The following is a 57,671-nucleotide window of genomic DNA, read 5'->3' as shown; positions in this document are numbered from 1 at the left end:
ATGCGAGTGGTGTCGGAATTGATGTCTTGACCCTCTATGCTTTTTCTACTGAAAACTGGAAGCGACCGAATGATGAAGTCGATTTTTTAATGAAGCTACCCGGTGAATTTTTCGATACGTTTATTCCTGAATTGATGGAAGAGAATGTGCGGGTAAATGTGATGGGGTATAAGGAAGAACTGCCGAGTCACACGCTAGATGCAGTGGAACGCGCTATCGAAGCGACAAAAGGGAATACTGGATTGGTTCTCAATTTTGCGCTTAATTATGGATCGCGTGCAGAAATTGTAACGGCGACGCAAGCGGCAATGCGCGAGTTACTCGAAGAAGGTTTAACGGCAGACGATTTTACGGAAGAAAGGTTAGCGAAGCATCTAATGAGCGCTGGTTTATCTGATCCTGATCTGCTGATTCGTACGAGTGGCGAACTAAGATTGAGTAATTTTATGTTATGGCAACTTGCGTACAGCGAGTTTTATTTTACGGAGACGCATTGGCCTGATTTTTCGGAAAGTGATTTCAAACAGGCGATTGTGGAGTATCAGAATCGCTCGAGACGTTTCGGGGGTCTATAGGGAGGATATATTGTGAAAACAAGAATTATTACGGCAATCGTAGCATTAGCGGTGTTCCTACCGTTTGTGATTTACGGAAAATTGCCATTCGAACTGTTCAGCATGTTGTTAGCAGCGATCGCATTATATGAAATATTGGTGATGACGAAGCAGAGTTTATTTTCAGTGAACGGCGTCATTACACTTGTTTTGACACTTACGATTGCGGCACCGAGCCGTTTTTTAGAGTGGCTAGGGGAATACGATATTACGCAAATGGAAATTATTTTTGTGTGTATGGCACTATTGCTTTCCTATACGGTATTTTCGAAAAATAGATACCATTTCGATCAAGTGGGAATCGGTATTTTAGCGGCTTTTTATACGGGACTTGGGTTCCATTACTTGGCTGAAACGCGAAATGCGGGATTGGAATACGTTATTTTCGCGCTTTTGATTGTGTGGATAACGGATACGATGGCCTATTTTGTAGGACGCTCACTTGGGAAACATAAACTAGCGCCAAATGTGAGTCCGAATAAGACGGTGGAAGGTTTTGTTGGGGGTATCGTGTTTGCTGTTTTAATCGCTGGAGGCTACTATCTGTACATGGGTCTTGATGGAAATCCAATTGTGATTGGCATTCTTATTGTGGTGCTTTCTATTTTTGGACAGTTGGGAGATTTAGTGGAATCAGCGTTGAAACGTTATTATGGCGTGAAAGATTCAGGGAAATTACTGCCTGGACATGGCGGGGTATTAGATCGGTTTGATAATTTATTATTTGTATTGCCGCTCCTGTTACCTTTGCTACATATACTTCAAATTTTATAAAATAGAGGTGTACTAATGAGGAAAATTAATTTACTAGGCGCGACGGGATCAGTCGGGAGCCAAACACTTGAAATTGTAAAAGAACATCCAGAGCTTTTCCAGGTCGTAGCGCTTTCGTTTGGAAGAAATATGAAGCTTGGAATGGGAATTATCCGGGCGTTTAAACCAGAAATCGTATCGGTGGAACATCGCCGAGATTACGAAAAACTGAAGTTAGAATTTCCTGACATCAAGATTTATTATGGCGCGATGGGCTTACAGGAAGTTGCAACGTACAGTCATGGCGATATTTTAATTAATGCGGTGATGGGAAGTGTGGGCTTGCAACCAACGCTTGACGCGATCGCAGCGGGTAAAGAAATCGCGATTGCGAATAAAGAAACGCTCGTAACCGCGGGACATTTAGTCATGCGTGCGGCAAAAGAAAAAGGCGTCAAGATCGTACCCGTAGATAGCGAACATTCGGCTATTTATCAGTGTTTACAAGGTGAGAACCCGGCGAATATTGATAAATTGATCGTGACGGCATCGGGTGGTAGTTTCCGCGACAAGACGCGTGAACAATTGAAAAATGTGACCGTCGCAGAAGCTTTGGCGCATCCAAACTGGTCGATGGGAAACAAAATTACGATTGATTCAGCGACGATGTTTAACAAAGGTTTGGAAGTCATTGAAGCACATTGGCTTTTTGATTTAGATTATGATGCGATTGATGTGGTTATTCATCGTGAAAGTGTGATTCATTCGATGGTCGCTTTTAAAGATGGAAGTCATATTGCGCAACTTGGCTTGCCGGATATGCGTGTCCCGATTCAATACGCGCTAACGCACCCGGAAAGAGCGAGTATTTCGTTCAACAAACCGTTTGATATTACGGAATTCGGCACGCTTCATTTTGATAAAATGGATTTTCATCGTTTCCCAGCATTGAAATTAGCGTACACTGCTGGTAAAATAGGTGGAACGATGCCTTCTGTTTTAAACGCAGCAAATGAGATTGCTGTTGCCGGCTTCTTAAATGGGCAGGTAGCATTTCAAGACATCGAGGCGCTCGTTGAAAATGCGATGAACCGCCATGAGGCAATACCCAACCCTGATTTGGAGACTATTTTCCAAGTAGATCAGGAAACACGTGCTTACGTGAAGACACTTTTATAGAGGTGAAACAATGACAACCATTATTGCGTTTATATTTGTTTTTGGCCTAATCGTTTTCTTTCATGAACTCGGACATTTCTTGTTTGCAAAAAGATCTGGGATTCTAGTTCGCGATTTTTCGATTGGTTTTGGTCCAAAAATATTTGCTTACCGCAAGAAAGAAACACAGTATACTTTAAGGCTTCTCCCCATCGGCGGTTATGTGCGCATGGCGGGTGAGGATGGTGAAGTCGTTGAGCTGAAACCAGGTTACCGCGTCGGCTTGATTTTAAATGACGATGAAGTGGTCACCAAAATTATTATTAATGGAAAAGATCAATATCAAGATGTGCAACCACTTGAAGTTTCTGGAAGCGATCTTGAAAGAGAACTTTTCATCGAAGGTTATGAAGAATACGACGAGGACAAAATCGTTCGCTATCAAGTAGCGAGTGACGCAGTAGTTGTCGATGGTAAACTAGAAACAATTATCGCACCATATGATCGTGTTTTCCAATCTAAATCACTTGGTAAACGTGCGATGACCATTTTTGCAGGACCGTTATTCAACTTTATTTTAGCTATTATTATCTTTACAATTCTTGCTTTTGTATCGGGAAGTGTCCCGTCAAATGATCCAGAAATTGGGCAAGTAATGGATAATGGTGCAGCGCAAGAAGCTGGTTTGAAACAAGGTGATGAAGTTATTTCCATCAATGGCAAGGCGATGGATTCATGGCAGGACATTTTTTCTACAGTAGAGAAAAATCCGAATAAAGAGTTGGATTTTAAAGTAGATCGTGATGGGAAAACACAAGATATCGAAGTGACGCCAAAAGCGGAAAAAGCGCAAGATGGCACGAGCGTTGGTAAAATTGGAGTTGCTCAACCAGGGTCGGATTCCTTCGTAACGAAAATCACATACGGCTTTACGCAGACTTGGTTCTGGGTAACGCAAATCGGTCATGTCCTCGGACAAATGGTAACAGGTGACTTCTCGCTGAACATGTTAAATGGCCCAGTTGGTATTTACACGTCGACACAAGAAGTTGTGAGTTATGGATTTTTAACATTGCTTAACTGGACTGCGGTTCTGAGCATCAACTTGGGGATCGTCAATTTATTACCACTACCAGCACTTGACGGTGGACGTTTGCTATTCTTCTTGTATGAACTAATTAGAGGAAAACCACTCGACCCGAAAAAAGAAGGTATGGTGCATTTCGTCGGTTTCGCTTTACTGATGATCTTAATGTTGCTCGTGACATGGAACGATATTCAGCGAGCGTTTTTCTAGAAAGATATAAGGGAGAATCTTTAGGGCCTAGCGCCTGTTAGATTTTAAAGATAAAAATAGGGGTGTTAATTATGCGTCAAACATTGAGTTTTATTCCAACATTGAAAGAAGTACCTGCTGATGCAGAGGTGAAAAGTCATCAGTTATTATTGCGCGCAGGCTATATTAGACAAACTGCAAGTGGAATTTATAGTTATTTACCACTAGCAAAATTAACATTACAAAAAATCGAAACCATTATTCGTGAAGAGTTAAATCGTATTGATGCGGTGGAATTATTATTACCTGCTCTACAACCAGCGGAACTATGGCAAGAATCGGGACGTTGGGAAGATTACGGTTCGGAATTAATGCGTATGAAAGACCGCAATTCGCGCGATTTCGCACTAGGCCCTACGCACGAAGAGGTGATTACATCATTATTGCGCGACGAAGTTAAGTCTTACAAGCGTTTACCGTTAACGATGTATCAAATTCAAACGAAGTTCCGCGATGAATTACGTCCTCGCTTTGGTTTATTGCGTGGTCGTGAGTTTATCATGAAAGACGCTTATTCATTCCATGCAACAGAGGAAAGTCTAGACGCAACCTATGAAAAAATGTACCAAGCTTATTCTAATATTTTCAAGCGGTGTGGCCTTGATTTCCGTGCGGTTATTGCGGATTCTGGTTCCATCGGTGGAAATGAGACGAAAGAATTTATCGTTTTATCGGACATTGGCGAAGATACAATCGCTTATAGTGATGCTTCTGATTACGCGGCTAACGTCGAAATGGCGCCAGTAATGTACATGGAGAAGAAATCACATGAAGAAGAAGGCGAACTTGAAAAAGTAGCGACGCCTGATCAAAAAACGATTGCAGATATTGTTTCCTTTTTCGATATTCCGATTGAAAAAACGGTGAAGTCAATGCTTTACGTTTTGGACGAGGACGAAGTAATTATGGTTCTTGTTCGCGGAGATCATGAAGTCAACGATATTAAAATCAAAAACGCTTTATCGGCTACAACGGTAGAACTTGCGTCAAATGAGCAGGCGATTGAATTGTTAGGTTCTGGTTTCGGTTCGCTTGGTCCAATTGGCGTGCCAGAACATGTTCGTATTTTTGCGGATAATGATGTTCAAGATATTGTGAATGCTGTTGTTGGTGCGAATGAAGAAGGTTATCATATTACGAATACGCAACCAAAACGCGATTTCAACGTACACACATACTTCGATTTGCGTTTAATAAAAGAAGGCGATCTGTCACCAGATGGTCATGGCGTTATTAAATTTGCGGAAGGTATCGAAGTTGGTCATATTTTCAAATTAGGAACAAAATACAGTGAAGCGATGAACGCGACATTTTTAGATGAAAATGGACGTAGTAATCCGTTTATCATGGGCTGTTATGGTATCGGTGTTTCAAGACTTCTTTCTGCGATCGCTGAACAACAAGCGGATGAATCAGGTTTGGTTTGGGATCGTAATATCAGTCCACTAGACCTTCATTTGATTCCTGTTAACATGAAGAGCGAAGAACAAGTTCAGTTTGCAGAAGAACTTTATGCTTCCCTACAAGAAATGGGCTATTCGGTCCTGCTTGATGATCGTTCTGAACGTGCCGGCGTGAAATTTGCTGACGCTGATTTGATCGGATTACCTATGCGTGTTACAGTTGGTAAGAAGGCGTCAGAAGGAATTGTTGAAGTGAAAATTCGTAAAACTGGTGAAATGATAGAGGTTCGTAAAGATGAACTTATGAATACTCTACCCATCCTTTTGGGCGAAAACGCGTAGAGTGTAGTGGGGAAATCAGGTGAATCGGCGGCAAGCGTTTGAATTGTTGGAGTTATTCGAAATGAAATGCGTTATGACCCCAACAATTCGAACGTTTTCGCTTGATTTGCGTTGGTTCTTGTCTTTGAATTAGGTTTACAGTTAGTGAAAATAGGCCGTCTTACGAGTGGGATACAGGAAAGTGTTGTATTTTCAAAGTAAGAGGGTATTTTTTTGTTAGAAGTTTGAAATATGAGGAGTTGTTGGATTTGTCTATTACAGATGCAGAAAAACAAGAACGATTCCAAATTTTGTTGCAGCAAATTGGATTAGGAAATGATGCCGTATTTCAAGATTTTACGAAAGATGGAAAAATCGAGAAATTGGTTGTAGATAAAGCGAATAAAGTGTGGGAATTTCACTTGGAAGTAGCGCAAATTTTGCCGTTTGAATTGTATCAAATGATGCGTGTTGGGATGAATCATGCGTTTCAACAGATTGCGAAGACGACGATGCGGATTCATGCGCGTGATGAGACGGTGACGGAGCGTCTAGTGGAAGATTACTGGAACGACACGATTACGCCGTTCGCGAAGCAGTCACCGATGATCGGTCAACTTTTAATTGAGCAGAAGCCGACATTTACAGCCCCTAACTTTATGGAAGTTCGTATACATAATGAGATGGAGCAGACGACGATTGCCCAGCGTTTCCAACCCGCGATTGCGGAAAGTTTGCGTGAAAAAGGATTTCCGAATATGATGCTGCGGACAAATATGCTTGATCAATCAGAAACGGAACATTACAAAGCTTTTGTGGAAGCCAAAGAAAAAGAGGATCAGGCAAAAGCGCTCGAAGCCGTGCAAGTGATGCAAAAACGCGCGGAACAGGCGGATAACGGTGGCGGCGGACAAGCTCCATCTGGTCCATTCCAAATCGGCTATAAAATTAAAGATGATGAAGAGCGGAAACCACTGGGCGATATTTACGATGAAGAGCGCCGAATTACAGTGGAGGGCTATGTTTTTGCGACGGAAATTCGTGAGTTGCGTAGTGGTCGTAGTTTGCTTCAATTCAAAATTACCGACTACACGAGCTCGATTATTATAAAAATGTTCTCGCGTGATAATGATGACGCGGCGATGTTCCAAAACATGAAAAAAGGCATGTGGGTTCGTGTTCGTGGTAGTGTTCAGATGGATACGTTTGTGCGCGATCTCATCATGATGGCGCAAGACGTGAATGAAATTGCTGGCGTGAAGCGTTTAGACACAGCGGAAGAAAAACGAGTAGAATTGCATCTGCACACACCAATGAGTCAAATGGACGCGACTTCATCCGTGGCAGATTTAGTAAAACAAGCAGCTGATTGGGGACATCCGGCGATCGCGATTACAGATCATGCTGTGGCTCAATCGTTCCCAGAAGCCTATGGCGCAGGAATGAAAAACGGCATCAAAGTATTATACGGAATTGAAGCGAATCTAATTGACGATGGTGTTCCTATTGGTTACAATGAGCGACACACAGGCTTAAAAGACGCAACATATGTCGTGTTTGACGTTGAGACAACAGGTCTATCAGCTGTTTACGATACAATCATCGAGCTTGCTGGCGTGAAAATGAAGGACGGCGAAATCATCGATAAGTTCGAGGCTTTCATCGATCCAGGCCATCCCTTATCCGCAACAACGATCAATTTGACTGGGATTACAGACGATATGGTAAAAGGCTCCGATCCAATTGAAGTCGTGTTAAAGAATTTCAAAGAATTCTGCGGAGATACTATCCTAATCGCGCACAACGCCTCATTTGACATGGGCTTTATCAATACTGCATACGGGAAAATAGGCATGGACAAGGCAGAGAATTCGGTTATCGATACACTAGAATTAGCTCGTTTTCTCTATCCGCATTTCAAAAATCATCGTCTAAATACATTAACAAAGAAGTTCAATATAATTTTAGAACAGCACCATAGAGCCATTTTTGACGCCGAGGCAACGGCCTATCTTGGTTGGAAGTTGATCAAAGATGCCAAAGAAATGCGCGATATTGACTTTCATGACCAACTGAACAATTTCCGAGGAGAAGGCGATGCATACAAACGCGCCCGTCCTTTCCATGCGACGATTTACGCAAAAACAGACGTCGGCTTGAAAAATCTATTTAAGCTCGTTTCGATGTCGCAAATCAATTATTTCTTCCGTGTTCCGAGGATTCCGCGTTCTGAACTCAACAAACTCCGGGAGGGTCTCATCATTGGCTCAGCCTGTAATCAAGGCGAAATTTTTGAAGCGATGATGCAAAAAGGGATGGAAGAAGCCGAGCGAATCGCCGCGTTTTACGATTTCATCGAAGTGCAGCCAAAACCAGTGTATGCGCCACTTATCGAGCGAGAATTGATACGTGACGAAAAAGCGCTTGAAGAAATCATCGGGAATTTGGTCAAAGTCGGCGAAAAAATTGGCAAACCAGTCGTTGCGACGGGAAATGTTCACTATTTAAATCCGAACGATAAAATCTACCGCAAAATATTAATTCACTCGCAAGGTGGAGCAAATCCGCTTAACCGTGCGTCACTTCCAGATGTTCATTTCCGCTCCACAGATGAAATGCTTGCGGAATTTGCCTTTTTAGGAGAAGAAAAAGCGAAAGAAATCGTTGTCACGAATTCAAACCTCGTTGCTGATTGGATGGGAAATCTGAAACCAATCAAAGATGACCTATACACGCCGAAAATTGAAGGCGCAGAAGACGAAGTTCGCGATATGAGTTATACGATGGCACGCAGTATTTACGGCGATGAGCTGCCAGAAATCGTCGAAGCTCGTCTTGAAAAAGAACTAAAAAGCATCATCGGTCACGGTTTTGCGGTTATTTACTTGATCTCACACAAACTTGTAAAAAAATCGCTCAATGAAGGCTATCTCGTAGGTTCGCGTGGTTCGGTTGGGTCCTCCTTAGTCGCTACAATGACAGAAATCACCGAAGTAAATCCGTTACCACCACATTATATTTGCTCTAACTGTAAGCATTCTGAGTTTTTCGATGACGGTTCTGTTGGTTCTGGATTTGATTTGCCAGATAAAGAATGTCCAGAATGCGGAACGGCGTTTACGAAAGAAGGTCAAGATATTCCTTTTGAAACGTTCCTTGGCTTTAAAGGGGATAAAGTTCCCGATATCGATTTGAACTTTTCTGGGGAATATCAACCGATTGCGCATGCCTATACGAAGGAGCTTTTCGGTGAAGAATATGTATATCGTGCTGGAACGATTGGTACGGTTGCTGAGAAGACGGCGTTCGGTTATGTACGTAATTACGAGCGCGACATGAATATGACGATTCGTGGGGCTGAGGTGGATCGTCTCGTGCAGGGCTGTACTGGCGTGAAGCGGACGACCGGCCAACATCCAGGGGGAATCATCGTTATTCCAGATTACATGGATGTCTATGATTTCTCTCCGATTCAATTCCCGGCGGATGCGACTGATTCTGAATGGAAAACGACCCATTTTGATTTCCATTCGATTCACGATAACGTGCTGAAACTCGATATTCTGGGGCACGATGATCCGACCGCCATACGGATGCTGCAAGATTTGAGTGGTATTGATCCAAAAACCATTCCAACAGATGACAAAGAAGTGATGAAACTGTTCGGCTCCACGGAATCACTTGGCGTGAAGCCTGCCGATATTGATTCCAAAACTGGAACGCTCGGTATACCAGAGTTCGGTACACGCTTTGTACGTCAAATGCTTGAGCAAACGAAACCAACAACATTCTCCGAGCTCGTTCAAATTTCTGGACTTTCTCATGGAACCGACGTATGGCTTGGAAACGCCGAAGAATTGATCAAAAACGACATCTGTTCCTTAGCAGAAGTTATCGGTTGTCGTGATGACATCATGGTTTTTCTGATCTATCAAGGCCTCGACAGTTCACTTGCATTCCAAATCATGGAGTCCGTTCGTAAAGGGAAAGGGCTATCCGAAGAAATGGAAGCTGCCATGATCGAAAATAAAGTACCGAACTGGTATATTGATTCATGCAAAAAAATCAAATATATGTTCCCGAAAGCCCATGCCGCAGCCTACGTTCTTATGGCTGTCCGGATTGCCTATTTCAAAGTGCATCACCCATTGTTCTTCTATGCGACATATTTCACTGTCCGTGCCGATGATTTTGATTTAACAGCAATGGTCAATGGAAAAGAAGCAACGAAAGCAGTCATGCAGGAAATCAACGCAAAAGGACTAGAGGCTTCCACAAAGGAGAAGAACTTACTAACGGTACTTGAAATCTCCAATGAAATGTTAGCACGCGGTTTCTCATTCCAAAAAGTAGATCTTTACAAATCAAGTGCAGACGAGTTTATTATCGAAGGAGATCAGCTAATCCCGCCATTTAATGCGATTCCAAGCCTTGGTACTAACGTGGCAAAAGCGATTGTCGCAGCACGCGCGGACGGTGAGTTTCTTTCCAAAGAAGATTTACAACAGCGCGGAAAAGTATCAAAAACAATCATCCAATATATGGACGATCAAGGTTGTTTAGAAGGCTTGCCAGATCAAAATCAGCTGTCTCTTTTTTAATAATAATGGCTCTATACAAGGCGACACAAGGCCTAAAGCTTGCGAATGTGAAAAGTTTGTGTTATAGTTAAAAAGAAATTACGATAACTAACCAAGAGTGGGCCGACGCCCACTCTTTCCTTTTGCAACTTTGCAGGGTTAAAATATCGTATATTACGAGTCTGTACCACATTTTCCCCGTCATAATCACTTAGGGAATAGCGGTTTTGATGCGAGTGGGACACGATTCGAGACATAACAAGGAGGCTAAAATGAGTAAAGTTCTTGAAGAAGTCGAAGCCATCGTACTACCAATTACGAACGAGCTTCAACTAGAACTGGTCGATTTAGCGTTTGAAAAAGAAGGAAAGCACTGGTATTTGCGGGTATTTTTAGATAAAGAAGGCGGCATTGATATTGACGAATGTGCCTTGGTCAGCGAAAAGCTAAGTGAAATCTTGGATAAAAATGACCCAATTACACAAAACTACTTTCTGGAAGTATCATCACCAGGCGCCGAACGACCATTAAAAAAAGAAAAAGATTTTGAAGCAGCTGTTGGTAAATGGGTCCATATCACAAGCTACGAGCCAATTGCGGATCGTAAAATGTGGGAAGGCACGCTAATCAGTTACGATGGTACAACATTAACCGTTGAAATTTTGGATAAAACGCGCAAGATTGTTTGTGAAATTCCAAAAGATAAAGCAGCCAAAGCACGACTAGCAATTAAATTTTAAAAGCAGTAAATTAAAGGAGCTGAAAAAAAGATGAGCTCAGAATTATTAGATGCTCTTCATGTTTTAGAACATGATAAAGGAATTTCGCGCGATGTGATTATTGAAGCAATTGAGGCAGCACTTGTGTCTGCATACAAACGTAACTTTAACCAAGCGCAAAATGTACGAGTGGATTTAAATGTAGACAAGGGCACTATGCACGTTTTAGCGCGTAAAGATGTCGTAGATCAAGTATTCGATTCGCGTTTAGAAATTTCTGTAGAAGAAGCGCACAAAATCAATGCTGGATTCAAAGTCGGCGATGTTGTGGAGCTTGAAGTAACGCCAAAAGATTTCGGCCGAATCGCAGCTCAAACTGCAAAACAAGTTGTAACTCAACGTGTACGTGAAGCAGAACGTGGCATCATTTATGACGAATTTATCGATCGTGAAGATGACATTATGACTGGTATCGTGGAACGTCAAGATTCACGTTTTATCTACGTTAACTTAGGTAAAATCGAAGCGATCCTGTCTCAAAATGAACAGATGCCAAACGAAACATACCGTGCCCATGATCGCATCAAAGTATACTTGACGAAAGTTGAAAAAACGACAAAAGGCCCGCAAATCTATGTTTCTCGTACACATCCAGGTCTTTTGAAACGACTTTTTGAAATGGAAGTTCCAGAAATATATGAAGGCATCGTAGAAATTAAATCTGTTGCTCGTGAAGCTGGTGATCGCTCTAAGATCTCCGTTTACACAGAAAATCCAGAAGTGGATCCAGTTGGTTCATGTGTTGGTCCAAAAGGGGCTCGTGTACAAGCCATCGTTAACGAACTAAAAGGCGAAAAAATCGATATCGTAGAATGGTCTGCTGATCCGTTTCAATTTGTTGCAAACGCCCTTAGCCCGTCCAAAGTTCTCGACGTTATCGTAAATGAAGCCGAACAAGCAACAACCGTTATCGTTCCAGATTATCAACTGTCATTAGCTATCGGTAAACGTGGTCAAAATGCCCGTCTTGCTGCTAAACTAACTGGCTGGAAAATTGATATTAAGAGTGAAACTGTTGCAACAGAAGCAGGCATTTATCCGCGTCCAGATGGTCCAATAATCGAGCGTGTCGACATTGACATGGCCGATGAAATGACCGAAGACGAAGAATAAGGAGGGACAAACGCCGATGCGCAACAAAAAAATTCCCTTGAGAAAATGTATTGTAACCGGTGAGCGCAAACCAAAAGGCGAACTTTTACGTATTGCGTACTCCAAAGATGGTGTACTTACGATAGATCCGAGCGGCAAAGCGCCTGGTCGTGGCTTTTATATCATAATAGACAGCAAAGTTGCCGAAAAAGCCAAGAAGAAAAACAGTATCTTTCAACAAATGAAGATGCCAGAACAAGACGGTTTTTACGATCAATTGATTGATTATGTAAAAACAATTGAAGGAGCAAATCATGGATCATAATAAAGCATTTTCCTTGCTCGGAATCGCTTATAGTGCTCGCAAACTCGTTACTGGGGAAGAGCTAGTTTTGAAAGAAGTGAGACGTCAAAAAGCGAGACTCGTCATCATTTCAGAAGATATATCAGAGAAAACCGAGAAAACAATCCGTAACAAATGCCAGTATTACGACGTCGCGCTTGTGAAAGCCGGTACCCGTGAACAACTTGGCGGAGCAATCGGCAAAGATGCAAGAGCTATTATTGCAGTAATGGATAAAGGATTTGCGGCAAAACTTACGGAACTCCTCGGGTGAAATCTTAACGGAGGTGTGTCACATGAGTAAAGTTCGTGTTTACGAATACGCAAAAGAACATCAATTACCTAGTAAGAAAGTCATCGAGACATTACAGGAGTTAGGCGTTGAAGTCGCTAACCACATGTCTACCATTAACGAAAATGCACTACGACAACTTGACAAAACATTGCTTGGACCGAAAAAAGAATCTGCCGCGCCAAGCAGCCAACCTAAAGCACCAAACGAAGCAGGTCAAAGTAAGGGGTCTAATAAACCAAATATGAATGATAAATCAAATCAATCCAAACCAAATAATACTAGTAAACCAGCCACGCCAAAACCAGCAGCAGGCGCGAATAAGCCTGCTGGCAATTCACAAGGTAGCGGCACAAACCGTCCAAACAATAGTGGAGGCCAAAGCCGTCCAGGCGGCGCCGCACAAGGTGGGGGTAACCGCAATCAAGGCGGAAACCGTAACAACCAAAATCGCGGACGCAAAAATAACACGAAATACAAAGGAAAACGTAATCACAGTACCGTACCACCAACACCGCCGAAGCCAAAAGAGCTTCCAGAAAAAATCATCTTCTCTGAGTCACTAACAGTAGGTGAATTAGCGCGTAAACTATACCGCGAACCATCCGAACTCATCAAGAAATTATTTATGCTTGGCGTTGTAGCTACAATTAACCAAGAATTAGATAAAGATGCGATCGAACTTCTTTGCGGAGAATACGGCGTTATTGCTGAAGAAGAAATCAAAGTAGATATCACAGATTTAGACGTTTATTTTGAAGAGGCATCGGAAGAAGATAAGGGCAAAGAAGTAGAACGCCCTGCTGTTGTTACAATCATGGGGCACGTCGATCATGGTAAAACAACATTACTCGATTCTTTGCGTAACACAAAGGTAACACTTGGTGAAGCCGGCGGAATCACACAACATATCGGAGCTTATCAATTAGAAGTCCACGATAAAAAAATCACATTCTTAGATACACCAGGTCACGCCGCTTTTACAACCATGCGTGCTCGTGGTGCCAAAATTACCGATATTACGATTCTTGTTGTAGCAGCTGATGATGGCGTTATGCCACAAACAATCGAGGCGATCAACCATGCGAAAGCAGCGGAAGTTCCAATCATTGTTGCTGTAAACAAGGTCGATAAGCCACAAGCGAATCCAGACCGCGTTATGCAAGAACTAACAGAATATGAACTTGTTCCCGAAGCATGGGGTGGCGACACAATTTTCGTGCCAATCTCCGCTAAATTCGGCGAAGGTTTAGATACATTGCTTGAAATGATTCTACTCGTTTCTGAGGTAGAAGAACTAAAAGCAAACCCAGATCGTTTAGCAATCGGTAGCGTTATTGAAGCCGAACTAGATAAAGGCCGTGGCTCTGTTGCGACATTACTAGTGCAAGACGGTACGCTAAATGTTGGAGATCCAATCGTTGTTGGTCATACATTTGGCCGCGTTCGTGCGATGGTAAATGACCTTGGCCGCCGCGTGAAGAAAGTGGGACCAAGTACACCAGTTGAAATCACTGGATTAAGCGATGTACCACAAGCTGGCGACCGTTTCGTTGTCTTTGAAGACGAAAAAACAGCGCGTAGTGTCGGTGAAGCCCGCGCAAGTCGTGCCGTTGTAGCTCAACGCTCTGCGACAAATCGCGTTAGTCTTGAGAACCTTTTCGAACACATGAAAGCTGGCGAAATGAAAGAAGTTAACGTTATTATCAAAGCTGACGTACAAGGATCAGTTGAAGCACTTGCTGCATCCCTACGTAAGATTGAAGTAGAAGGCGTTAACGTTAAAATCATTCATACATCTGTTGGTGCTATCAATGAATCCGATATTACACTTGCCGCAGCATCCAATGCCATTGTTATTGGTTTCAACGTTCGCCCAACAACACAAGCCCGTGAAGGTGCCGAAAATGAAGGCGTAGATATCCGTTTACATCGCGTTATTTATAAAGCTATCGATGAAATTGAAGCAGCGATGAAAGGAATGCTTGATCCAGAATTCCAAGAAAAAATTATCGGTCAAGCACAAGTTCGTCAAACCATCACCGTATCAAAAGTTGGTACAATCGCTGGTTGTTACGTAACAGATGGCAAAATCACACGTAACAGTGGCGTTCGTGTTATCCGCGACGGCATCGTAGTCTTTGAAGGCGAAATCAGTACACTGAAGCGCTTTAAAGATGATGCAAAAGAAGTTGCTAAAGGATTCGAATGTGGTATCACAATCGAGAAATTTAACGACATTAAAGAAGATGACGTAATTGAAGCCTATGTTATGGAGGAAATCGAACGTAAATGATCCGTTACGTCGAGTCCGAATGGCTTTTGCCAACTCCACAAAATCTAAAAGAAAAACGAGCCATCATAAAGCGAGTTTTGACTCGCGCTGGCCAGAAATTTAATATCTCCATTGCTGAAATTGGTTTCCAAGACAAGTGGCAGCGAAGCCTAGTTGGTTTTGCTGTCGTGTCTGAATCCCATGAACAAGCAGAAAAAGTAGCTGATACAGTACTTGCATTTCTCGATTCTTTTCCAGAGTGGGAAAGAGGCAAAACAACAATGGAAAGTTTGTAAAATGAGGTGAAAACATGAATGTTCGAGCTAATCGTGTATCAGAGCAAATGAAAAAAGAACTTGGTGATATCTTGAACCGTAAACTAAGAGATCCACGTATTGGTTTCATTACCGTTACTGGCGTGGATGTTACTGGAGATCTTCAACAAGCAACCGTGTTCGTTTCCGTTCTAGGTGAAGAAAAAGAGCAAAAAGAAGCGCTCCTTGCCTTGGAAAAAGCACATGGCTTTATTCGCTCTGAAATTGGAAGTCGTATTCGTTTGCGCAAAGTTCCAGAACTATTTTTTGAAATAGATCATTCTGTTGCTTATGGCAATCATATCGATGACTTATTACGCGGTCTAAACGATAACGAATAATAAGCAAAAGAAGGATAGGTGCCGTTTTTTAGCGGACGTCTATCCTTCTTTGTGTAGGAACGGGAGTCGATTTACAAAATGGATGGAATTATCCCTTTATGGAAAGAAAAAGGAATGACAAGTCACGACTGCGTGTTTAAATTACGAAAAATCCTTCAAACAAAAAAAGTGGGTCACACTGGTACGCTTGATCCAGACGTGGAAGGCGTGTTGCCAATCTGCATCGGTCGAGCGACAAAACTGGCAGAATACATTACAGACGAAGGTAAAACATACGAAGCTACCATCACACTTGGAACGGCAACAACGACGGAAGATGCAAGCGGTGAAGTTGTTTCGCAAAAAGAAATTTCAGAAACGATATTACCTATCGACGCTGAAAAAGCAGCGAAATCTTTCATAGGTGAAATCGAGCAAATTCCGCCCATGTACTCCGCGGTCAAAGTGAACGGACGCAAGTTGTATGAATATGCAAGAGAAGGTATAGAGGTGGAGCGTCCAAAACGAACGGTGAATATTTATGCAATCGATCTTCTGAAGCCTTACGTACCAATAAGTCCAGATAATAATAGCTTCCGTATTCGTATTCATTGCGGAAAGGGAACCTATATTCGAACACTTGCTGTCATGATAGGCGAAAAGCTTGGGTATCCCGCTCACATGTCTGAATTAAAGCGTACACAAAGCGGTATTTTTAAAGAAGAACAGTGCTTTACACTTGCAGAAATTGAGAAATTGCGAGCAGAAGAAGATGAAGCGAGCTACCTGTATCCGCTTGAAGACGGTTTATCTGACATGAAAAAACAAGAAATTTCAGACTTAGTTTATGAAAAAGTTCTAAATGGCGTTGTGCTGCCAGAACAATTTATTAAAGAGCGCGGTGATGGACGTGTAGCACTTCTGCACAAAAATAAATTAACAGCGATTTATGTACAACATCCCGAGCGACGCGATTTTTGGAAACCGGAAAAGGTTATCGAATTGCGCCCTGGGAAATTAAATTAAAATAGCGGAACGAAAAGAAGCTACTCTTGTACAAGAATAGCTTCCTACAACTCCGTATTGATTGCGTATTATGTTTTACCCGTGATGGCGGTCGTAAAACGTGAAGAAAAGGGGATTTTTATGGAAACATATTTCTTGCACCATCCACCAGAACAAATCGAACGTGATCCGAAAGTAATCGCGCTTGGTTTTTTTGATGGATTGCACCGAGGGCATCAAGAAGTTATCAACACAGCGAAAAAAGAAGCTGAAAAGTTAGGCATTAAGACAGCGGTTTTGACATTTGATCCGCACCCATCCGTTGTCCTTAGCCAGCAACGTAAACAGGTGAAATATTTGACGCCATTGGAAGAAAAGAAGAAACATATGGCGGCACTTGGCGTTGATATTTTATATATCGTCCGATTTACGACTATTTTTTCTAATCTTAGCCCAGAAGACTTTGTACAAAACTACCTTATTGATTTGAACGCAAAGCATGTTGTTGCTGGTTTTGATTATTCCTATGGCTGTAAAGGCGCTGGTAAAATGACCAACTTAGCCAACTATGCGCAAGGTCAATTCGGCGTAACGGTTGTTTCAAAGTTGGAAGACTTACATGACAAAGTAAGCTCCACCAGTATCCGCCAGTATATTGCAGAAGGTCAGTTAGACGAGGCCAATCAATTGTTGGGTTACCCATATACGATCACTGGGACCGTTATCCATGGCGATAAACGAGGTCGGACGATTGGATTTCCAACAGCAAATATAGCGGTGGATGAAGGTTTCCTAATTCCAAAACTTGGCGTATATGCTGTTAAATTTATAGTCAACGGCGAAAAACATCTTGGAATGGCGAGCATTGGCTACAATATTACGTTTAAAGATGACCAAGCGATGTCGATCGAAGTTTACATTTTAGATTTTCATCGAGAAATTTATGGCGAAGAAATCGAGATCGAATGGTTCCATTATTTCCGGCCAGAACTGAAGTTTAACGGTGTAGAAGGTCTCATCGAACAATTGAAAAATGATGAAGCGGATACTCGCACTTATTTTTCGCAAAAAGACTAGGTATTACTTGCTTTTTACGTCAAAATAGTGTATCTTTAACTCTGTACGAAAAAGAACCCTTACTTGGCTTTCGCGAGTCACCAACGCTTGGCTCAGTATGTGGGGATTAGAAAAGAAGGAGGTGTGTAAGAAATGGCATTGACACAAGAGCGTAAAAATGAAATTATCGCTGAATATCGTGTACATGATACGGACACTGGTTCACCAGAAGTTCAAATCGCTGTTCTTACTGCAGAAATCAACAGTTTGAATGAACACGTTCGCGAGCACAAGAAAGATCACCATTCTTATCGTGGTTTGATGAAAATGGTCGGTCATCGTCGTAACCTTTTAACTTACCTACGTAAGAAAGATGTTGCACGTTACCGCGAACTTATCGGACGTTTAGGTTTACGTCGATAAACACAAGGAAAACGGGATATTTTTGTCCCGTTTTTTTTTGAAAAAAATAAACAAGTAGCGTCCCACTAACAAAAGTAGAAAGAAGCTTTATCGCATGAATCCAAAAACGTGCCATTATACATAAGAAATCAAGTTTAACTAAAACCGATGAACTCGCAGATGCGAAACCCCGCAAGTCGAGAAGTGCTTAGATACTAGGCGAAGTTGAGCACAGACGTGGAGCATACTAAGGTATGTTGACTGAAAACAGGGAGAGGGTAGTATCCTCGACCATGTGAGAAGTTATGCGAAACTCTTTTGTGTAGAAGGGCATCGGCGCGCAGGCTTCAACGACGTAGCTGAGTGCTTCTCGACTTGCTGGTAGGTTTTTGGATTTATGCGTGTCTGAATGCACTTGAAAGTTCAGGCGTGCGTGAAGAATTATTATGCATGGTAAAGTTTCTATATTGGTAGTGGACGCTCCTAAATCAAAAGGAGATCAAAATATGACTGAGAAACAAGTTTTTAAAACTACATGGGCAGGCAAGGATTTAACAATTGAAGTTGGCCAAATGGCAAAACAAGCAAACGGTGCAGCGCTGATTCGTTTTGGCGATACAGTCGTTTTAACAGCAGCTGTTGGTTCAAGAAAACCAAGACCGGGCGACTTTTTCCCATTGACAGTAAACTATGAAGAAAAAATGTATGCGGTAGGTAAAGTACCAGGTGGATTCCTAAAACGTGAAGGTCGTCCAAGTGATCGCGCTACGTTAACAGCACGTCTTATTGACCGTCCGATTCGTCCACTTTTTGCTGAAGGATATCGTAATGATGTTCAGATTACATCGACTGTTCTTAGTGTAGAGCAAGATTGTTCTCCAGAAATGGCGGCAATGCTTGGTTCATCTATCGCACTATCGATTTCTGATATTCCTTTCGAGGGACCAATTGCAGGTGTGGATGTTGGTCGTGTGAATGGCGAATTTATCATTAATCCAACGACAGAACAAGCTGAATTAAGCGATATTAGTTTAACTGTTGCTGGAACAAAAGAAGCGATCAACATGGTAGAAGCTGGGGCAAAAGAAGTTCCAGAAGAAGCAATGCTTGAAGCGATCATGTTCGGTCACAAAGAAATCCAACGCTTAATCGCTTTCCAAGAAGAAATCGTTGCAGCCGTTGGTAAACCAAAAATGGAAATCAAATTATTCGTTCCTGACGCGGCACTTGTTGAAGAAGTAACATTACGCGCGGAAGCAGATATGAAAGTAGCCATTAAAACAGAAGAAAAATTGGCGCGTGAAGAAAATATCACCGTGTTAAAAGAAACTGTTATTGCGGAGTACGAAGCAAAAGAGCTAGAAAATGCTTCAGAAGTAATCTCAGAAGTACATCACATTTTAGAAATACTTGAAAAAGATGAAATGCGTCGTTTAATTTCACAAGATAAAATCCGTCCAGATGGTCGTAAAGTAGACGAAATCCGTCCATTATCATCAGAAGTTGGCGTCTTACCTCGTGTCCATGGTTCAGGTTTATTCACGCGTGGCCAAACACAAGCGCTTAGCGTCTGTACATTGGCTCCACTTCGCGAGCACCAAATCATTGATGGTTTAGGCTTAGAAGACTCAAAACGCTTCATGCACCATTATAACTTCCCGCAATTTAGTGTTGGGGAGACAGGTCCACGTCGCGCACCAGGTCGTCGTGAAATCGGTCACGGAGCACTCGGCGAACGCGCTTTAGAACAAGTTATTCCAAGCGAAGAGGATTTCCCGTACACTATCCGTCTTGTATCTGAAGTTTTAGAATCAAACGGTTCAAGTTCGCAAGCAAGTATTTGTGGTTCGACGCTTGCAATGATGGATGCAGGTGTTCCAATTAAAGCGCCAGTTGCAGGTATCGCAATGGGACTTGTAAAACTTGGCGATGACTACACGATTCTTTCCGATATTCAAGGTATGGAAGATCACTTTGGTGACATGGATTTTAAAGTTGCTGGAACACGTGAAGGAATTACCGCGCTACAAATGGATATCAAAATCGACGGTCTTAGTCGCCAAATTTTAGAAGAAGCTTTGACACAAGCGAAAGCAGGACGCCTGCACATTCTTGAACACTTGGAAGCGACGATTAATACACCGCGTGAAACATTATCAGAATACGCTCCTAAAATCGTAACAATCAATATCAAACCAGACAAAATCAAAGACGTTATCGGACCCGGCGGTAAACAAATCAATCAAATCATCGAAGAAACAACCGTTAAAATTGATATCGAACAAGATGGTACTGTATTCATCGCGTCTCAAGATGATGCGATGATCGAAAAAGCAAAAGCAATGATCGAAGAAATCGTACGCGAAGTACAAATTGGCGAAATCTTTGATGGTAAAGTACGTCGTATCGAGAAATTCGGAGCTTTTGTAGAATTATTCAAAGGGAAAGATGGTCTCGTGCATATTTCTGAACTAGCACACGAACGCGTTGGTAAAGTGGAAGATATTCTGAAACTTGGCGATATCGTGAAAGTGAAAGTAACGGAAATCGATGACCATGGTCGCGTAAACTTGTCTCGTAAAGCACTCATCGAGAAAAAAGAGGGCGAAACAGAAGAAGCGAACCGTGCGCCACGTAAAGAAGGTTATAAAAAACCCTATAATAATGATAAAAAATAATTAATTTAAAAGGCAGCGATAAAAAGGCAACTTCTTATCGCTGCCTTTTTTGCGTTCAGAAAAAGCCTACCGAAAAATCAGCAGACTTTTAATAATACTATTTCTTACGTGCTTTCAAATTAGACTTATATTGCGCTTCAATAGCCTTATGAACGGTCTTCCATTTTTGTTTCGCCGCTCGTTGCAAAGCAGGATCGTTTTTACGCTCGAAATAAGCCAGTTCTCGCTTTAATTTGATCCAGTTTTGATAATGAGCCTCGGATAGGTTTCCGCTTGTCAGAGCGTCCTGTACAGCGCATTCAGGCTCACTACCGTGTTGGCAGTTTCTAAACTTACAAGATTCCGCTAATTGCTCAATATCTTGAAATGTTTCGCCAAGACCATCACTTGCCTGGCCAATACCGAGTTCTCGCATTCCGGGCGTGTCGATAACGAGTAATCCAGACTCCAATAAATGCATTTCTCGGTGGGTCGTCGTGTGCTTTCCTTTTGAGTCATCTTCACGAATCTCACTCGTTTTCATAAGTGTTTTCCGCGATAATGCATTGATGAAAGAGGATTTCCCAACACCAGAAGAACCAAGTAAAACAATCGTTTCGTTATGCTTTAAAAATGCTTCAATTTCCTCAAAACCACGCTTGGATAAATTATCGACAGGGAAGACAGGCACACCATAGGCAACCAATTCAATCTCATCCCTGATCGGATCTACATTATCACTCAAATCGGCCTTCGTCAAAATAACAACAGGTTTGGCGCCACTATCCCAAGCAATCGTCAAATAGCGCTCTAAACGATTCATATTGAAATCATGATTTAACGAAGTAACGATAAATACATAATCAAAATTAGCCGCAACCAACTGTTCACCACCAGCAGGATCACTGCGTTTAAAAACAGTTTTCCTCCTTAATACTTCATGTATAATCGAGGTGTCGTTGGGGTAGCTTTCAAGTGCTACAAAATCGCCAACTGCGGGTAAATCCGTGTTCATCGCATCCATAAAAGCAACATATTTCAATTTCGCTAAATGTTCGCCATCATCAGATACAACTTTGAAGAAATCCTTAAAAACAGCCGTAACTCGCGCAGGAATCAAACCTTGCGCCAAAGTTTGTGTTTCAAAAAAATCGGTAAATCCATAATTATTAATAGTCAATGTTTTCGCTCCTTTAAAATAGGGGAGCTTTAAAAAATACGATCCGCTCCCAGAATATGATACTTAGTCGTAGTTACAAATTTTACAATCGCCATAGGTCATCATCCTTTCATAGTGGGAATTCCGCTCCATTATAGCATATCAGGCCGTTCTATGTATACAAAAAAACAGAAAAGCAGTCATCTACTTTCCTGTTATGGTTATTAATTTTTATGTGTGATAATTTTTGCGATTTGGTCAGCAGTCATTGTGCTATTTACAGCATAGCTACCATCGCGTACGTATTTTTCATAGTTATTTGAACGTAAAAATTTATCGAATTCAGTGCCAGATTTAATGATGCCAGCAGCTTGTAATTCAGTACCTGCTTTAGAAGAAGGGTCACCTTTTTTGATGACAAGTGTAAATTTCTTCACTTGTTTTGCCTTTTCTTCCTCGGCTTTTTTCTTAGCGGCTGCAGCTTTTTCTGCTTCAGCATTTTGTGATTTCTCTAATTCTTGTGCTGCTAGTAAATCTTCGTATTTCTTCTTGTACGTGGAGCTATCGTCCGCTTTTGCGGTTGTTTTTGGCTCGGTTGCTGATTTCTCAGCTTGTGCACTTGACGAGAAGAATGCATCGAAGACAAGCAATAGGACTGCTGAGATTAGGAAACCTAGCGCCAACATGCGAAGTGATTGTTTCATCGTATTTCCTCCCTTATCTTATGGAATCTCTAATTTAATGTGCTACGTATTCAGCGATAATTTCATTTACTTGTTCTTCCGACAGATCAGATTGCGTAATAATTTCCTCTATAGTGACACCAGAAGTATACAAATTGATGATTTGTTTTTTTCTTAAGTCACGAAGTTTTTTGCTGGATGTACGCACAGGTGTGACAGTATCAGCATCAATCTTCAATGTATTTTCCAGAGTAGACACGCGTTTTTTCAATTCGAAGTTCTCTTGCATTAATTGAGAAGCAATTTCTTCCATCTCGTTTTCTAGCTGCTTGCTGTTTCCTTTTTGCATGAAAGAAAGAAGGAACAAGACAACAGCACAAGCAAGGAGAATTATGATTAGAACAGTCATTGTGTAGATAACACCTCTTTTCCCTAAACTCTACTTCTATTTATAGCATAAATTGAGGTAAAAACATAGTCAAAATGCAATATTGTAAAGAAAATAAAAAGAAAACCCCAGGAATCCTTGCGCAATGGCGTTAAAAATGATATTATAATACAGGTCTGATAAATAAATACTCAGTTGATAAATAGTTTGGAGGGAAATAGCATGCGTGTTAATATTACTTTAGAATGTACTGAATCTGGCGAACGTAATTACATCACTACTAAAAACAAACGTGAAAACCCAGAACGTATTGAATTAAAAAAATATTGTCCAAGATTGCGCCGTGTGACTTTGCACCGCGAAACTAAGTAAGCAACAGGATTTTTCGCCTGTTGTTTTTTTTGCCATTTTTAGAACTGGGGGAATTGTAGCTATGAGTGAAAAATCTGTTCTACGTATAAAGATGTTAGCGAAATTAAGATTAATGGATCAGTCTACATACGAGCATCGCTCACAAAATATCGCAACCTTGCTATTTCAAGAACAAGCATGGCAAAAGGCTGAAACGATCGGCATCACGATTGCTCGATTTCCAGAGATAGCGACCCAAAAAATAATAGAAAAAGCCTGGGTAGAAGGGAAAACAATAGCCATTCCTGAAACCGAAAATAAAAGCAAGGCGATGCAATTCCGTGCGTTCGTGGAGGGTGATGAACTAGAGATGAAACCACTCGGATTATCAGAACCAACATCACAGGCACCAATAATACCTAAAAATGAACTTGATTTACTGATCGTTCCTGGCGTTATTTTTCACCCAGAAGGATACCGAATTGGTTTTGGGGGTGGCTTTTATGATCGCTTTTTAGTTGATTATACTGGTGACACTATTTCGCTTTGTTTTCCTGAGCAAATATCAACAGAATTCATACCAGAAAGCCATGATATAGCAGTTCAAAAACTCGTGATCGCAAGTAAATAAAAATAATAGCAAAAAATTGACGGAGATTGATTTACAATACTCCTCTTTTTGCGTATAGTAGTACTATAAATAGCATTTTAATAGAAAGCAGGGAATTTTTTGAGCCTCCAAGAACAGTATATTTTTTGGCGGTTAACTAACTATTTTCTTATAGAGGAAGGATATCGCCTCATCCATCTCCACGAGAAGAAACAAGAATTATGGTTAGATAATCCAGCCCAAAAGAAGCGACCAGTTATTCGAATTCAGATGAAGGAGCTCAGTTGGTCAAATGTGTTAGAGCGAGATATTGAGCAAGTGATGCGTGTATGCGAAGATTTACGTAAGCAAATGGGGCGTTTGAAGTTACCGTTGATCAATATTTATATCACACCTTTTGAGCCTGTTGGGGACACTTCAAAATGGTTCGATCAACCGCTAAAATCAGAAAATGAAAAAATAAGTTTGGATAATATATTAATCGACAAAGAAAACGCGAGTGTGCAGTTAAGAGCACTAGAAGCTGAACTCGACGTACCCCAAGAAACATTCCAAATTCCAGATCACCTAGATGAAGCCGCTATCACGACAGAGCGCAGTCTGGTCATTAATCATATCACAGCGAAAGTAAGCGAGGAACAAGTGCAAGCACGCAAGGAAAAACCGTATGTCACATATATCCTACTAGCTATTCAAATAGCCGTATTTTTGATTATGACTTTCACAGGTGGAACAAGCAACAGCACGTATAACCTTGTTCGATGGGGTGCAAAGTTTAACCCGCTTATTTATGCAGGTGAGTGGTGGCGCTTTATCACGCCAATGTTTATCCATATTGGACTACTCCATCTATTGATGAATTCCGTTGTTCTTTACATCATTGGACCGATGGCAGAAAAATTATATGGAAAATGGCGTTATGCCCTTATTTATGTGTTATCTGGCATTACAGGCGTTGTGGCAAGTTTTGTTTTCAATGTCAATATTGCAGCAGGAGCAAGTACCGCGATTTTCGGTATTTTTGGTGCGTTGCTATATCTAGTGGTACTAAAACCTCATATTTATGCAAGATCGCTCGGCATTAGTATTGCTGGTTTAGTTGTTGTGAATCTAGTAGTCGACATATTTTCTCAAGGAATAGATTTAGCAGGTCATGTTGGCGGGCTTGTTGGTGGATTTTTGATTGCAGGCGCGCTATCTATGCCCAAACAATATTTTCACTGGCGCCGTGTACTTTACGGAGCTTCCGCAGTACTGCTCACCGCGTTCTTTTTATGGTTTGGCTTTAATAAAGGACAGCAACCATACGATCCAGAAAATGCGAATGCAGTGGCAGGCGCATTTATCCAGAAAGAAGATTTTCAAACAGCGCAAAAAATACTGGATCAACTTCGAATTTCTGGCAGTGCAGATGATGTGACCTATACAAACCTTGCTATTATTGCTTTGACCGATGCTAAAGTACAGGAAGGGCAAGATTACGCAAGAGAAGCAATCGAACAAGAGTCATTTAATCCGCATGCCCATTTCTTATTAGCGCGAAGCTATGAAATACAAGGTAATTTAGAGTTAGCGTTAAAAGAGGCATCTATCGCGGTCTCCCAACAAGATACAGAACCGTATGTGCAATATAAAAAATACCTAGAAGATAAAATTAAAACAAGACAAGAGGTATAATTATGACAACCGTTTATGATGTAGCTCAATTATTAAAAAAATATGGCATCATTTTATATCTTGGTAAGAGACAGTGGGATATGGAAATGATGGAATACGAGTTGACAGAACTGTTCAAGCACAAAATCTTGGATCGAGAAGTATATGCCCGCGCAAGATCCATTTTAAAAGTTGAGATTGACAAAGAAAAAGCTAAAAATAACGTTGTAGATTAGGAGATATGTGGAAATGGAAAAGAAATTAATTGGTGTTGACCTTGGCGGCACAACTGCAAAAATCGCGATTTTATCAGCTAACGGAAAAATCGAGGAGAAGTGGTCTGTTGAAACGGATATTTCAGATGAAGGATCTCACATCGTCCGTAATATTGGTGATAGCATTAATCAAAAATTGACAGATTTGCAATTAGACAATGACATTTTTCACGGCATTGGAATGGGGACACCTGGAACGATTAACTATGAAACTGGTACTGTGAAAGGCGCCTATAATCTTAACTGGGCGAAGGAGCAAAATGTTGCAACGGACCTTAAAAACATTACTGGATTAGGTGTTTATCTGGATAATGATGCGAACATTGCGGCCGTTGGTGAGAGATGGAAAGGCGCTGGTGAAGGTTCAGCTAACGTATTCTTCGTGACGCTTGGAACAGGTGTTGGCGGCGGAATTTTCGCTGAGGGGAAAATTCTTCATGGAGCGAAAGGTGCAGCGGGTGAAATTGGACACATTACAGTTGATACGAGCAAAGATGCTTATGTGTGTACTTGCGGTAAGAAGGGTTGTTTGGAGACAATCGCATCGGCAACAGGGATTGTTCGCGTAGCTAAAGATTTAGCGAAATCGTTCGAACAAGATTCCAAACTTAAAAATATCATTCAAGATGGTACAGAGGAAACAACATCTAAGTTGATTTTTGAATTAGCTAATGAGGGTGATGTGTTAGCGACGAAAGTTGTCGACCATATTTGTTTCTACCTCGGCCTTGCATGTAGTCATATTGGAAATATGCTAAACCCAGAGAAAATAATCATTGGTGGTGGCGTTTCGGCTGCTGGGGATGCACTTTTAAAACCGATTCAAAGTTATTTTGAAGGAATGGTGTTTCCAGCTGTTAAGGAATCAACATCGATTTCCATCGCAACATTGGGAAATGATGCTGGGGTTTTAGGAGCAGCTTGGTTAGCGCTTCCCTCAGAGTAAAGTTTCATTTAGCTAGATATATCTTTGGCAACACCTTGTTGCTAAGATGTATCTAGCTTTTATTCGTTTTTCATGGAAGTTTGTTTCAGTTTCTTGATGGTAGGGTAAAATGGAAGTAAGGCAGAGGCAATTGGAGGGAGATTATGAATAAGATGCGCATAGGTTTCATCATTACTATCCTTGGACTTTTATTTTTTTCCTATGGTTGTAAAAACGAGGAGACAGCACCTGGTAAAAAGAAAGAGGATGCTCCCGTGGCCGTTCAAACATCTACAGTTAATTCTAAGGAGTTTCAACGTGTGATAGGCTGGGTTGACGATGAAAATGTTTTACTTCAATTAAAGAAACCTGGAAAAATAACTTTTGAGACGCTTAATATTTTGACGAATAAAAGAAAGAAGATTTATGAAACAAAAAATGTTATTTCTGAGGTACAAATAAGTCCGGATCGCGATCGCTTCTTGGTGTATTCTACGTCGAGTAAGGACAAGGCAGTTTTGGACGTCATATCTATGGCGGGTACTCCTTTATTCACAAAAAGTATCAAGCCTCAGAATATCGAATTTGCTTGGAATCACGATAATCCGGACAAGATGTTTATGACAACATTTGATACAGACTGGAATTATCAGGTTTTCCAGTGGGACATTCCATCTGGTAGCATAACGAAATTGGATGCCACATCACCCTTTGTGTCGTGGTATAGCGATAACTTGTTTGTCGTAAATCAAAAAGCCTCCGCTCAAAATGATCGAGGGGATATTTTCTTAGAAGATATTCGGGACAAAAGCGTGAAAAATCTTATTGTAGCAAATGTTTATCAGTTTGCAGTGTCCTCGAATATATTCTTAACAATGGAGCCAGGTGAGACGGAGAAATCGATGGTTTATAATTTTAGGTCTATTGGATTTCAGTCGTATTATAAATACAAAGCCCCTAGAGTGTATGACGAACTGGGGACCTTTTTCCCTTTCTATGATTTGAATGTAGAACAAGAATCTTTTCTTACTTTTGAACCGTATGAAAGCAAAAAGTTAAATGACCATGGTGGAGAGTTTAAACTAGTGAAAATTGATCCTAAGACAAAGCATAATGATACGATTTTAGAATTAGTCAATAATGAGCCTATTTTAACCTCACCTAGTGGGAAATATTGTTTATATGGCTATTTGTTTGACCGGGTGGTTGATTTGGAAAGCGGGGACATGACTTATCTTATTCCGCACCGTGACAAGATTTATTAAAAGCCAAATGAGGCTCTATCCTCATTTGGCTTTTTGAGTGGTAAATTTTAAACGGAGACATCTCTTTTTTGAAAGAAAATAAAAGATAGTGCCATAAATACTACATAATATACCGCCAAGACACCAAGTGCTAATCCTGGAGAAAGTCCTTTTACATCCATACCAAGACCATTGGCATTCATACTAATATAATATAATGGTGCCATGAAAATGTATTTAAACCATTGGAACTGCTCAACTAGCATGAGCGTTATGCCTCCAGCGATACTGTTTACAAAAAGGAGGAATAGTCCAATACCAACTGCTAATGCTTGGCTTCTTAGAAGTGATGAGATCATGAAAGCAATAGACGAAGAAAAAATTAATTGAACAAGAAAATATCCTAATTGTGAACTGAGCGCATGAAGGGCTGTTTGACTAGCATTTAAAACGTCACCATTCTCTGAGTACGTGGGATTAATTGCGCTTATGTCTTGTGATAGGCTACCAAATGAGGTAATGATCCCTCCGATAACATAGGACATGATAAGGACGAAAAGTGTTAAAAGAACGGCGTATAAAAGAACGACGATATATTTAGAAAGAAGAATCTGCCATCTTTGATAAGGACGGATAAGTAATAATTTTATTGTCCCATAGCTGAATTCAGAAGATACTACGGCGCTTGCGACAACAATAGAGAATAGAGCAACTAGAAACATGCTGATACTGTTGATAGATAACATTAGCTGGACATTATCTAAATCTGGAATAAAGGATTTGTAGCTTGCAGAAAGCGCAAGGACAATAGCTAAAATAATAAGTGGATATAACCATGTGCTGAATCGAAGTGTTAATTTTTTAGTCTCGTTTGCAATTAATGACATCATTCCATACTACCCCCATTGTGCTTTGTTATTTCTAGGAAACGCTCTTCTAGAGATTTTGTGTGCGCTTCTACTGTAAATATCGAAATGTCAGCAAGTGCTAGTTTCTTTATTAGCGCGGGAATATTAGATGGGAGTGTTGTTATAAAGAAGTGAGGCGTCCCATCTTCAGCAACTATGTAGTCTATATCCCAGTTAGTTAATAATTCTTTAGCTTGTGGAAGCGGTTCTAAGTGCATATGGAAAGCCTTCTCTTGCTCAGAGGTACTAGTTTGTTCCATGTCCGCTATATGCGTCAGTTCGCCTCGCTCTATAATTGCAAAACGATCGCATAATAGTTCCATTTCTGTTAGTAAGTGGGAGGAAACAAGAACACTGACCCCTTGTGTAGCTAATGATTTCATTTGTAAGCGGAATTCTTTCATACCTTCTGGATCCAAGCCGTTTGTCGGTTCATCGAAAATGAGAAGTTTAGGCTCATGAATGAGTGCTTGCGCGACTCCAAGACGTTGTCGCATCCCGAGGGAATATGTTTTTACTTTATTATTGATCGCTTTTTCTAAATGGACAAGTTTTATAATTTCATCAATCCGCTCAGCTGATACTTTCTTTCGAGACATTGATGCGAAAGCTTTTAAATTCTGTAATCCAGTCATATAGGGATAGAACTCAGGATTTTCAACGATAGCGCCCACGTGCTGAATGGCTTCTGTGTAAGAAGTATCGATATCATGACCTAGTATTTTGATTTCTCCACTGGTTTTGCTTATCAACTTGACAATACTACGAATAATAGTCGTTTTCCCAGCACCATTTGGACCTAAGAGACCAAATATTTCACCTTCATTTACAGAAAAAGAGATGTCTTTTACAATAGCTTTATTACCAATTTTTTTTACTAAATGATTTATCTCTAAAACGGTTTGTGTCATATGTTCTCCTTTCTTTCTTGGAAATATTGTTGGATTTGATTTGCGATTTCTTGTGGTGTTAACTCATCTGTTTCAATCGTTAAATGCGCAGAATTTTCGTATAGCTGGGCACGTGATTCAAATAAGTCTTTGATTTCTTTGGCACTTTTTTCCTGAATCAACGGGCGAGTGGTATCTCCTTTTAATCGAGATAAAAAGCTATCAGGTTGAGTTTTCAGATAAACGACAAAGTTAGCAGCCGTTAGTTCTGCTCTATTTTCTGGAGATAGAATAATACCACCGCCAGTGGATATGACAGCATCTTTTTGTAATACGCGTAGTAACATTTGATGTTCAAGTTCTCGAAACTTTACTTCTCCTAAGTTTGCAAAAATTTCTGTGATTGACGCTTGTTGTTCTAGTTGAATTTCTGTATCGATGTCGATTATTGGTAACTGCATTGTTTGGGAAAGTAGCTTGCCAACTGTTGTTTTCCCAGCTCCCATAAATCCAGTTAGCACAATTTGCCTCATTGATAAATCCTCCTTAGCGCTAGCATTAATTTAGTAGAAGATAAATTTTCTGTGATTTAATGTCCCAATAAATGATTTGATTTAAGATATAACCATTTTTTAGTTTTGTGACAGTGTTATATTTTATGCTATCTTCGGTACTATCCGCCCAATTATACCATAAAATTGCCTCATTGTGACTCTCTGTAAATGTCTTTTGGCTAGATTTGATTTTGGAAAGATTATTATGGATGGATATATTTAAAAGCGTGTTGGCTAAATAATGGTTTTGTAATTGTTTTTCCATCTGAAGCTTGGAACTATAGATACTTGTCGCTCCAAGCATGACAGTGATTCCGAGCAATGTGATATAGAGGCACAACACGTAAGTGAAGCCATTTCGAAACATGTGATTTATATTCCTCCTTCCTGTACATAAAAGCATGCAATCAATTTGATATTATCTTCAAAAGTTACTTCATAAATAAGTCGACCATCATTGGTTTTGGTCCATTTATCTTGTTTGATTGTTGTTAATAATGGTTCATGGCCTTTATTGTCAACGGAACGCCGGACCATATTTTGATAACCTTCGTACTTAATTTGTTTGGATTGAGAAGAGAAAATAATGGCATGATCAGTAACTATAAATCCTGTACCTTGGTATATTTCTTTGCGTGTCTGATTCATAAAGAGTTGCCATTCATAATTTTTGTCGACATCCATCACTTTGAGAACGGATTGATAGCTTTGGAATATAAGTGGTATAAAAGAGGTAACTATGATGAGGATTAGCAATGAAAATAATGATTCGAGTAGGGTGAATGCTTCTTTATTTGATAGCATAACATAAATTTTCTTGGGCATAATTAGCGCAAATTTGCTTCGCCTCCTGATTCATTGTTATATGATATGTTTGGTTTTTGATAGAGATTTCCTTACTTGATGAAAAGGAGGTATTTAGATGAAGTTGGCTCTCCTCAAAAAGCAATTGGTATGCTGTGGTAAGTTGGTTTTGTTGATGTAGTTGTTGCTTTATTTGCATGATCATAGGTAAGAGTGAAAGTACAATGATAGATAATAGACTGAGCGAGAAAAGGCTCTCAAGTAAAGAAAATCCATTATATTTCTTCAATACGAAACCTCCCTTTGCCGATTTGAAAAATGAGTGCATATTTTTTGCTATTACCTTGGATTATGACAGTTTTGAATTTACTAATGTTTCCAAAGGGGGGAGAAAAGCGAAAAACTTGCTCGCTTTTCTCGGTGAAATGTAAAGATGTACTGAGTTTTCTTACAAGGATATTATTATTAGCCACAGCTCCTGTATAGGAATTATTAATACCATCTAATGTTAATGCTGTTTCTTGATGCGTTGTAATTGCTTCGGCTTGTAGCTGCATGATATCCATTTTTAGCTGGTCAAGACTTTGCTTTTCATACATTTGGACTATTAGATTTCCTGCTGGGAAGACACTGATGCTTAGAATGATAAGGCTAATAGAGAGAACAAGCAACATTTCAATTAGGGTGAAGCCATTCTTTTTCACGAGCCTTCAGTGACCTTTCCGCTACTATCAATGTTGACATCTTTACCATTCGGGCATTTTTTCTGTTCGCCTTTAAGGTATCCGCCAGTCAGTAAATCTTGAAGTGATGGGACTTTGTTGTGTTCCAGTTGATAAGCTTGGGTTTGTCCTTGAACCATTGTAATAAATGCGTCGCAACCTTTATCATTGATGGACTTACTTTGCTTTACGATGTTAGGGATAGTTAGAAGTAGCAGCACGCTAACCACAAGTAAAACGATAAGCATTTCGACTAAGGTGAAACCTGATTCATCTTTCCAATTGATCTTTTTAAACATTGAAATCACTCCTATTTTTTTATTAGTCAGATGGAATTAACCATCGAAAACATCGGGAACAAGATAGAGAGGTAGATAGAAACGATAAGTATGCCAATAATCATAAATACAGCAGGTTGTATGAAGCTGAATATTTTTTCTGTTTTTTCTTCTGATTTTTGATGGCATAGCTTGTAGTAAAATAATAATTCTTCCGCTAATTGCCCATTTTTTTCTCCGTGTTGGATAATATAAATCAATTCTTTTTCAAATATAGAAAATTGGCCGAGAGATTGGGTGAATGCGACGCCCTCTTTAAAACCTTTCTCAATAGCTTTACTGATGTATTGGAAAAGTGGTGGGGAGTCATTAAGTGAGAATACTTGGACCATGTCGTTGATGGATAGTCCGCTTTTCAAAAGATAGCCACATTCGCGGGCAAATATTTGGGAATAATGTAATCGCATGAATTTTTTGATGATAGGGATTTTGCAATAAAGTTCAGCCCGTTCGTAAGAGTTTTTCTTACGTTGCTTTGTTAGAAAGAAGGTGCATAGAGCAAACAGTAGACCAAGGAGAATAAGAAAAATAATTGGTAGCTTCTCTAAAATAAAATAAGTGAAATTAGTTGTTTGGTTTTCTCCGTGGGTAAGCTGGCTGAACAGCATGTCGAATTTCGGGAGTAGAAAAATTCGCAACAGGAAAAAAACGATGATGACCGTTGCAAATAGAATGAGCGGGTATTGAAAGATTTTACGTAAGGCTTTTTGCTGTTCGGCTTTTCTTGTTAAATGATCTCCTGTTTCTTGAACTGTTTCATTGAAATAGCCGTGTTTGCTGGCATAGTGGAGCTGTGTGCATACGAACGAAGGGAATTTTGCTTGTAATAGTGCTTCGCTAAAAGGGGCACCAGAAGAAAGGGTTGTAATCATTTGGCTGTTTCTTGAAGCATCTTTTGGTGTTGTAATCGATAAAAATGAAATAGCTTCTTCCATTGTAAAACCTTTACTTAGGAGATCTGCTAAGCGAATTAAAAATTCACCGTCAGCTCGCCAGTTATTGCGGAGAGAAAAATCCATAGTAACCACCTTTCTTTATTTGGTGTGCTATATTGTTGGGTAGCGTCTGCTCAACAGTTGTGGAGAAGAATTGATTGATGTTTTCTTTTTCTAAGAATTCATAAAGGGCAGTTCTTTTTCTCGGGAGGTGATTACATAACGTGTGGCATTTTCTTTCGCAAAAAATACAATGCAAATCTTTTAATTGCTGGTAGGAGATTCCGATGAGACATTGCCTGAGTTCTTCTTTATCTACACCGAGTTCTAATAAGCGAGATAAGACACCGTATGTATTATCTGCATGCACAGTACTTAATACAAGATGACCTGTTAAAGCGCTACGAATAACCATTTTGGCAGTATGAGTGTCTCTAATCTCGCCAACAATTAAAATATCAGGATCATGTCGTAGTGTTGCTCGGATAATTTCGGCATAATCTAGTCCTGCTTTTTCGTTTATTTGTACTTGTAAAAAAGAGGACATTGGCCTTTCAACGGGGTCTTCAATAGTGATGACTTGTAGCGGCTCTTCTTGGCTTAATGAATGGGCTAAGCTATACATGCTGGAGGTCTTACCGCTACCTGTTGATCCCGAGAATAGTAGCAGACCTGTGTTATGTTTTGCTGATGACAGGATCTGGTTGGCAATAGGATGGAAAACAGTGCTATTGCAAAACGGAATAATCTTTTGTTCAGAGAAAACGCGGATAACCATGCTCTCGATGAAGCGAAAATTAGGAATTGTGGCAAGCCTGACAGATACGTTATTGTCGTGAACAAGTGCTTGGAAAGAACCGCTTTGTGGTTTTCTTGTCTCGCTGATGTCCATAAATCCTCTGTATTTTAAATGGGACAATAAACGTTCGCCTTTATCTAATGTTAGCGAATGGAAAAATTGTAATCTGCCATTAATACGGAAGAGGATACGATAATTTGCTTCATATGGAATGAGATGGATGTCGCTTGCCGAAAGAAGCATAGATTGGTTTAGTAAGGCATTTGCTAACTCTTGAATCATTGGAATAGGCTCCTTCAAATTGTGTCTATGCTAATGGTATTCGACGTTGCCTCTTGAAATCCCTTTAAGGCAGAAAAGGACAAAATCCGATTTTAAAGGGTCTGATTGTGAAGAAAAGATATTTTATCGGTAATAATAGATCTAAAGTAAGCCGAAATAGCTGTAAAAAAATTTTTTGGATAATTGAAATTGAACAATTATTCACATACGTACGATATTGAGTTGAATTGTTGATAAAGCCCTTTCATTACGAACTATATCGCTTTAATTATGATTTAATAAGACTGAATTCAATTATTTGCCGAACGATAGAGTCTCGTGGTAACATATAGGAAAGGCAACTGATACATAAAAGAGCGGATGAAAATAAACAGAGAGACTGCATTTTAGCAGCGCCGACGGGGAAAGCATGTGAATGTGAAACTCTCAGGCAAAAGGATGTTTATGGGACGCAACTCTGGAGGCATTTTTCCTTGTTTTGGAGCACGACAGAGACTTATTTTAACGAGTAAGTCCTTTTAGTATGCAAAAAAAGAGGAGGATTCACATGACAGAATTAAAGAAAACGCCAATTTTTCCACTTTACGAAAAGTATGGGGCAAAAACGATTGATTTCGGTGGATGGGATTTGCCAGTACAATTTTCAGGGATAAAGGCGGAACACGAAGCTGTTAGAACAAATGCTGGGTTATTTGATGTATCGCATATGGGGGAAGTTGTGGTGCGAGGCAAGGGGAGTCTAGACTTTTTGCAGAAAGTTTTATCCAATGATATTTCTAAATTAAAGGATGGAAAAGCGCAATATAATATTATGTGTTATGAAACTGGTGGCGTGGTAGATGACTTGGTGGTCTACAAGAAAGCAGAAGATGACTATCTTTTAGTTGTGAATGCAGCAAACACGGAGAAGGATTTTGAGTGGTTGCAGCGCCATGCAGCAGAAGATGTGACTGTTGAAAATGTATCGGCAGACTACGGCCAACTAGCTTTACAAGGGCCAAATGCGGAAAAAGTATTGACTGGCCTGACTGATGCTGATTTAGGCGCGCTAACGTTCTTTGGTTTTGTTGATAACGTGCAAGTTGCAGGAGTAAACGCGCTCGTCTCCCGATCTGGTTATACGGGAGAAGATGGTTTTGAAATTTACACAAAAGCGGAAGATGCACCGGCTGTTTGGGACGCGATACTTGAAAAAGATGTCTTACCAATCGGCTTAGGTGCGCGTGATACACTACGTTTTGAGGCGAATTTAGCACTCTACGGACAAGAACTTTCTAAAGATATCTCGCCACTCGAAGCTGGTGTAGGATTTGCGGTAAAATTACAAAAAGAGCCTGATTTCATTGGGAAAAAGGCGCTCATTGATCAAAAGGAGTCCGGTTTGACACGTAAATCTGTTGGAATTGAACTGATTGATCGCGGGATTCCACGTCATGATTATAAAGTTTTTGCGGGAGATAAAGAAATCGGAATTGTTACAAGTGGTACGCAATCGCCGACTCTTGGTAAAAATCTTGGTCTGGCGCTTATCGACATTGACTATATTGCTCTAGATACGGAAGTCGAAGTCGAAGTTCGTAATAAGAAATTAAAAGCAAAAGTAGTTCCAACCCCATTCTATAAACGCGCAAAATAATGAGGAGGATATAAAATTATGGCTAAACATCGTTTTTTACCAATGACAGAGCAAGATGAGAAGGATATGTTAGATACGATTGGTGTGGCATCGATTGATGATCTCTTTACGGATATTCCAGAATCGATTCGTTTTAACCGGGATTATAATTTAAAGCCAGCGAAGTCTGAACCAGCGCTTTTAAAAGAGTTGGCTAAAATGGCGGCCAAAAATGCGGATTCTGTGACGTATACTTCCTTTTTAGGGGCGGGGGTATATAATCACTACATTCCGACAGTCGTTGATAGCGTTATTTCACGATCTGAATTTTACACGGCTTACACACCGTATCAACCAGAAATATCACAAGGGGAGTTGCAGGCGATATTCGAATTTCAAACGATGATTGCAGAAATTACCGGCATGGATCTAGCGAATTCGTCGATGTATGACGGTGGAACGGCGCTAGCTGAGGCCGCTATGCTTGCAAGTGCTCACACGAAACGTAAAAAAATCTTAATTTCAAAAGCTGTTCATCCAGAATCGCGTAACGTTGTTAAAACGTATGCGAAGGGGCAACACATTGATGTCATTGAAATTGATGAAAAGGACGGCGTGACGGATTTAGAAGCTTTAAAAACACAGGTTGATGATACAGTTGCTGCAGTGATCGTACAGTATCCGAATTTTTATGGACAAGTAGAAGCACTACAAGAAATTGAGCCGTTAGCGCATGAAAATAAAGCATTATTTGTAGTTTCAAGTAATCCTCTAGCTTTAGGAGCACTTACGCCACCGGGGAAATTTGGAGCTGATATTGTTGTAGGAGATTCCCAAGTATTTGGTATTTCTGAAGCATTTGGTGGGCCTCACTGTGGTTATTTCGCGGTTAATTCGAAATTGACACGTAAAGTTCCGGGTCGCCTTATTGGAGAAACGGTCGATGAAAATGGCAAGCGAGGGTACGTTTTGACTTTACAAGCGCGCGAGCAACATATTCGTCGTGACAAAGCAACATCTAACATTTGTTCTAATCAGGCGCTAAACGCGCTGGCATCATCTGTCGCTATGAGTGCTCTTGGAAAAAATGGGATCACTGAAATGGCGAAACAAAACATTGATAAGGCTCACTTTGCGAAAAAAGTTTTCCAAGATAAAGGGTTTAACGTAATTTCCGATGATGCGTTTTTCAATGAATTTGTTGTGAAATTATCGAAACCTGTGAAAGAGGTCAATCGTGAATTGTTGGAGCAGGACATTATCGGTGGGTATGATCTTGGTATATACGAAGAAAAATACGCGAATCACATGTTGGTTGCGGTAACTGAAATGCGTACAAAAGAAGAAATCGAAACATTAGTAGCAAGTTTGGAGGGTGCAAAATGAATAGCGAAACAATGCCGTTAGTGTTTGAGCGTTCTGTTCCAGGTCGGATTGGATATAGCTTACCAGAAAGTGATGTACCAGAAGTTAATTTAAGCGATTTATTTGGAGCAGCTTACATTCGTGAGACGCCTCCAGCCCTGCCTGAATTAAGTGAATTGGAGTTGATGCGCCATTATACAACACTTTCTAACCATAACTTTGGTGTCGATTCTGGTTTTTATCCATTAGGCTCTTGTACGATGAAGTATAACCCGAAAATTAACGAAAAAGTGGCGCGCTTTCCTGGATTTGCGAATGTTCATCCATATCAACCAGAAGAGTCTGTACAAGGCGCAATGGAACTTTTGTATGATTTGCAAGAAAGTCTTGTTGAAATCACTGGTATGGACGAGGTGACGCTACAACCTGCCGCTGGAGCGCATGGTGAGTGGACGGCGTTAATGTTGATCCGCGCTTTTCATGAGGCCAATGGTGATCACAAGCGCACGAAAGTAATTATTCCTGATTCAGCGCATGGGACAAACCCAGCATCCGCAGCTGTTGCCGGATTCGATATTATTACGGTGAAATCAAATGATAAGGGTCTTGTCGATATTGATGACTTAAAGAGTGTTGTTGGCGATGACACGGCGGCTTTGATGTTGACAAATCCGAATACACTTGGTCTTTTTGAAACGGAAATTGTGGAAATGGCAGATATCGTGCATAAAGCAGGCGGGAAGCTGTACTATGATGGTGCTAATTTAAATGCGATCATGTCAAAAGTTCGTCCTGGTGATATGGGCTTTGACGCTGTGCATTTGAACTTGCATAAGACATTTACAGGTCCACATGGTGGCGGTGGCCCAGGCTCAGGCCCGATTGGCGTGAAAAAAGACTTAATTCCATTTTTACCAACACCAGTTTTGACGAAAAAAGAAGATAAATACACCTTTGATTATAATTATCCGCAATCGATTGGCCGCGTGAAACCGTACTATGGTAATTTTGGAATCAACGTTCGTGCTTATACGTATATTCGTACAATGGGGCCAGATGGTCTTAAAAAAGTAACGGAATACGCTGTGTTAAACGCGAATTATATGATGCGCCGACTAGAAGGTGCATACGATTTGCCGTTTGACCAAGTTTGCAAGCATGAATTCGTGCTTTCTGGGAAACGTCAAAAGCAATTGGGTGTTAGAACATTAGATATTGCGAAGCGCTTACTTGATCATAATTTCCATCCGCCAACGGTTTATTTCCCATTGATTGTAGAAGAAGCAATCATGATTGAACCGACAGAAACAGAGGCGAAAGAGACGCTAGACCAATTTATCGATGTTATGCTCAAGATTGCAAAAGAAGCGGAGGACAACCCTGAGATCGTTCAGGAAGCCCCTTATAATACGTATGTAAAACGTTTAGATGAAACGCAAGCTGCTAGAAAACCTGTTTTACGCTATCATGAAAAAGTGGAAGATGAAGTAACCACTTGATAATAGAAGAAACGCCGTGCCCTGGAAAATAGGCACGGCGTTTCTTTTATTCGTCTTCTTTAATTATAACGCCTAAAGCTCGCGCAAAGCTGAGGGCTTGTTCAGATGTAACGCGACAATCACCTAATTTATCGAGAGAAACCATGATCCCTTCAAAATGATTGACGCTGAGATCGATGCTTTCCATGATAACGTTCGAAAAATTAGCTTCATTCAGCTGGCAATCAACCATTTCAGAATGCTTTAATTCACTTTCGTAAAAGTCGGCATTAATCAGCGCGCAACCTTGCCATTCTACATGTTTAAATTTAGAAAAACCGAGTGAACTCATCGTCATTAAACAATTTTGGAAAAGCGTGTTATGAATTAAAGAATCCGATAAATCAGCACCAGTAAGCTTGCAATCAATGAATTGACAACGATGAATGATAGCGGAAGTGAAGACTACGTTGGAGAGATTACACTTTTCAAAAATAACATCGGTAAGTTCAATATTGGGGAATTCTAGCGTTGTAAAATTCACGTTTCGCAAAATAACCTGATCAAGCACGATGCGTTCCATGGGATCAAAATCAAAGTCACGATCTTCTATTAGAACCTCACGCAAATACACCTCTTCAGAAAGCCAGTTAGAATCAAGTTCGGCTAACTGCGGTGGTATTTTGGGAGTTTGGATTTTTTTCGCCATTGTTAAACCTCCTAAGAAAATAGTGTTACATAGAAAAACCACTCAAGCTACAAACAGCTTAGTGGCTTTTCTACAGTCTGTGTCAAACTCTTTATTTTGATTTTGTTTTTCCAGACCATTTTTTAAATCCGCCTTTAAGTTGGAACAGGTTGCGGTAACCGTTTTTGTATAGCATGATTGCTGCGCGGTTACTACGTTGCGCGCTTTGGCAGTACAAGTATACAGGCAAATCTTGACGAATTTCTGCTTTGCGAGCTTTCATTTGGGACATTGGAATGTTTCTCGCGCCTAAAATATGTCCAGCATCGAATTCATTTGGTTCACGCACGTCGATTAGCTGCGCTTTCCGGTAGTCTTTTTTGAATTCTTCTTCGGTCAAAATAGTTAACGCTTTTCTTCGCATAATAAATTGATACACTTCATAGCCTAGCAGTACAACTAAAATTGCAATTGCTAAAGCCCAACTCCAGTCTATATTCAAGTTGATATACCCCTTTCGATTATCTTACCTCATTTACCATTATAACTTATTTTTTCTTTCCATCAATGACTTTGAGTGAAGTTTTTCGTTTTTTTGTTTGTGGTTGATTTTTTGCACGCATTTTTTGCGACTGTTTGACAGCGGCTTGATATTTATCATCCTTCTTCGGTCGGTTACTAAAGAAGCGGAACAGTAGCCAAATAATCAGGATTAGGATGATCGAGACGACGAGGCTTGAAATAATGCTTTTAAAGCCGACGTAGAAAATACCGATCACTGCGAAAATAGCTAAAATATAAAACCAAATGGGGAGATTACGCATGTTTTTTCACCTCATTCCAGTAATTCTAAGTTTTCAGGGAGCGATTCTTCTTGTTTCGTGCGTTCTACGCGGTGAAGCTCATTGAATGATGCGATGGCAACTTCCGCTTGATCGTCGGAAGGTTCTTTTGTTGTCAATAATTGTAGCCATAAACCTGGTACGCCTAAATATTTCAAAATAGGGATATTTCGGCATTTATTAGTCAGTTGTAATACTTCAAATGCAACGCCGAGAACGACTGGTATTAGCAAGATTCGATTGACCACGCGTGCCCAAAGTGGATCTGTGGGAACGAGCATATAAATGAACATGCCAACAATCACAGTAAATAAGATAAAACTAGAACCACAGCGATAATGTAAGCGTGATTGGCGTTGTACATTTTCGACAGTGAGGTCCAAATTAGCTTCATAACAATTGATGACTTTATGCTCCGCGCCATGATATTGAAAAACACGTTTAATAATTGGCGTTTGCGAGACGGCGAAAATATAGCTGAGCAAGAGGATTAATTTAAATAGTGTTTCGAGCATGATTTGTCCCATGTCACCAGACACGATCGGTCGGAAAAGATTGGCGATGAATACCGGGATTAATGTCATAACGAACTTGGCGAAAATGAAAGATAAAACACCAACAACAGCAACACCGAGCCACATTGCGAGTTTCGATTCTTTTTTTTCGATTTTCTGCGTTTCCGCTTCGTCTAATGGATCTTCGTCATAGCGATCCGTCGCGAAGGTTAAATGTTTCGATCCAATCGCGCTCGACTCAATTAAAGCAACAATACCCCGAATAAAGGGGATGCGCTTTAACGTTTGAACCCAAGCGGGCGGATTTTTTGTTAAATAAAAGTATTCAATTGTGCCATCTTTTCGTCTAATGGCCGTCACGGTCTCTCTTCTGCCGCCAAACATGACGCCTTCAACAACCGCTTGTCCACCGTATATTCCTTTTGTTTGTCCACTCAAAATCGTTCACCAGCCTTATATAGTATACCTTTGTTATTCTACGCTAATTCGAGGCATTCGTATAGTTATAACGCATAAAAAAAGTTATTTTCGCGGTTTTATGATAGAATAGCTTTATTCGAGCGAAATAAGACGTTACATAATGAAAACAAGTAGGAGGAATTGGAATGACAAAATTAGCAAAAATTCAAGCGGCACTAGCAGATCACAAAATCGAGGCTGTGCTTGTAACAAGTGATTATAACCGTCGCTACGTGGCGGATTTTACTGGGACAACAGGAATCGCTTTAATTACACTGAAAAAAGCATTTTTCATCACGGATTTCCGATATACAGAACAAGCGGCAAAGCAAGCAGTAGGATATGAAGTTCGCCAAAATAAGGGCCCGATTTTTGAAACAGTGGAAGCGGTTATCGCGGAACAAGGTATTAAAACGCTTTATTTTGAAGAAGCATATGTGACAGTCGCAGAGCATAAATTAATGCAAAGCTACTTCTCAGCAAAATTAGAGCCAATTAGCGATTTGTTCGAAGATATGCGTAAAGTGAAAACAGCGTCTGAACTTGCTGCAATTAAAACGGCTTGTGAGATCGCGGATGCTGCATTCAAGCATATTTTAACATTCATCAAACCTGGTTTAACAGAACTTGAAGTGTCCAATGAGCTCGAATTCTTCATGCGTCGAAACGGAGCATCTGGTTCATCTTTTGACACGATTGTAGCGTCCGGCCTGCGCTCCGCTTTACCACATGGCGTTGCATCCGATAAAATTATTGAAGTGGGTGACTTTGTAACAATGGATTACGGTTGTTACTATGAAGGCTACTGCTCCGATATGACGAGGACAATCGCGATCGGTGAGCCAAGCGCTAAATTAAAAGAAATTTACGCGGTGACACTGGAAGCGCAATTGAAAGTCATTGATGCGCTAAAACCAGGCATGTCAGGCATTGAAGCAGACGCAATTGCTCGTGATCACATTGCTTCAAAAGGATACGGCGAAGCATTTGGTCATTCGTTAGGTCATGGCATTGGCTTGGAAATTCATGAAGGGCCAAATTTATCCATGAAGAGCCCTAATATTCTAGTCCCAGGAAATGTTGTGACAGATGAACCAGGTATTTACTTGCCAGGCATTGGTGGCGTGCGGATTGAAGATGATATTTTGATCACCGAAACAGGAAATGAAGTTTTAACACACTCACCAAAAGAGTTAATTATTTTATAAAATTGTATAATGGAGCGTTTTGTGGTTAAATAAATAAGGATGAAACCAACTTAAAAGTAGGAGGATACAAGATGATTTCTGTAAATGATTTTAAAACAGGTCTAACAATCGAAGTCGATAACGGTATTTGGCGCGTGCTGGATTTCCAACACGTAAAACCAGGAAAAGGTGCTGCGTTCGTTCGTTCAAAATTACGTAACTTACGTACTGGCGCTATTCAAGAAAAAACATTCCGTGGCGGCGAAAAAGTAGCCAAAGCCCAAATCGACAACAATAAAATGCAGTATTTGTATGCAAGTGGCGATCAACATGTGTTCATGAATACAGAAACATATGATCAAATCGAGCTTCCTGAAAAACAAATCGAATATGAATTGAAATTTTTACGTGAAAACATGGAAGTTCAAATCGTGATGTACCAAGGAGAAACACTTGGCGTTGATTTACCAAACACGGTAGAACTTAAAGTTGTGGCAACAGATCCTGGAATCAAAGGCGATACATCTTCCGGTGGTTCAAAGCCGGCAACACTTGAAACTGGCCTAGTTGTTAACGTTCCATTCTTCGTCAATGTAGATGACACGCTTGTTGTCAATACAACAGACGGCGGATCATACGTATCACGCGCGCAGTAAAATAAAAATAGTCTGTCTATTCCTGTATGGAGCCTACTTTTGCGGTTCGTTTTCATCAGAAATGGGCAAGGCTATTTTTTTTGCAAAAAAACAGTCTAAAGCTACGAGTTTCTATAAAAAGTATGGTACAATAATTAGGATGCGTGACGAATGCATTTGAACTTATATATAAATGTATAGATGAATATTGAGGAGTGTTATAAATAATGTTATCAATTAACGAGATTAAGCAACTTGTGAAACTAGTAGATGAGTCTTCATTGACGGAATTCGAATATGAAACAGAACAAGGAAAAATCAAGATGAGAAAAGGTGGAGAGCTCGTATCACCAACAGTATCAGCGCCAGTAGTACAAGCGGTTCTTCCAGCGCCAAAAGTTGAAACAGAAGAAACGCCAACTCCAGCAGCTGCACCAACAGAAGATTTTCATGTGGTGACGTCACCAATGGTTGGAACTTTCTATGGTTCCCCAAATCCAGAAAGTCCAGCATTTGTAGAGCCAGGTTCTGTCGTGACAGTAAAATCCGTTGTTTGTATTATCGAAGCAATGAAATTACTAAACGAGGTAGAAGCAGATGTGAACGGTGAGATCGTCGAAGTACTTGTTTCTAACGGGGAACTTGTGGAATTCGGTCAACCATTATTCAAAGTTAGAAAGAAATAAGGGGTAATGTATCATGATAAAAAAAATACTGATAGCTAACCGCGGAGAAATTGCTGTTCGTATTATTCGTGCAGCAAAAGAAATGAACATTGAAACGGTTGCCATATATTCTGAAGCAGACAAAGAAAGTTTGCACATCCAACTAGCAGATGAAGCTTACTGCGTTGGACCAGCGTCGTCGAAAGAAAGTTATTTAAACATGTCGAACATTATTAGCGTGGCCGTATTGACAAATTGTGATGCGATCCATCCAGGTTACGGTTTCTTAGCTGAAAATGCTGATTTTGCCGAGCTCTGCCAAGACTGTAATATTATTTTCATCGGTCCAAGTGCAGATGCTATTTCGCAAATGGGAACAAAAGACGTAGCACGTGAAACGATGAAAAAAGCAGGCGTTCCAGTTGTTCCAGGTTCTACGGGTATTATTAAAGACGTGGAAGAAGCCAAAAAACTTGCTAAGAAAATTGGTTATCCTGTCATCATTAAAGCAACAGCTGGTGGTGGCGGTAAAGGTATTCGTGTCGCAGAAGATGAAGAAAAACTAGTTTCTGGTTTACAAATTACACAACAAGAAGCAGAAACAGCATTCGGCGATCCAGGCGTTTATATTGAGAAATTCATTCAAGACTTCCGCCATGTTGAAATTCAAATTATGGCCGATAATTATGGTAATGCTATTCATTTAGGAGAGCGTGACTGCACGATTCAACGTCGTCTCCAAAAACTCGTGGAAGAAGCACCATCGCCAGCTCTAGATGAAAAAATGCGTCAAAAGATGGGGAAAGCGGCCGTGAAAGCAGCGAAAGCAGTGAAGTATTCAGGCGCAGGAACGATCGAATTTATTTATGAACCAAAAGACAAAACATTCTATTTCATGGAAATGAACACCCGTGTACAAGTGGAACATCCCGTGACAGAGTGGATTACAGGTGTTGATATAGTGAAACAGCAAATTCTTGTAGCATCAGGTGAGCGTTTGGCCATTAGACAAGAAGATGTAAAACTAACTGGATGGGCGATTGAATGTCGTATTAACGCCGAAAACCCAGAGAAGAACTTTATGCCTGCACCAGGAGAAATCAAGTTTTACCTACCACCAGGTGGCAATGGGGTACGTGTGGATTCTGCGGCCTATCCAAATTATAAAATCCCGCCATATTACGATTCAATGGTTGCTAAGGTTATCTGCTATGGTGAGACTCGTGATGAAGCCATTGCGAAAATGAAGCGCGCCCTAAGCGAATTTGCGATTGAAGGTATTCCAACAACGATACCGTTCCATTTACGTGTACTTGATCATGAAGTTTTCATTTCTGGTGACTTTAACACGAAATTCCTAGAAAAATATGATGTAATGAATCTATCGTAAGGAGAGATAATCATGACACTGACGAAAAACAAAGAAGAGGAAACACTCGGTAAAATTGAGATAGCGCCAGAAGTAATTGGTGTTATTGCTGGACTTGCAGCGACAGAAGTGGAAAACGTAGCTGGTATGCAAGGATCTTTTACAAATGAAATGCGTGAACGTCTTGGTGGCGCAACCAACCATAGTAAAGGCGTTAAAATTGATCTAACGGAAGACGGTATTGTGATCGACGTGTATTGTTACATTCAGTTCGGTGCGACGATTCCACTGCTAGCGCAAAACATTCAAGATAGCATTCGTGAAACAATCTTAAACATGACAGGCCTTGAAGTTATCGAAGTAAACATCCATATTGTTGGTGTGCAATTCGATCGTCAAGAAACCGTATCATTTGATGAATTAGAAATTTAAGTTGACCGATTTTTGCAAGTAGAATCAGTCAGAAATAAGGAGTAGAGCTTTTAATGAAAAGACGAGAAGCGCGGGAAAAGGCTCTTCAAATATTGTTTCAAATGGAACTCAATGAGATGCATTTGGATCAAGCAATAGCCAACGTGATGGAAGACGAGAGCGATGCGTATGTCGATAAGTTGGTTGAGGGTGTTGTTGCCAATAAAGCCGCGATCGACGAGTTAATCGCCGGAAACTTGGATAATTGGAGTATGGACAGACTAAATAAGGTCGACCTTGCTATTTTGCGAGTAAGTGTATTTGAAATGGTATATTGCGAAGATATTCCAGATCGAGTTAGCTTAAATGAATCACTGGAGATTGCTAAAATTTTCAGCGATGAGAAATCAAGTAAGTTTATTAACGGTGTTTTAGCGAATATAGCGAAAGACGACGAATAAACGAGATATAATTTTTTACGCGGTGTCATTTTTAATTTACAAAACTTTCCACGACTAAGTAATGTTACCTGTTTCGGGGCTTTTGGGCCTCGGAATACACAGGTTTCATATATAAACTAAGGGGGCTTTTTTGATGGGACAAATTATTGATGGGAAACAACTGGCGAAAAAGATTCAAGAAAACGTAACAAGTGAGGTAGCTGAACTCGCAAAACAAAATTTGCAACCAGGATTAGCGGTTGTACTTGTTGGCGATAATCAGGCCAGCCGTACATATGTAAGAAATAAGCAGAAGCGCACAGAAGAAGCAGGTATGAAGTCTGTTTTAATCGAGTTACCAGAAGACGTTTCAGAAGCGAAGTTATTGGAAACGGTAGAAGCGTTGAATACAGATGTGACGATTCATGGTATTTTAGTGCAATTGCCACTACCAAAACACATTTCGGAGGATAAAGTGATTGATACGATTATTCCTGAAAAAGATGTCGATGGATTCCACCCGATCAATGTTGGGAATTTGTATGTGGGCAAAGAAGCGTTTGTTCCTTGTACACCAGCAGGAATCATTGAATTAATTAAATCGACAGGTGTAACAATCGAAGGCAAGCAGGCCGTTGTAATTGGACGTAGTAATATCGTTGGGAAACCTGTGGCGCAATTACTGTTGCAAGAAAATGCGACGGTAACCATTGCACATAGCCGCACAAAAGATTTACCAGCAGTTGCCAGAACAGCGGATATTTTAGTTGTGGCGACAGGTCTTGCTAAATTTATCAAAAAAGAGGCGATCAAACCAGGCGCTGTAGTCATAGATGTTGGTATGGATCGCGATGAGAATAATAAATTATGTGGTGACGTGGACTTTGATGATGTCAAAGATACGGCTGGTTTTATTACACCAGTACCAGGTGGCGTTGGCCCGATGACTATCACAATGCTCCTTGCTAACACGTTAAAAGCAGCAAAACGCATTTGGGATACGCAATTACAAACGAAGTAAGGTTGTGTAACGATGGAACAGGATAAATACCTCAGTGTTGAGGCGCTAACTAAATATATTGAGAAAAAATTTGAAGTGGATCCCTATTTGAAGAACATTTATGTCAAAGGTGAAGTTTCAAATTTTAAACAGCCTGTCAGCGGTCATATGTATTTTACGCTGAAAGACGAAGGCGCTGAGCTGCGTTGTGTTATGTTCCAAAAGTCGGCTGCAAAACTGGGATTTAAGCCAGAAGATGGCATGCAGATTCTACTTACTGGTCGCGTTAGCGTATTTAGTAAAGGCGGACGTTATCAGCTCTATGCGGAGTGGATGGAGCCCGATGGCATCGGCAGTCTGTACATCAAGCTGGAACAATTGAAGAAACAGTTGGATAAGGAGGGGCTTTTTGCGCAAAATCGCAAACGAGCGCTTCCTTCTTTTCCTGCGAAAGTCGGGATTATCACGTCGAAAACGGGTGCAGCGATTCGAGATATGATTACAACGATGAAACGTCGGATGCCTTCGACGGAAATTCTGCTATTCCCTACGATAGTACAGGGGGACACAGCGGCTCCCAATATTGTTCGCAATATTGAACGTGCTAATTTTCGCAATGATATTGATGTGTTGATTATTGGACGTGGTGGTGGTTCTATTGAGGATCTGTGGGCATTTAATGAGGAGATCGTCGTCCGAGCTGTCGCTGATTCGGATATTCCCGTTATTTCGGCGGTAGGTCATGAAACGGACACAACATTGACCGATTATGTGGCAGATGTTCGTGCGGCAACGCCAACTGCAGCAGCAGAATTAGCAGTTCCAGATTACCGTGACTTATTGGAACGCATAGCGGAGAGGCGATTCCGTTTGATCCAAGCAATGCGACAACGAGTCGATGTTTCCAAACAAAATGTAGATCGCAAGCGAGAGCGTCTGATCATGCATGGGCCTAAACGTCAAATTGAGCAATATCAGGAACGAACGGATTATTATGTAGAACGATTAGAGCGAGGCTTGAAACAGCATTTAATGATGAAAAAATATGCTTTTGAGCGACTCTCATTTAGATTAACACATACGGGGCTTGATCGGGAAATTGACCAACAACAGCAACATTTGGCAACACTGAACAAGGATTTGAAACAGCAAATGAGTCGCCTGGTTACAATGAAAAGGCGAGATTTTCTGCAAAAAGTAGAAGCGTTGGAGCATTTAAGCCCATTAGCCCTACTGAAACGCGGTTATAGTGTTGTTTATAAAGAAGATGAAATTTTGACATCGAGCAAGGATATATCTGTTGGTGATCCAATTCAAATCACGATGGCAACTGGGAAAATTCATGCGAAAATCACCAAAAAGGAGGACAAATGACTATGGCAACAAAAAAAATAAGCTATGAAGAAGCAATGAAAGAGTTAGAAGGCATCGTCCAAATGCTTGAAGAAGGTAATGTTTCGCTTGAAGATTCACTCGAAATGTATCAGCGTGGAATTGAACTTACGAAACTATGCCAAGAAAAATTAGCGGCAGCGGAAGATAAATTAGCGAAAGTTGTGACGGAATCAGATGAAGAAGAGCCATTTCAGGCAGAAGAAGGTAAGAAATGATGACTTTTGAGCAGTTTATGCAACACTATAAACAAGAAACGGAAAACTGCATGAAAAACGCCATTGTTGCAACCAACTCTGATCAAAAGTTGGAGCAATCCATGATTTATTCGCTTGAGGCGGGTGGTAAACGGATTCGGCCGTTACTCGTTTTAGCGACGATCATTGCTTACGGACGTGAGCCAGAATTGGGATATCAAACAGCGGCTGCGATGGAAATGATCCATACATATAGTCTGATTCACGATGATTTACCCGCGATGGACAATGATGATTATCGACGTGGCAAATTGACAAATCATAAAGTATACGGTGAGGCTACGGCTATTTTGGCGGGTGACGCACTGCTTACAAAAGCCTTTGAGATGATTGTGAGTGATGTGACTTTAACCGCTACGATTAAAGTGGATTTGATTCAACTCTTTGCGAAGAATGCAGGAGCTAACGGAATGGTTGGCGGCCAACAAGCGGATATTCTTGGTGAAAATAGAACGTTATCGCTTTCGGAATTGGAGTCGATTCATCGTCGGAAAACGGGTGCATTACTCAGCGCTTCTGTTCTTAGCGGTGCGATTATAGCAGGTGCTTCGGAAGATGACAAAAAGGTACTAGAGAAATTTGCGCATCATATTGGGATCGCCTTTCAAATTTGTGATGATATTTTAGATGTCATTGGAGATGCACAGAAAATGGGTAAAAAAACAGGTGCGGATTCTGAATTACAAAAAAGTACGTATCCAGCGTTACTGTCGTTAGAAGGTGCAAAACAGGCCCTAGCGGAGCATACAGACTTGGCGAAACAAGCTTTAGGAACGCTCGACATAGATGCTACGTTTTTATTAGGATTAACCGATTTAATCGCCGTTCGTGATTTTTAGTACATTAGTACAGCCTCGATTTTCCTGTGAATATTGGAGAGAATCTATGGAGTGAAATGAAGGTGCATCATTTTATAAGATGCTCTTTTTTTCGTCCTTTTTTGTTATCCTGTTTACTTTTGCTCCCAAACTACCAACAATTTAATAGTAAAATCGGGGCAACTGGTTTATAATGAGACCAATGGAAACATTTAAGGTGGCGCAGATTAGAGTTCTGCGGTGCCAATCGATATTGATGGAGAAATCCTAGAAAGTGAGTTGTTTTGTTTGGATTTATTGAAAATTACGGATCCTGCGTTCGTGAAAGACTTGGACGTAGCGCAAATGGAAGCGCTCAGTGCGGATATTCGCGAGTTCCTAATTCAATCGACTTCCAAAACGGGCGGGCATATTGGACCGAACCTAGGTGTTGTTGAGCTAACGGTAGCACTTCACCATTGTTTTAATAGCCCTGAAGATAAGTTTTTATGGGATGTCGGGCACCAATCCTACGTACACAAGATTTTAACTGGTAGAGCAAATAGATTTGATACATTGCGTCAGCATGATGGTTTAGATGGTTTTCCGAAGCGTAAAGAATCAGAGCATGATGTTTGGGAGACCGGACATAGTTCTACTTCGTTGTCAGCAGCTGCAGGAATGGCGATTGCAAGGGATATTCGCGGTGAAAAGTACCACGTTCTGCCGATCATTGGTGATGGGGCGCTAACGGGCGGTATGGCGCTTGAAGCACTGAACCATATTGGCGATATGAAAAAAAATGTGATTGTTGTCCTAAATGATAACAATATGTCGATTGCTCCAAACGTAGGCGCGATGCATAATGTTTTAGGCAAGTTGCGCACATCAGGCAAATTTAAACGTGCCAAAAAAGATATTGAAGCTGCTATGAAGAAAATTCCAACGGCTGGCGATAAGATTGCTGGCGCTGCGGAACGAATTAAAGATAGCATTAAATATTTGCTTGTTCAGGGTACTTTTTTCGAAGAGATGGGCTATACGTATCTCGGACCTGTGAATGGGCATGATTACAATGATTTAATTACGAATATGGAATTTGCGAAAAAGGTGAAGGGCCCTGTATTGATGCATATCGTTACGACGAAAGGCAAGGGCTATCAACCAGCTGAATCGGATCGCATTGGTAACTGGCATGGAACTGGTCCTTACAAAATTGAGACAGGCGACTTTATCAAACCTGTTGGCGGACCACCTGCTTGGAGCGCGGTTATTAGCGAGGCAATACTGGAACTGGCGCAGAATGACGAACGTGTTGTTGCGATTACACCAGCCATGCCAGTTGGTTCGAAGCTAGAAAAATTTGCAACGGCATTTCCTGATCGCTTTTTTGATGTAGGGATCGCGGAACAGCATGCAACAACAATGGCGGCAGGACTTGCAGCGCTTGATATGAAACCGTTTTTGGCGATTTATTCGACTTTTTTACAACGTGCGTATGATCAAGTGGTCCATGATATTTGCCGGCAAGAGCTGAATGTAATGATTGGTATTGATCGCGCTGGATTAGTTGGTGCTGACGGAGAGACGCATCAAGGTATTTTTGATATTAGCTTTTTGCGTGGTATTCCGAATATGACAATTATGATGCCAAAAGATGAAAATGAAGCGCGTCATCTTGTGAAAACGGCGTATGAATATAATGATGGCCCCATCGCGATTCGTTATCCGCGTGGTAATGGGCTTGGTATCAAAATCGATGCGGAGATGAAAGCTGTTCCAATCGGTTCGTGGGAGACGCTCAGTGAGCCTGTAGATGTCGCTATTGTAACGTTTGGTACGACGATTCCGATGGCTGTTGAAGCCGCGATCGAATTGAAGAAACAAGGCCTTCAAGCTGGCGTGATTAATGCACGCTTTATCAAACCGCTCGACGAAAAAATGCTACAAGATCTAATGGAGCGTAATATTCCAATTATCACGGTCGAAGAAGCACTTTTAAAAGGTGGCTTTGGTACGGCGGTTCTTGAATTTGCGGAAGAACATGGCTTTGATCAAGCGGTAGTTCGTCGAATAGGTCTTCCTGATGAATTTATTAGTCACGGCTCGGTTGACATGATTCTCGCAGATCACGGGATTTCGGCGCTTGGCATTTTAAGTACTATTCAAAAAATATTACCAGAAAAACAGATAAGGGCGTAGAGATGGCTATAAAAAAAGAACGCGTAGACGTATTATTAGTAGAACAAGGACTATTTGAAACACGAGAAAAGGCAAAGCGGTCTGTCATGGCGGGCTTAGTTTATTTAAAGGAAGAGCGTGTCGATAAACCAGGCGAGAAGTTTCCAGTAGAAGCTGTCTTTCAAGTGAAAGGGAAAGTTATGCCTTATGTGAGTCGCGGCGGATTGAAGCTTGAAAAGGCACTACAAGTATTTGATTTGGATGTAAAAGACAAGTTACTACTTGATATTGGCTCCTCCACGGGCGGATTTACCGATTGTGCGCTCCAAAATGGTGCAAAACACTCGTACGCGCTTGATGTGGGCTATAACCAGTTAGCGTGGAAATTGCGTAATGACCCACGTGTGACCGTAATGGAACGCACGAATTTTCGTTATGTGACACCTGCTGATTTTACTCAAGGCTTGGCTGACTTTGCGACCATTGACGTTTCTTTTATCTCGCTGAAATTGATTCTGCCAGTTTTAAAAACAGTATTGGTTAGTGGCGGAGACGTTATGACCTTGATTAAACCGCAATTTGAGGCGGGAAAAGAGCAGGTCGGGAAAAAAGGGATTATTCGTGATCCTAAAATTCATCTGCAAGTCATCGAAAAAATCACCAATTTTGCACTTGCGGAAGGATATTCGGTGATGGCCGTTGATTTTTCTCCGATCACGGGTGGAGAGGGAAATATCGAATTTATCGCCCACTTAAAATGGGATAATAAAGGTGAAAATCACTTATCTGCTACAGAATTATCGGATATTGTGGCAAAAGCCCATACGAAATTAGAATAATTATGCATGCCGAGTGATCTGTTTCAGAGCACTCGGTTTTTTGTGTTTTCAGCTAGTTCTATGTATTTTTAAGCCTAATTTGCTATTTTTCACATGCATAATCGTCTTTGTAAACATTTCTTAAGTTAAATCCGTGACTTTACGCTCGTTTTCGGCTAAGATATAAGAGAGAAAAAGTTCGTGAGGTGAGAAATAATGAATAAAGGTCATCGTCATATTATTATTAGAGAGCTCGTTACGTCAAACGAAATCGAAACGCAAGAAGATCTTGTTGCGTTATTACTAAAAAGAGATGTCAAAGTCACCCAAGCCACGATTTCCCGCGATATTAAAGAACTGCATCTAGTGAAAGTTCCAACACAAACTGGAACATACAAATACAGTTTACCTGCTGATAATCGTTTCAACCCGCACCAAAAGCTGAAACGCTCTCTTGTAGATGCATTTATTAGCGTTGAAACGGTACAGTTCATGCTTATTTTAAAAGTGATGCCAGGAAACGCTAATGCCATTGGAGCCCTAATTGATAATTTAAATTGGGAAGAAAAAGTCGGATCATTGTGCGGAGATGATACGTGTTTGATCATTTGTCGTAGTGAAGACGACGCGAAAGTATTATCAGAGCGCTTTATTGAAATGCTCTAAATTTGAGGTGAATAGATTTGCTACAAGAACTAACGATTAGAAATTTTGCTATCATCGAATCTTTAAATCTATCTTTTCAAGAAGGTATGACTGTTTTAACAGGGGAGACTGGCGCGGGAAAGTCAATTATTATTGATGCGCTCGGTCTTCTTGTTGGTGGCAGAGGTTCTGTTGATTTTATTAGACATGGAGAAGAGAAGCTTGAAATCCAAGGGCTGTTCACAATCAACCCGCAAAATAAAGGTTGTTTAGAGGCGCTTGAAAATAATGGTATTGATGCAAGCGACGGTATGGTAGTCCTTGAGAGAATTCTGTTCCAAAGTGGTAAAAATGCTTGCCGTATCAATGGGAAACTCGCGACGACCGTTGTGCTACGCGAAATTGGTTCCCGTTTGATCGACATTCACAGCCAACACGAACATCAAGAGTTAATGAATGATGAGTTCCATTTGCAGCTACTTGACCGCTTTGCGTGGAAGGATATTGAATCCACACTAGCCAAGTACCAAGCGAAATACGCCGAATATATGGAAATGAAAACAAAATGGCGTAATTGGACAAAAAATGAACAAGAACTTGCGCAACGCCTAGATATGCTTCGTTTTCAGCAAGACGAAATTACGAGTTCCAATCTGCGGTTAGGCGAGGAAGAAACTTTGGTGGAGCAAAAACATGTGCTTTCCAATTTCGAGAAAATTAATGAAAGTTTGCAAAGTGCTTATACGGCGCTTCAAGGCGAAGAGCGTGGCCTCGAATTTATTTCTGAGGCGATGCGACATGTGGAGTCTGCGAGTGATATCTTGCCAGAATATAAAGCACTGAGTGAATCGGTGGCTTCGAGTTTTTATTTATTGGAAGATAGTGCGATGCAAATTCGGCAAGAGCTAGATAAACTAGAGTTTCAACCAGACGAGCTGGACACGATTGAAACGCGCCTGAATGAACTGAGCCAGTTGAAGCGCAAATATGGTAAAACAGTTGAAGCCATTATCCAATACAACGAAGAAATAGATCAAGAAATCCTAGAATTATCCGACCGGGAAACGCATCTAGGTCATTTGGAAAAAGATTTGGAAGTTGCGAAAGAACAGCTTTCTGAACTTGCTGGAAAAATCACAGCAATCCGCCAAAAATCAGCAAAATTACTCGAAAAACAAATTAAAAACGAATTAAATCAGCTATATATGGAAAAAGCGATTTTCCAAGTGAATTTCGCGACAGAAGCAAAAGAATTTACTGAAAACGGTGTTGATAAAGTCGCATTTTATATGAGTACAAATCCAGGTGAACCGCTGAAACCGTTGTCCAAAGTAGCTTCTGGCGGTGAGTTGTCGCGGATGATGCTGGCGCTCAAAACAATTTTTTCACGACATCAGGGCATTACATCGATTATTTTTGATGAGGTGGATACGGGTGTCAGTGGCCGGGTAGCCCAAGCAATTGCTGAAAAAATTTATGCGGTGGCGATTGGTTCTCAGGTACTCTGTATTTCGCATTTACCTCAAGTAGCTGCCATGGCAGACCACCATTTCTACATTTCTAAAGCAACAACTGCGAATCGCACGATGACATCTGTCGTAGCCTTGTCTGGGGAACAAAAAATTGAAGAAATCAGTCGGATGATTGCGGGCATTGAAGTGACGGATGTGACAAAACAACATGCTAGTGAAATGCTGACACAAGCCAACAAGATTAAAGCACAGAAGTAAGCGTTACTTGAAAACTAATTAAATAACTTGCATCTCAAAAGAAATTTGCTTACAATGATGAGGTAGCTTTTTTATTACCTGGTCATAAAAACAACTACTAAATTTGAGGTGTAGGTTTTTTTCTGCGAAAAATCAAATTTAGGAGGCTTTATATGACGATAAAATCAGTATTCGATCCAGTAGTTCCAAATGAAAAAGTAACAATAGCAATTGCTGGTGCGGATGATCCGATTATTTTAGAAGTTGTGGAACAAGCGTTGGAATTGGGAATTGCTGATTTCATGTTATTTGGGCGAGAGGAGCTCATTCCAATCACTTCTCCAAATGTGCAAGTCATCGCCACGATTTCAGATCAACAAGCGGTCGAACAAGCTGCGCGTGCTGTAGCTGAAAAAAAAGCCGATATTTTGATGAAAGGGAATCTCCCAACGGCACTTATTTTAAAAACAATTTTGAAAAAAGAGTTTCAGTTACGAGATAAGGAGTTATTATCACACGTTTCCGTTTTTGAACTACCTGCCTATGATAAACCACTTATCGTATCCGACGTGGCCATGAACATCGCGCCAACAGAGGAGGAGCAGATTCAAATCACACATAATGCGATTGAAGTTGCTCATAAATTAGGCATTAAGCGCCCGAAAGTGGCCATTCTTAGCGCTGTTGAAAAAGAAAATCCAAAAATGAAATCCTCTATTCAAGCCGCGCAAGTAGCTGCTTACTTCAAAGCCTTTCCTGAGGACGCCGCGGTAGAAGGTCCGCTTGCTTTTGATAACGCGATCTCTAAAGCAGCAGCCGTTCACAAGAATATTACGAATGAAGTAGCTGGGGATGCAGATATTTTGATTGTACCCTCTATTGAAGCGGGAAATATTCTATATAAATCACTCGTTTTCTTTGCAGGAGCTAGAGTTGGCGGGATTATAGCTGGTGTAAAAGTGCCAGTCATTATTGCTTCTAGAAGCGATTCGGTGGATAACAAACTTGCGTCATTAATACTAACAGTCGGAATGATCGGAAAATGATACAAAACTTTGAATAAAACGATTTCAAGTGTTGGGGTGCAAAGCTTTTTAAGTTTGTGATAGGCACGTGATACAATAGACGAGAGTTGAATATTCGACAAATTTGGTTCCTATGGGGGTATGTGCGTGACTTTTCAAGTGTTGGCAATTAATCCAGGATCGACATCAACAAAAATTGCTTTATTTCAGGGCGATACAGTCATTCTAAAAGAAGAAATTTCACATACGAGAGAAACGATGGCGACTTTTGCAACTATCTTGGATCAGTTCGATTTTCGTTATCAATTAGTGAAAGAGGCGCTGGCATCAACAGACTTGACAAATGTGGCTGGGATTGTTGGTCGTGGCGGTTTGCTAAGACCGATGGCTGGTGGAACATATGAAGTGAATGACGCGATGCAACAAGATTTAGAAATTGGTGTTTCTGGACAGCATGCATCGAACCTCGGTGGGTTACTTGCTCGTAAAATTGCGAAGGACCACGGTGTTGCGGCATATATTGTCGACCCAGTTGTGGTGGATGAGCTGGCGTCTGTGGCGAGATATTCTGGAAACGTGAATATTGAACGGCAAAGTATTTTTCACGCGCTGAATCACAAAGCAGTGGCAAGGAATGTGGCGGCGAAATTAGGTAGAACTTACGAAACGTCGAATTTCATCGTGGCACATCTCGGTGGCGGTATCTCGGTTGGCTCGCATCAACAAGGTCGAGTTATCGATGTCAATAACGCGCTTGATGGTGATGGCCCAATGAGCCCTGAACGATCTGGTTCACTTCCGATGGCTAGTTTTCTCGCGTGGGCTTTTGAAAAAGATACGTCTGAAGAAGCACTACATAAAGAGCTCGTTGGTCGCGGCGGTCTGGTTTCCTATAAAGGAACGAACGACTTACGGGATATCGAGCGACAAATAAAAGCCGGTGACAAAGAAGCGCTCGCGTTGTTCGAAGCTATGGCCTATCAAGTGGCAAAAGAAATCGGTGCCAATGCGGCCGTATTAAAAGGTGAAATCGACGCGATTATTTTGACAGGTGGCTTAGCTCGGAGTGAGAATTTTATAAAAGAAATTAGCCAATATATTCAGTGGATGGCCCCAATTGTAACAGAGCCTGGTGAGGACGAAATGGCTGCGCTGAACGAGGGTGCCCAACGAATTTTGCAAGGAATAGAAGAAGCGAAAGTTTACGAAGGAGAGGTATAAGAAATGGCGAAAGAATATGATGTAGTAGTACTCGGTGGTGGAACGGGCGGTTATGTCGCGGCAATACGTGCTTCTCAAAAAGGCTTAACGGTAGCGGTTGTTGAAAAAGATCGACTTGGCGGTACGTGTTTGCATCGTGGTTGTATTCCAAGTAAAGCATTGCTCCGCTCAGCAGAAGTGCTACAAACTGTGAAAAAAGCAGCTGAATTCGGCGTTGAAGCACCAGAACCGACATTCAGTTTTATAAAAGCACAAGAACGGAAACAGGGCATCGTGGATCAATTAGAGAGCGGTATCGTGCAACTGTTTAAAAAAGGTAAAATTGATTTATATGAAGGCAAGGGCATGATTCTTGGCCCATCGATCTTCTCACCAACAGCGGGAACTATTTCCGTCGAGTTTGCAGATGGACGAGAAAATGAAATGCTGATTCCTAAAAACCTTATTATCGCAACTGGTTCCAAGCCTCGTGCTCTAAAAGGTCTTGCGTTTGACGAAGAGTTCGTATTATCATCGGACGGTGCACTACAATTAGACACATTGCCAGAATCGATCATCATCGTTGGCGGTGGCGTGATTGGAATGGAATGGGCATCTATGTTACATGATTTCGGCGTCGAAGTTACAGTGGTTGAATATAGCGATCGCATTTTGCCAACCGAAGACAAAGAAATTTCAAAAGAACTGCACCGCCTCTACAAAAAGAAAAAAATCAATATTGTAACCAGCGCTGA

At 40.8% G+C, this 57,671-nt stretch carries 60 protein-coding genes and 1 riboswitch (2 of these 61 running past the window's edge); of the genes, 43 read left to right on the top strand and 17 right to left on the bottom strand.

Annotated elements, in window-relative coordinates:
- The 17 genes from UE46_RS08825 to pnp all read left to right on the top strand — a co-directional run.
- Positions 1-575: the 3' portion of an isoprenyl transferase gene (locus UE46_RS08825; protein WP_036061971.1), read on the top strand. The gene continues 184 nt to the left of window position 1, outside the view; 575 of the gene's 759 nt are visible here — the last part of the coding sequence; its start codon lies beyond the left edge, outside the window; its stop codon occupies positions 573-575.
- Between the two features lie 12 nt (positions 576-587).
- On the top strand, positions 588-1,388 hold the full coding sequence (locus UE46_RS08820) for a phosphatidate cytidylyltransferase (RefSeq protein WP_036061974.1): 801 nt from the start codon (positions 588-590) through the stop codon (positions 1,386-1,388).
- A gap of 15 nt (positions 1,389-1,403) precedes the next feature.
- Positions 1,404-2,546, top strand: a complete 1,143-nt coding sequence (locus UE46_RS08815) for a 1-deoxy-D-xylulose-5-phosphate reductoisomerase (protein WP_036061977.1) — start codon at positions 1,404-1,406, stop codon at positions 2,544-2,546.
- Between the two features lie 10 nt (positions 2,547-2,556).
- Entirely contained in the window at positions 2,557-3,822 is a 1,266-nt protein-coding gene (gene rseP, locus UE46_RS08810; RefSeq protein ID WP_036061980.1) for an RIP metalloprotease RseP, read from the top strand.
- Between the two features lie 71 nt (positions 3,823-3,893).
- Positions 3,894-5,606: a proline--tRNA ligase gene (locus UE46_RS08805; protein ID WP_036061983.1), complete on the top strand. Its 1,713-nt coding sequence runs from the start codon at positions 3,894-3,896 to the stop codon at positions 5,604-5,606.
- 248 nt (positions 5,607-5,854) lie between these two features.
- Entirely contained in the window at positions 5,855-10,186 is a 4,332-nt protein-coding gene (locus UE46_RS08800) for a PolC-type DNA polymerase III (protein WP_036061985.1), read from the top strand.
- A 251-nt stretch (positions 10,187-10,437) separates the two neighbouring features.
- Entirely contained in the window at positions 10,438-10,905 is a 468-nt protein-coding gene (rimP, locus tag UE46_RS08795; protein ID WP_036061987.1) for a ribosome maturation factor RimP, read from the top strand.
- Positions 10,906-10,935: 30 nt separating this feature from the next.
- The gene (gene nusA, locus UE46_RS08790; RefSeq protein WP_036061989.1) at positions 10,936-12,057 is read left to right on the top strand and encodes a transcription termination factor NusA; all 1,122 of its coding nucleotides are present in this window, start codon (positions 10,936-10,938) and stop codon (positions 12,055-12,057) included.
- A gap of 16 nt (positions 12,058-12,073) precedes the next feature.
- Entirely contained in the window at positions 12,074-12,361 is a 288-nt protein-coding gene (rnpM, locus tag UE46_RS08785; RefSeq protein WP_036061991.1) for an RNase P modulator RnpM, read from the top strand.
- Entirely contained in the window at positions 12,351-12,653 is a 303-nt protein-coding gene (locus UE46_RS08780; RefSeq protein ID WP_036061993.1) for a YlxQ family RNA-binding protein, read from the top strand. The genes rnpM and UE46_RS08780 overlap by 11 nt, the downstream gene beginning before the upstream one ends.
- A gap of 22 nt (positions 12,654-12,675) precedes the next feature.
- Positions 12,676-14,967, top strand: coding sequence for a translation initiation factor IF-2 (infB, locus tag UE46_RS08775; protein WP_036061995.1), 2,292 nt, complete (start codon positions 12,676-12,678; stop codon positions 14,965-14,967).
- Complete coding sequence (locus UE46_RS08770) at positions 14,964-15,242, top strand: DUF503 domain-containing protein (RefSeq protein ID WP_036061997.1); 279 nt, start codon at positions 14,964-14,966, stop codon at positions 15,240-15,242. Before infB ends, UE46_RS08770 begins: the two co-directional genes overlap by 4 nt.
- Before the next feature lie 14 nt (positions 15,243-15,256).
- The gene (rbfA, locus tag UE46_RS08765; protein WP_036062000.1) at positions 15,257-15,601 is read left to right on the top strand and encodes a 30S ribosome-binding factor RbfA; all 345 of its coding nucleotides are present in this window, start codon (positions 15,257-15,259) and stop codon (positions 15,599-15,601) included.
- A gap of 78 nt (positions 15,602-15,679) precedes the next feature.
- Entirely contained in the window at positions 15,680-16,606 is a 927-nt protein-coding gene (truB, locus tag UE46_RS08760) for a tRNA pseudouridine(55) synthase TruB (protein ID WP_118907556.1), read from the top strand.
- A 120-nt stretch (positions 16,607-16,726) separates the two neighbouring features.
- Positions 16,727-17,662: a bifunctional riboflavin kinase/FAD synthetase gene (locus UE46_RS08755; protein WP_036062002.1), complete on the top strand. Its 936-nt coding sequence runs from the start codon at positions 16,727-16,729 to the stop codon at positions 17,660-17,662.
- A 132-nt stretch (positions 17,663-17,794) separates the two neighbouring features.
- Positions 17,795-18,064 carry a 30S ribosomal protein S15 gene (gene rpsO / locus UE46_RS08750; RefSeq protein WP_036062005.1) on the top strand — a complete coding sequence of 90 codons (270 nt, stop codon included), beginning with the start codon at positions 17,795-17,797 and terminating at the stop codon, positions 18,062-18,064.
- A gap of 485 nt (positions 18,065-18,549) precedes the next feature.
- A complete protein-coding gene (gene pnp, locus UE46_RS08745; protein ID WP_118907555.1) occupies positions 18,550-20,721 on the top strand; it encodes a polyribonucleotide nucleotidyltransferase in 2,172 nt (723 codons plus the stop codon).
- A gap of 97 nt (positions 20,722-20,818) precedes the next feature.
- On the opposite strand, the gene rsgA is transcribed toward pnp, so the two are convergent.
- The 3 genes from rsgA to UE46_RS08730 form a co-directional block, all read right to left on the bottom strand.
- Positions 20,819-21,880, bottom strand: a complete 1,062-nt coding sequence (gene rsgA, locus UE46_RS08740) for a ribosome small subunit-dependent GTPase A (RefSeq protein WP_036062401.1) — start codon at positions 21,878-21,880, stop codon at positions 20,819-20,821.
- A gap of 203 nt (positions 21,881-22,083) precedes the next feature.
- Positions 22,084-22,563, bottom strand: coding sequence for an MltG/YceG/YrrL family protein (locus UE46_RS08735; protein WP_118907554.1), 480 nt, complete (start codon positions 22,561-22,563; stop codon positions 22,084-22,086).
- A gap of 34 nt (positions 22,564-22,597) precedes the next feature.
- Positions 22,598-22,951, bottom strand: coding sequence for a hypothetical protein (locus UE46_RS08730; protein ID WP_118907553.1), 354 nt, complete (start codon positions 22,949-22,951; stop codon positions 22,598-22,600).
- Positions 22,952-23,152: 201 nt separating this feature from the next.
- On the opposite strand from UE46_RS08730, the gene rpmG reads away from it, so the two are divergent.
- The 6 genes from rpmG to UE46_RS08700 all read left to right on the top strand — a co-directional run bounded on the left by rpmG (position 23,153) and on the right by UE46_RS08700 (position 28,012).
- Positions 23,153-23,302, top strand: a complete 150-nt coding sequence (rpmG, locus tag UE46_RS08725; RefSeq protein WP_036062399.1) for a 50S ribosomal protein L33 — start codon at positions 23,153-23,155, stop codon at positions 23,300-23,302.
- 61 nt (positions 23,303-23,363) lie between these two features.
- Positions 23,364-23,912 carry a 5-formyltetrahydrofolate cyclo-ligase gene (locus UE46_RS08720; RefSeq protein ID WP_036062397.1) on the top strand — a complete coding sequence of 183 codons (549 nt, stop codon included), beginning with the start codon at positions 23,364-23,366 and terminating at the stop codon, positions 23,910-23,912.
- Positions 23,913-24,011: 99 nt separating this feature from the next.
- Positions 24,012-25,568 (top strand): rhomboid family protein, encoded by a 1,557-nt coding sequence (locus UE46_RS08715; RefSeq protein WP_036062394.1) that lies wholly within the window; start codon positions 24,012-24,014, stop codon positions 25,566-25,568.
- A 2-nt stretch (positions 25,569-25,570) separates the two neighbouring features.
- Positions 25,571-25,783 carry a YqgQ family protein gene (locus UE46_RS08710; RefSeq protein WP_036062393.1) on the top strand — a complete coding sequence of 71 codons (213 nt, stop codon included), beginning with the start codon at positions 25,571-25,573 and terminating at the stop codon, positions 25,781-25,783.
- A 13-nt stretch (positions 25,784-25,796) separates the two neighbouring features.
- Positions 25,797-26,768: an ROK family glucokinase gene (locus UE46_RS08705; protein ID WP_036062391.1), complete on the top strand. Its 972-nt coding sequence runs from the start codon at positions 25,797-25,799 to the stop codon at positions 26,766-26,768.
- Positions 26,769-26,911: 143 nt separating this feature from the next.
- Complete coding sequence (locus tag UE46_RS08700) at positions 26,912-28,012, top strand: YqgU-like beta propeller domain-containing protein (protein WP_036062389.1); 1,101 nt, start codon at positions 26,912-26,914, stop codon at positions 28,010-28,012.
- 47 nt (positions 28,013-28,059) lie between these two features.
- Here UE46_RS08700 and UE46_RS08695 read toward each other — a convergent pair whose 3' ends face one another.
- From UE46_RS08695 to comGA, 10 genes are read right to left on the bottom strand one after another with little or no spacing between them, the layout of a single operon-like run.
- A complete protein-coding gene (locus UE46_RS08695) occupies positions 28,060-28,881 on the bottom strand; it encodes an ABC transporter permease (protein ID WP_036062386.1) in 822 nt (273 codons plus the stop codon).
- Positions 28,878-29,810 (bottom strand): ABC transporter ATP-binding protein, encoded by a 933-nt coding sequence (locus UE46_RS08690; RefSeq protein ID WP_036062383.1) that lies wholly within the window; start codon positions 29,808-29,810, stop codon positions 28,878-28,880. The genes UE46_RS08695 and UE46_RS08690 overlap by 4 nt, the downstream gene beginning before the upstream one ends.
- Positions 29,807-30,322, bottom strand: coding sequence for a shikimate kinase (locus tag UE46_RS08685; protein ID WP_118907552.1), 516 nt, complete (start codon positions 30,320-30,322; stop codon positions 29,807-29,809). Before UE46_RS08685 ends, UE46_RS08690 begins: the two co-directional genes overlap by 4 nt.
- Positions 30,323-30,347: 25 nt before the next feature.
- Positions 30,348-30,710 carry a hypothetical protein gene (locus tag UE46_RS08680; RefSeq protein WP_036062381.1) on the bottom strand — a complete coding sequence of 121 codons (363 nt, stop codon included), beginning with the start codon at positions 30,708-30,710 and terminating at the stop codon, positions 30,348-30,350.
- A 5-nt stretch (positions 30,711-30,715) separates the two neighbouring features.
- Positions 30,716-31,168, bottom strand: coding sequence for a competence type IV pilus minor pilin ComGF (gene comGF, locus UE46_RS08675; protein ID WP_051493034.1), 453 nt, complete (start codon positions 31,166-31,168; stop codon positions 30,716-30,718).
- Entirely contained in the window at positions 31,134-31,436 is a 303-nt protein-coding gene (gene comGE, locus UE46_RS08670) for a competence type IV pilus minor pilin ComGE (RefSeq protein WP_051493033.1), read from the bottom strand. Before comGE ends, comGF begins: the two co-directional genes overlap by 35 nt.
- Positions 31,423-31,851 carry a competence type IV pilus minor pilin ComGD gene (gene comGD, locus UE46_RS08665; RefSeq protein WP_036062380.1) on the bottom strand — a complete coding sequence of 143 codons (429 nt, stop codon included), beginning with the start codon at positions 31,849-31,851 and terminating at the stop codon, positions 31,423-31,425. Before comGD ends, comGE begins: the two co-directional genes overlap by 14 nt.
- Positions 31,848-32,168 carry a competence type IV pilus major pilin ComGC gene (comGC, locus tag UE46_RS08660; RefSeq protein ID WP_036062379.1) on the bottom strand — a complete coding sequence of 107 codons (321 nt, stop codon included), beginning with the start codon at positions 32,166-32,168 and terminating at the stop codon, positions 31,848-31,850. The genes comGD and comGC overlap by 4 nt, the downstream gene beginning before the upstream one ends.
- A gap of 26 nt (positions 32,169-32,194) precedes the next feature.
- On the bottom strand, positions 32,195-33,226 hold the full coding sequence (gene comGB / locus UE46_RS08655; RefSeq protein ID WP_036062378.1) for a competence type IV pilus assembly protein ComGB: 1,032 nt from the start codon (positions 33,224-33,226) through the stop codon (positions 32,195-32,197).
- On the bottom strand, positions 33,204-34,223 hold the full coding sequence (gene comGA / locus UE46_RS08650) for a competence type IV pilus ATPase ComGA (RefSeq protein ID WP_036062377.1): 1,020 nt from the start codon (positions 34,221-34,223) through the stop codon (positions 33,204-33,206). The genes comGB and comGA overlap by 23 nt, the downstream gene beginning before the upstream one ends.
- A 360-nt stretch (positions 34,224-34,583) precedes the next feature.
- Positions 34,584-34,675, top strand: a riboswitch (glycine riboswitch).
- Between the two features lie 95 nt (positions 34,676-34,770).
- Here comGA and gcvT point away from each other — a divergent pair.
- From gcvT to gcvPB, 3 genes are read left to right on the top strand one after another with little or no spacing between them, the layout of a single operon-like run.
- Positions 34,771-35,859 (top strand): glycine cleavage system aminomethyltransferase GcvT, encoded by a 1,089-nt coding sequence (gene gcvT, locus UE46_RS08645; RefSeq protein WP_036062376.1) that lies wholly within the window; start codon positions 34,771-34,773, stop codon positions 35,857-35,859.
- 18 nt (positions 35,860-35,877) lie between these two features.
- The gene (gene gcvPA, locus UE46_RS08640; protein ID WP_118907550.1) at positions 35,878-37,224 is read left to right on the top strand and encodes an aminomethyl-transferring glycine dehydrogenase subunit GcvPA; all 1,347 of its coding nucleotides are present in this window, start codon (positions 35,878-35,880) and stop codon (positions 37,222-37,224) included.
- Entirely contained in the window at positions 37,221-38,702 is a 1,482-nt protein-coding gene (gene gcvPB, locus UE46_RS08635; protein WP_036062375.1) for an aminomethyl-transferring glycine dehydrogenase subunit GcvPB, read from the top strand. Before gcvPA ends, gcvPB begins: the two co-directional genes overlap by 4 nt.
- A 46-nt stretch (positions 38,703-38,748) precedes the next feature.
- Here the strand turns inward: gcvPB and UE46_RS08630 are convergent, their stop codons facing one another.
- The 4 genes from UE46_RS08630 to UE46_RS08615 form a co-directional block, all read right to left on the bottom strand.
- The gene (locus UE46_RS08630; protein ID WP_036062374.1) at positions 38,749-39,390 is read right to left on the bottom strand and encodes a pentapeptide repeat-containing protein; all 642 of its coding nucleotides are present in this window, start codon (positions 39,388-39,390) and stop codon (positions 38,749-38,751) included.
- A gap of 91 nt (positions 39,391-39,481) precedes the next feature.
- Positions 39,482-39,793 (bottom strand): rhodanese-like domain-containing protein, encoded by a 312-nt coding sequence (locus UE46_RS08625; protein WP_233448884.1) that lies wholly within the window; start codon positions 39,791-39,793, stop codon positions 39,482-39,484.
- A 124-nt stretch (positions 39,794-39,917) separates the two neighbouring features.
- Entirely contained in the window at positions 39,918-40,193 is a 276-nt protein-coding gene (locus UE46_RS08620; protein WP_118907549.1) for a hypothetical protein, read from the bottom strand.
- Between the two features lie 11 nt (positions 40,194-40,204).
- Positions 40,205-41,110: a DUF1385 domain-containing protein gene (locus UE46_RS08615; protein WP_077912584.1), complete on the bottom strand. Its 906-nt coding sequence runs from the start codon at positions 41,108-41,110 to the stop codon at positions 40,205-40,207.
- Between the two features lie 221 nt (positions 41,111-41,331).
- Here UE46_RS08615 and UE46_RS08610 point away from each other — a divergent pair, with 221 nt between their 5' ends.
- The 17 genes from UE46_RS08610 to lpdA form a co-directional block, all read left to right on the top strand.
- Entirely contained in the window at positions 41,332-42,393 is a 1,062-nt protein-coding gene (locus UE46_RS08610) for a M24 family metallopeptidase (RefSeq protein ID WP_036062372.1), read from the top strand.
- A gap of 71 nt (positions 42,394-42,464) precedes the next feature.
- Entirely contained in the window at positions 42,465-43,028 is a 564-nt protein-coding gene (efp, locus tag UE46_RS08605; RefSeq protein ID WP_036062371.1) for an elongation factor P, read from the top strand.
- 206 nt (positions 43,029-43,234) lie between these two features.
- The gene (accB, locus tag UE46_RS08600) at positions 43,235-43,693 is read left to right on the top strand and encodes an acetyl-CoA carboxylase biotin carboxyl carrier protein (RefSeq protein ID WP_036062370.1); all 459 of its coding nucleotides are present in this window, start codon (positions 43,235-43,237) and stop codon (positions 43,691-43,693) included.
- A gap of 13 nt (positions 43,694-43,706) precedes the next feature.
- A complete protein-coding gene (accC, locus tag UE46_RS08595; RefSeq protein ID WP_036062369.1) occupies positions 43,707-45,062 on the top strand; it encodes an acetyl-CoA carboxylase biotin carboxylase subunit in 1,356 nt (451 codons plus the stop codon).
- Positions 45,063-45,074: 12 nt separating this feature from the next.
- Complete coding sequence (locus UE46_RS08590) at positions 45,075-45,473, top strand: Asp23/Gls24 family envelope stress response protein (protein WP_036062368.1); 399 nt, start codon at positions 45,075-45,077, stop codon at positions 45,471-45,473.
- A 53-nt stretch (positions 45,474-45,526) separates the two neighbouring features.
- Positions 45,527-45,913, top strand: coding sequence for a transcription antitermination factor NusB (gene nusB, locus UE46_RS08585; protein ID WP_036062367.1), 387 nt, complete (start codon positions 45,527-45,529; stop codon positions 45,911-45,913).
- A 133-nt stretch (positions 45,914-46,046) separates the two neighbouring features.
- Positions 46,047-46,913 (top strand): bifunctional methylenetetrahydrofolate dehydrogenase/methenyltetrahydrofolate cyclohydrolase FolD, encoded by an 867-nt coding sequence (folD, locus tag UE46_RS08580; RefSeq protein ID WP_036062366.1) that lies wholly within the window; start codon positions 46,047-46,049, stop codon positions 46,911-46,913.
- A 12-nt stretch (positions 46,914-46,925) separates the two neighbouring features.
- The gene (gene xseA, locus UE46_RS08575) at positions 46,926-48,266 is read left to right on the top strand and encodes an exodeoxyribonuclease VII large subunit (protein WP_036062365.1); all 1,341 of its coding nucleotides are present in this window, start codon (positions 46,926-46,928) and stop codon (positions 48,264-48,266) included.
- A 2-nt stretch (positions 48,267-48,268) separates the two neighbouring features.
- On the top strand, positions 48,269-48,502 hold the full coding sequence (gene xseB / locus UE46_RS08570; protein ID WP_036062363.1) for an exodeoxyribonuclease VII small subunit: 234 nt from the start codon (positions 48,269-48,271) through the stop codon (positions 48,500-48,502).
- Positions 48,499-49,380 carry a polyprenyl synthetase family protein gene (locus UE46_RS08565; RefSeq protein ID WP_036062361.1) on the top strand — a complete coding sequence of 294 codons (882 nt, stop codon included), beginning with the start codon at positions 48,499-48,501 and terminating at the stop codon, positions 49,378-49,380. Before xseB ends, UE46_RS08565 begins: the two co-directional genes overlap by 4 nt.
- A 267-nt stretch (positions 49,381-49,647) precedes the next feature.
- Positions 49,648-51,540, top strand: coding sequence for a 1-deoxy-D-xylulose-5-phosphate synthase (gene dxs, locus UE46_RS08560; protein ID WP_118907820.1), 1,893 nt, complete (start codon positions 49,648-49,650; stop codon positions 51,538-51,540).
- 2 nt (positions 51,541-51,542) lie between these two features.
- The gene (locus UE46_RS08555; protein ID WP_118907548.1) at positions 51,543-52,358 is read left to right on the top strand and encodes a TlyA family RNA methyltransferase; all 816 of its coding nucleotides are present in this window, start codon (positions 51,543-51,545) and stop codon (positions 52,356-52,358) included.
- 195 nt (positions 52,359-52,553) lie between these two features.
- Positions 52,554-53,003, top strand: coding sequence for a transcriptional regulator AhrC/ArgR (ahrC, locus tag UE46_RS08550; RefSeq protein WP_036062360.1), 450 nt, complete (start codon positions 52,554-52,556; stop codon positions 53,001-53,003).
- A 17-nt stretch (positions 53,004-53,020) separates the two neighbouring features.
- Positions 53,021-54,712: a DNA repair protein RecN gene (recN, locus tag UE46_RS08545; protein ID WP_036062359.1), complete on the top strand. Its 1,692-nt coding sequence runs from the start codon at positions 53,021-53,023 to the stop codon at positions 54,710-54,712.
- A gap of 152 nt (positions 54,713-54,864) precedes the next feature.
- Complete coding sequence (locus tag UE46_RS08540; RefSeq protein ID WP_036062358.1) at positions 54,865-55,737, top strand: phosphate acyltransferase; 873 nt, start codon at positions 54,865-54,867, stop codon at positions 55,735-55,737.
- Positions 55,738-55,863: 126 nt separating this feature from the next.
- Complete coding sequence (gene buk / locus UE46_RS08535; protein WP_118907547.1) at positions 55,864-56,937, top strand: butyrate kinase; 1,074 nt, start codon at positions 55,864-55,866, stop codon at positions 56,935-56,937.
- 3 nt (positions 56,938-56,940) lie between these two features.
- A protein-coding gene (gene lpdA, locus UE46_RS08530) for a dihydrolipoyl dehydrogenase (protein ID WP_036062356.1) crosses the window boundary here: on the top strand, positions 56,941-57,671 show its 5' portion. It continues 694 nt past the right edge of the window; 731 of the gene's 1,425 nt are visible here — the first part of the coding sequence; it begins with the start codon at positions 56,941-56,943; its stop codon lies off the right edge, out of view.

The organism is Listeria weihenstephanensis, from assembly GCF_003534205.1.
Classification (GTDB): domain Bacteria; phylum Bacillota; class Bacilli; order Lactobacillales; family Listeriaceae; genus Listeria_A; species Listeria_A weihenstephanensis.
Note: the sequence above shows the minus strand (reverse complement) of the source record. Positions and strands in the feature narration are given on the sequence as shown.

What these genes read in the sequence shown, in the direction of transcription:
- UE46_RS08815 (WP_036061977.1), top strand. Translation starts at nt 1,404, where the DNA reads ATGAGGAAAATTAATTTACTAGGCGCGACGGGATCAGTCGGGAGCCAA.
- rseP (WP_036061980.1), top strand. Translation starts at nt 2,557, where the DNA reads ATGACAACCATTATTGCGTTTATATTTGTTTTTGGCCTAATCGTTTTC.
- UE46_RS08805 (WP_036061983.1), top strand. Translation starts at nt 3,894, where the DNA reads ATGCGTCAAACATTGAGTTTTATTCCAACATTGAAAGAAGTACCTGCT.
- rimP (WP_036061987.1), top strand. Translation starts at nt 10,438, where the DNA reads ATGAGTAAAGTTCTTGAAGAAGTCGAAGCCATCGTACTACCAATTACG.
- nusA (WP_036061989.1), top strand. Translation starts at nt 10,936, where the DNA reads ATGAGCTCAGAATTATTAGATGCTCTTCATGTTTTAGAACATGATAAA.
- rnpM (WP_036061991.1), top strand. Translation starts at nt 12,074, where the DNA reads ATGCGCAACAAAAAAATTCCCTTGAGAAAATGTATTGTAACCGGTGAG.
- UE46_RS08780 (WP_036061993.1), top strand. Translation starts at nt 12,351, where the DNA reads ATGGATCATAATAAAGCATTTTCCTTGCTCGGAATCGCTTATAGTGCT.
- infB (WP_036061995.1), top strand. Translation starts at nt 12,676, where the DNA reads ATGAGTAAAGTTCGTGTTTACGAATACGCAAAAGAACATCAATTACCT.
- UE46_RS08770 (WP_036061997.1), top strand. Translation starts at nt 14,964, where the DNA reads ATGATCCGTTACGTCGAGTCCGAATGGCTTTTGCCAACTCCACAAAAT.
- rbfA (WP_036062000.1), top strand. Translation starts at nt 15,257, where the DNA reads ATGAATGTTCGAGCTAATCGTGTATCAGAGCAAATGAAAAAAGAACTT.
- truB (WP_118907556.1), top strand. Translation starts at nt 15,680, where the DNA reads ATGGATGGAATTATCCCTTTATGGAAAGAAAAAGGAATGACAAGTCAC.
- UE46_RS08755 (WP_036062002.1), top strand. Translation starts at nt 16,727, where the DNA reads ATGGAAACATATTTCTTGCACCATCCACCAGAACAAATCGAACGTGAT.
- rpsO (WP_036062005.1), top strand. Translation starts at nt 17,795, where the DNA reads ATGGCATTGACACAAGAGCGTAAAAATGAAATTATCGCTGAATATCGT.
- pnp (WP_118907555.1), top strand. Translation starts at nt 18,550, where the DNA reads ATGACTGAGAAACAAGTTTTTAAAACTACATGGGCAGGCAAGGATTTA.
- UE46_RS08735 (WP_118907554.1), bottom strand. Translation starts at nt 22,563, where the DNA reads ATGAAACAATCACTTCGCATGTTGGCGCTAGGTTTCCTAATCTCAGCA.
- UE46_RS08730 (WP_118907553.1), bottom strand. Translation starts at nt 22,951, where the DNA reads ATGACTGTTCTAATCATAATTCTCCTTGCTTGTGCTGTTGTCTTGTTC.
- rpmG (WP_036062399.1), top strand. Translation starts at nt 23,153, where the DNA reads ATGCGTGTTAATATTACTTTAGAATGTACTGAATCTGGCGAACGTAAT.
- UE46_RS08720 (WP_036062397.1), top strand. Translation starts at nt 23,364, where the DNA reads ATGAGTGAAAAATCTGTTCTACGTATAAAGATGTTAGCGAAATTAAGA.
- UE46_RS08710 (WP_036062393.1), top strand. Translation starts at nt 25,571, where the DNA reads ATGACAACCGTTTATGATGTAGCTCAATTATTAAAAAAATATGGCATC.
- UE46_RS08705 (WP_036062391.1), top strand. Translation starts at nt 25,797, where the DNA reads ATGGAAAAGAAATTAATTGGTGTTGACCTTGGCGGCACAACTGCAAAA.
- UE46_RS08700 (WP_036062389.1), top strand. Translation starts at nt 26,912, where the DNA reads ATGAATAAGATGCGCATAGGTTTCATCATTACTATCCTTGGACTTTTA.
- UE46_RS08695 (WP_036062386.1), bottom strand. Translation starts at nt 28,881, where the DNA reads ATGATGTCATTAATTGCAAACGAGACTAAAAAATTAACACTTCGATTC.
- UE46_RS08690 (WP_036062383.1), bottom strand. Translation starts at nt 29,810, where the DNA reads ATGACACAAACCGTTTTAGAGATAAATCATTTAGTAAAAAAAATTGGT.
- UE46_RS08685 (WP_118907552.1), bottom strand. Translation starts at nt 30,322, where the DNA reads ATGAGGCAAATTGTGCTAACTGGATTTATGGGAGCTGGGAAAACAACA.
- UE46_RS08680 (WP_036062381.1), bottom strand. Translation starts at nt 30,710, where the DNA reads ATGTTTCGAAATGGCTTCACTTACGTGTTGTGCCTCTATATCACATTG.
- comGF (WP_051493034.1), bottom strand. Translation starts at nt 31,168, where the DNA reads ATGCCCAAGAAAATTTATGTTATGCTATCAAATAAAGAAGCATTCACC.
- comGC (WP_036062379.1), bottom strand. Translation starts at nt 32,168, where the DNA reads ATGTTTAAAAAGATCAATTGGAAAGATGAATCAGGTTTCACCTTAGTC.
- comGB (WP_036062378.1), bottom strand. Translation starts at nt 33,226, where the DNA reads ATGGATTTTTCTCTCCGCAATAACTGGCGAGCTGACGGTGAATTTTTA.
- comGA (WP_036062377.1), bottom strand. Translation starts at nt 34,223, where the DNA reads ATGATTCAAGAGTTAGCAAATGCCTTACTAAACCAATCTATGCTTCTT.
- gcvT (WP_036062376.1), top strand. Translation starts at nt 34,771, where the DNA reads ATGACAGAATTAAAGAAAACGCCAATTTTTCCACTTTACGAAAAGTAT.
- gcvPA (WP_118907550.1), top strand. Translation starts at nt 35,878, where the DNA reads ATGGCTAAACATCGTTTTTTACCAATGACAGAGCAAGATGAGAAGGAT.
- gcvPB (WP_036062375.1), top strand. Translation starts at nt 37,221, where the DNA reads ATGAATAGCGAAACAATGCCGTTAGTGTTTGAGCGTTCTGTTCCAGGT.
- UE46_RS08630 (WP_036062374.1), bottom strand. Translation starts at nt 39,390, where the DNA reads ATGGCGAAAAAAATCCAAACTCCCAAAATACCACCGCAGTTAGCCGAA.
- UE46_RS08625 (WP_233448884.1), bottom strand. Translation starts at nt 39,793, where the DNA reads ATGCGAAGAAAAGCGTTAACTATTTTGACCGAAGAAGAATTCAAAAAA.
- UE46_RS08620 (WP_118907549.1), bottom strand. Translation starts at nt 40,193, where the DNA reads ATGCGTAATCTCCCCATTTGGTTTTATATTTTAGCTATTTTCGCAGTG.
- UE46_RS08615 (WP_077912584.1), bottom strand. Translation starts at nt 41,110, where the DNA reads ATGTTTGGCGGCAGAAGAGAGACCGTGACGGCCATTAGACGAAAAGAT.
- UE46_RS08610 (WP_036062372.1), top strand. Translation starts at nt 41,332, where the DNA reads ATGACAAAATTAGCAAAAATTCAAGCGGCACTAGCAGATCACAAAATC.
- efp (WP_036062371.1), top strand. Translation starts at nt 42,465, where the DNA reads ATGATTTCTGTAAATGATTTTAAAACAGGTCTAACAATCGAAGTCGAT.
- accB (WP_036062370.1), top strand. Translation starts at nt 43,235, where the DNA reads ATGTTATCAATTAACGAGATTAAGCAACTTGTGAAACTAGTAGATGAG.
- accC (WP_036062369.1), top strand. Translation starts at nt 43,707, where the DNA reads ATGATAAAAAAAATACTGATAGCTAACCGCGGAGAAATTGCTGTTCGT.
- UE46_RS08590 (WP_036062368.1), top strand. Translation starts at nt 45,075, where the DNA reads ATGACACTGACGAAAAACAAAGAAGAGGAAACACTCGGTAAAATTGAG.
- nusB (WP_036062367.1), top strand. Translation starts at nt 45,527, where the DNA reads ATGAAAAGACGAGAAGCGCGGGAAAAGGCTCTTCAAATATTGTTTCAA.
- folD (WP_036062366.1), top strand. Translation starts at nt 46,047, where the DNA reads ATGGGACAAATTATTGATGGGAAACAACTGGCGAAAAAGATTCAAGAA.
- xseA (WP_036062365.1), top strand. Translation starts at nt 46,926, where the DNA reads ATGGAACAGGATAAATACCTCAGTGTTGAGGCGCTAACTAAATATATT.
- xseB (WP_036062363.1), top strand. Translation starts at nt 48,269, where the DNA reads ATGGCAACAAAAAAAATAAGCTATGAAGAAGCAATGAAAGAGTTAGAA.
- UE46_RS08565 (WP_036062361.1), top strand. Translation starts at nt 48,499, where the DNA reads ATGATGACTTTTGAGCAGTTTATGCAACACTATAAACAAGAAACGGAA.
- UE46_RS08555 (WP_118907548.1), top strand. Translation starts at nt 51,543, where the DNA reads ATGGCTATAAAAAAAGAACGCGTAGACGTATTATTAGTAGAACAAGGA.
- ahrC (WP_036062360.1), top strand. Translation starts at nt 52,554, where the DNA reads ATGAATAAAGGTCATCGTCATATTATTATTAGAGAGCTCGTTACGTCA.
- UE46_RS08540 (WP_036062358.1), top strand. Translation starts at nt 54,865, where the DNA reads ATGACGATAAAATCAGTATTCGATCCAGTAGTTCCAAATGAAAAAGTA.